Origin of the sequence: Pseudanabaena sp. UWO311, assembly GCF_006937785.1 — a bacterium.
Lineage (GTDB): Bacteria > Cyanobacteriota > Cyanobacteriia > Pseudanabaenales > Pseudanabaenaceae > Pseudanabaena.
The window spans coordinates 57672-115342 of the sequence record NZ_SJEE01000010.1; the positions used below are offsets into that span (position 1 = coordinate 57672).

The 57671-nt window shown below is 40.0% G+C and carries 49 protein-coding genes, 1 tRNA gene and 1 pseudogene (2 of these 51 cut by a window edge); 14 read left to right on the forward strand and 37 right to left on the reverse strand.

Features of this window, described 5'->3' with window-relative positions; translation table 11 throughout:
• The 13 genes and pseudogenes from PseudUWO311_RS09910 to PseudUWO311_RS09970 all read right to left on the reverse strand — a co-directional run.
• Positions 1–856, reverse strand: partial view of an alpha-1,2-fucosyltransferase gene (locus tag PseudUWO311_RS09910; RefSeq protein WP_142655092.1) — the 5' portion only. Its footprint begins 128 nt before the window's first position; 856 of the gene's 984 nt are visible here — the first part of the coding sequence; its start codon is at positions 854–856; its stop codon lies beyond the left edge, outside the window.
• Positions 857–911: 55 nt separating this feature from the next.
• Positions 912–2183 carry a DegT/DnrJ/EryC1/StrS family aminotransferase gene (locus PseudUWO311_RS09915; RefSeq protein ID WP_142655093.1) on the reverse strand — a complete coding sequence of 424 codons (1272 nt, stop codon included), beginning with the start codon at positions 2181–2183 and terminating at the stop codon, positions 912–914.
• Positions 2180–3130, reverse strand: a complete 951-nt coding sequence (locus tag PseudUWO311_RS09920; RefSeq protein WP_142655094.1) for a GDP-L-fucose synthase family protein — start codon at positions 3128–3130, stop codon at positions 2180–2182. Before PseudUWO311_RS09920 ends, PseudUWO311_RS09915 begins: the two co-directional genes overlap by 4 nt.
• 29 nt (positions 3131–3159) lie before the next feature.
• Positions 3160–3972, reverse strand: a complete 813-nt coding sequence (locus tag PseudUWO311_RS09925) for a methyltransferase domain-containing protein (RefSeq protein ID WP_142655095.1) — start codon at positions 3970–3972, stop codon at positions 3160–3162.
• A 423-nt stretch (positions 3973–4395) separates the two neighbouring features.
• Positions 4396–4530, reverse strand: coding sequence for a hypothetical protein (locus tag PseudUWO311_RS24850; RefSeq protein ID WP_411729664.1), 135 nt, complete (start codon positions 4528–4530; stop codon positions 4396–4398).
• 142 nt (positions 4531–4672) lie between these two features.
• Entirely contained in the window at positions 4673–4822 is a 150-nt protein-coding gene (locus PseudUWO311_RS24585) for an NAD-dependent epimerase/dehydratase family protein (protein WP_142655096.1), read from the reverse strand.
• 16 nt (positions 4823–4838) lie between these two features.
• Positions 4839–6026: an acyltransferase family protein gene (locus PseudUWO311_RS09940; protein WP_142655097.1), complete on the reverse strand. Its 1188-nt coding sequence runs from the start codon at positions 6024–6026 to the stop codon at positions 4839–4841.
• Complete coding sequence (locus PseudUWO311_RS09945; RefSeq protein WP_142655098.1) at positions 6002–6715, reverse strand: FkbM family methyltransferase; 714 nt, start codon at positions 6713–6715, stop codon at positions 6002–6004. The genes PseudUWO311_RS09940 and PseudUWO311_RS09945 overlap by 25 nt, the downstream gene beginning before the upstream one ends.
• A gap of 7 nt (positions 6716–6722) precedes the next feature.
• Entirely contained in the window at positions 6723–7721 is a 999-nt protein-coding gene (locus PseudUWO311_RS09950; RefSeq protein WP_142655099.1) for a glycosyltransferase family 10 domain-containing protein, read from the reverse strand.
• 573 nt (positions 7722–8294) lie between these two features.
• Positions 8295–9017: pseudogene (locus PseudUWO311_RS24855) on the reverse strand (ABC transporter ATP-binding protein); the annotation flags it as partial.
• A 3-nt stretch (positions 9018–9020) separates the two neighbouring features.
• Positions 9021–9827 carry an ABC transporter permease gene (locus PseudUWO311_RS09960; protein ID WP_142655100.1) on the reverse strand — a complete coding sequence of 269 codons (807 nt, stop codon included), beginning with the start codon at positions 9825–9827 and terminating at the stop codon, positions 9021–9023.
• 540 nt (positions 9828–10367) lie between these two features.
• On the reverse strand, positions 10368–11438 hold the full coding sequence (gmd, locus tag PseudUWO311_RS09965; protein WP_142655101.1) for a GDP-mannose 4,6-dehydratase: 1071 nt from the start codon (positions 11436–11438) through the stop codon (positions 10368–10370).
• A gap of 123 nt (positions 11439–11561) precedes the next feature.
• Positions 11562–12353, reverse strand: a complete 792-nt coding sequence (locus tag PseudUWO311_RS09970; RefSeq protein ID WP_190303449.1) for a PD-(D/E)XK nuclease family protein — start codon at positions 12351–12353, stop codon at positions 11562–11564.
• On the opposite strand from PseudUWO311_RS09970, the gene PseudUWO311_RS09975 reads away from it, so the two are divergent.
• Positions 12353–15457, forward strand: a complete 3105-nt coding sequence (locus PseudUWO311_RS09975; RefSeq protein WP_223807522.1) for a HEAT repeat domain-containing protein — start codon at positions 12353–12355, stop codon at positions 15455–15457. The genes PseudUWO311_RS09970 and PseudUWO311_RS09975 overlap by 1 nt on opposite strands.
• A gap of 3 nt (positions 15458–15460) precedes the next feature.
• Positions 15461–15919 carry a Crp/Fnr family transcriptional regulator gene (locus PseudUWO311_RS09980; RefSeq protein ID WP_142655103.1) on the forward strand — a complete coding sequence of 153 codons (459 nt, stop codon included), beginning with the start codon at positions 15461–15463 and terminating at the stop codon, positions 15917–15919.
• 32 nt (positions 15920–15951) lie between these two features.
• Here PseudUWO311_RS09980 and PseudUWO311_RS09985 read toward each other — a convergent pair whose 3' ends face one another.
• Positions 15952–17586 (reverse strand): ArnT family glycosyltransferase, encoded by a 1635-nt coding sequence (locus PseudUWO311_RS09985; RefSeq protein ID WP_142655104.1) that lies wholly within the window; start codon positions 17584–17586, stop codon positions 15952–15954.
• Positions 17587–17828: 242 nt separating this feature from the next.
• On the opposite strand from PseudUWO311_RS09985, the gene PseudUWO311_RS09990 reads away from it, so the two are divergent.
• Both PseudUWO311_RS09990 and PseudUWO311_RS09995 read left to right on the forward strand, forming a co-directional pair.
• The gene (locus PseudUWO311_RS09990; RefSeq protein ID WP_142655105.1) at positions 17829–18092 is read left to right on the forward strand and encodes a hypothetical protein; all 264 of its coding nucleotides are present in this window, start codon (positions 17829–17831) and stop codon (positions 18090–18092) included.
• A gap of 54 nt (positions 18093–18146) precedes the next feature.
• Positions 18147–19085, forward strand: coding sequence for a DMT family transporter (locus PseudUWO311_RS09995; RefSeq protein WP_223807523.1), 939 nt, complete (start codon positions 18147–18149; stop codon positions 19083–19085).
• A gap of 24 nt (positions 19086–19109) precedes the next feature.
• Here PseudUWO311_RS09995 and PseudUWO311_RS10000 read toward each other — a convergent pair whose 3' ends face one another.
• Positions 19110–19724, reverse strand: coding sequence for a hypothetical protein (locus PseudUWO311_RS10000; RefSeq protein ID WP_190303450.1), 615 nt, complete (start codon positions 19722–19724; stop codon positions 19110–19112).
• A 291-nt stretch (positions 19725–20015) separates the two neighbouring features.
• Between PseudUWO311_RS10000 and PseudUWO311_RS10010 the strand changes: the two genes are divergently transcribed.
• Positions 20016–20087 (forward strand) — tRNA-Asn (locus tag PseudUWO311_RS10010).
• An 84-nt stretch (positions 20088–20171) separates the two neighbouring features.
• Positions 20172–21521 (forward strand): serine/threonine protein kinase, encoded by a 1350-nt coding sequence (locus tag PseudUWO311_RS10015; protein ID WP_142655108.1) that lies wholly within the window; start codon positions 20172–20174, stop codon positions 21519–21521.
• On the opposite strand, the gene PseudUWO311_RS10020 is transcribed toward PseudUWO311_RS10015, so the two are convergent.
• Positions 21507–23618, reverse strand: coding sequence for a putative bifunctional diguanylate cyclase/phosphodiesterase (locus PseudUWO311_RS10020; protein ID WP_142655109.1), 2112 nt, complete (start codon positions 23616–23618; stop codon positions 21507–21509). The two genes, PseudUWO311_RS10015 and PseudUWO311_RS10020, sit on opposite strands and share 15 nt — an antisense overlap.
• Positions 23619–23769: 151 nt before the next feature.
• Positions 23770–24282 (reverse strand): Ycf51 family protein, encoded by a 513-nt coding sequence (locus PseudUWO311_RS10025; protein WP_142655110.1) that lies wholly within the window; start codon positions 24280–24282, stop codon positions 23770–23772.
• 254 nt (positions 24283–24536) lie between these two features.
• Between PseudUWO311_RS10025 and PseudUWO311_RS10030 the strand changes: the two genes are divergently transcribed.
• Both PseudUWO311_RS10030 and pgeF read left to right on the forward strand, forming a co-directional pair.
• A complete protein-coding gene (locus PseudUWO311_RS10030) occupies positions 24537–25316 on the forward strand; it encodes a carbonic anhydrase (RefSeq protein WP_142655111.1) in 780 nt (259 codons plus the stop codon).
• 153 nt (positions 25317–25469) lie between these two features.
• Positions 25470–26222 carry a peptidoglycan editing factor PgeF gene (gene pgeF / locus PseudUWO311_RS10035; RefSeq protein WP_142655112.1) on the forward strand — a complete coding sequence of 251 codons (753 nt, stop codon included), beginning with the start codon at positions 25470–25472 and terminating at the stop codon, positions 26220–26222.
• On the opposite strand, the gene PseudUWO311_RS10040 is transcribed toward pgeF, so the two are convergent.
• The 5 genes from PseudUWO311_RS10040 to PseudUWO311_RS10060 all read right to left on the reverse strand — a co-directional run bounded on the left by PseudUWO311_RS10040 (position 26212) and on the right by PseudUWO311_RS10060 (position 34319).
• A complete protein-coding gene (locus PseudUWO311_RS10040; RefSeq protein ID WP_142655113.1) occupies positions 26212–28974 on the reverse strand; it encodes a low-complexity tail membrane protein in 2763 nt (920 codons plus the stop codon). The two genes, pgeF and PseudUWO311_RS10040, sit on opposite strands and share 11 nt — an antisense overlap.
• 61 nt (positions 28975–29035) lie before the next feature.
• Positions 29036–30184 (reverse strand): PotD/PotF family extracellular solute-binding protein, encoded by a 1149-nt coding sequence (locus PseudUWO311_RS10045; protein ID WP_142655114.1) that lies wholly within the window; start codon positions 30182–30184, stop codon positions 29036–29038.
• A gap of 19 nt (positions 30185–30203) precedes the next feature.
• Positions 30204–31355: an ABC transporter ATP-binding protein gene (locus PseudUWO311_RS10050; RefSeq protein ID WP_142655115.1), complete on the reverse strand. Its 1152-nt coding sequence runs from the start codon at positions 31353–31355 to the stop codon at positions 30204–30206.
• Positions 31356–31444: 89 nt separating this feature from the next.
• Positions 31445–33049 carry a hypothetical protein gene (locus PseudUWO311_RS10055; RefSeq protein ID WP_142655116.1) on the reverse strand — a complete coding sequence of 535 codons (1605 nt, stop codon included), beginning with the start codon at positions 33047–33049 and terminating at the stop codon, positions 31445–31447.
• 76 nt (positions 33050–33125) lie between these two features.
• Entirely contained in the window at positions 33126–34319 is a 1194-nt protein-coding gene (locus PseudUWO311_RS10060) for an NAD(P)/FAD-dependent oxidoreductase (RefSeq protein ID WP_142655117.1), read from the reverse strand.
• Positions 34320–34646: 327 nt separating this feature from the next.
• On the opposite strand from PseudUWO311_RS10060, the gene PseudUWO311_RS10065 reads away from it, so the two are divergent.
• From PseudUWO311_RS10065 to PseudUWO311_RS10075, 3 genes are all read left to right on the forward strand, one after another.
• Positions 34647–36626 (forward strand): sensor histidine kinase, encoded by a 1980-nt coding sequence (locus tag PseudUWO311_RS10065; RefSeq protein WP_190303451.1) that lies wholly within the window; start codon positions 34647–34649, stop codon positions 36624–36626.
• A 335-nt stretch (positions 36627–36961) separates the two neighbouring features.
• Positions 36962–38158 (forward strand): AAA family ATPase, encoded by a 1197-nt coding sequence (locus PseudUWO311_RS10070; protein ID WP_142655119.1) that lies wholly within the window; start codon positions 36962–36964, stop codon positions 38156–38158.
• A 1-nt stretch (position 38159) separates the two neighbouring features.
• Entirely contained in the window at positions 38160–38786 is a 627-nt protein-coding gene (locus tag PseudUWO311_RS10075; protein ID WP_142655120.1) for a phage tail protein, read from the forward strand.
• A gap of 11 nt (positions 38787–38797) precedes the next feature.
• On the opposite strand, the gene PseudUWO311_RS10080 is transcribed toward PseudUWO311_RS10075, so the two are convergent.
• Positions 38798–39091, reverse strand: a complete 294-nt coding sequence (locus tag PseudUWO311_RS10080) for a hypothetical protein (protein WP_142655121.1) — start codon at positions 39089–39091, stop codon at positions 38798–38800.
• Between the two features lie 188 nt (positions 39092–39279).
• Between PseudUWO311_RS10080 and PseudUWO311_RS10085 the strand changes: the two genes are divergently transcribed.
• Entirely contained in the window at positions 39280–39675 is a 396-nt protein-coding gene (locus tag PseudUWO311_RS10085; RefSeq protein WP_142655122.1) for a hypothetical protein, read from the forward strand.
• A gap of 123 nt (positions 39676–39798) precedes the next feature.
• Here PseudUWO311_RS10085 and PseudUWO311_RS10090 read toward each other — a convergent pair whose 3' ends face one another.
• The 12 genes from PseudUWO311_RS10090 to PseudUWO311_RS10145 form a co-directional block, all read right to left on the reverse strand.
• Positions 39799–41499 (reverse strand): diflavin flavoprotein, encoded by a 1701-nt coding sequence (locus PseudUWO311_RS10090; protein ID WP_142655123.1) that lies wholly within the window; start codon positions 41497–41499, stop codon positions 39799–39801.
• A 344-nt stretch (positions 41500–41843) separates the two neighbouring features.
• Positions 41844–43280 carry a tetratricopeptide repeat protein gene (locus PseudUWO311_RS10095; RefSeq protein ID WP_142655124.1) on the reverse strand — a complete coding sequence of 479 codons (1437 nt, stop codon included), beginning with the start codon at positions 43278–43280 and terminating at the stop codon, positions 41844–41846.
• Between the two features lie 57 nt (positions 43281–43337).
• The gene (locus PseudUWO311_RS10100; protein WP_142655125.1) at positions 43338–44117 is read right to left on the reverse strand and encodes an MlaE family lipid ABC transporter permease subunit; all 780 of its coding nucleotides are present in this window, start codon (positions 44115–44117) and stop codon (positions 43338–43340) included.
• Positions 44118–44505: 388 nt separating this feature from the next.
• Positions 44506–44991: a hypothetical protein gene (locus PseudUWO311_RS10105; protein ID WP_142655126.1), complete on the reverse strand. Its 486-nt coding sequence runs from the start codon at positions 44989–44991 to the stop codon at positions 44506–44508.
• On the reverse strand, positions 44991–46415 hold the full coding sequence (dacB, locus tag PseudUWO311_RS10110) for a D-alanyl-D-alanine carboxypeptidase/D-alanyl-D-alanine-endopeptidase (RefSeq protein ID WP_190303452.1): 1425 nt from the start codon (positions 46413–46415) through the stop codon (positions 44991–44993). Before dacB ends, PseudUWO311_RS10105 begins: the two co-directional genes overlap by 1 nt.
• A gap of 133 nt (positions 46416–46548) precedes the next feature.
• A complete protein-coding gene (locus PseudUWO311_RS10115) occupies positions 46549–47205 on the reverse strand; it encodes a methyltransferase domain-containing protein (RefSeq protein WP_142655128.1) in 657 nt (218 codons plus the stop codon).
• Between the two features lie 2 nt (positions 47206–47207).
• Entirely contained in the window at positions 47208–48779 is a 1572-nt protein-coding gene (locus tag PseudUWO311_RS10120; RefSeq protein ID WP_142655129.1) for a glycoside hydrolase family 3 N-terminal domain-containing protein, read from the reverse strand.
• 55 nt (positions 48780–48834) lie between these two features.
• A complete protein-coding gene (locus PseudUWO311_RS10125; RefSeq protein WP_142655130.1) occupies positions 48835–49434 on the reverse strand; it encodes a GerMN domain-containing protein in 600 nt (199 codons plus the stop codon).
• Positions 49435–49684: 250 nt separating this feature from the next.
• Entirely contained in the window at positions 49685–50164 is a 480-nt protein-coding gene (coaD, locus tag PseudUWO311_RS10130) for a pantetheine-phosphate adenylyltransferase (protein ID WP_142655159.1), read from the reverse strand.
• Positions 50165–50319: 155 nt separating this feature from the next.
• Complete coding sequence (locus PseudUWO311_RS10135; RefSeq protein ID WP_142655131.1) at positions 50320–50964, reverse strand: chorismate lyase; 645 nt, start codon at positions 50962–50964, stop codon at positions 50320–50322.
• Between the two features lie 128 nt (positions 50965–51092).
• Entirely contained in the window at positions 51093–51920 is an 828-nt protein-coding gene (locus PseudUWO311_RS10140) for a YaaW family protein (protein ID WP_142655132.1), read from the reverse strand.
• Positions 51921–52028: 108 nt separating this feature from the next.
• Positions 52029–52727, reverse strand: a complete 699-nt coding sequence (locus tag PseudUWO311_RS10145) for a GntR family transcriptional regulator (protein WP_142655133.1) — start codon at positions 52725–52727, stop codon at positions 52029–52031.
• Between the two features lie 181 nt (positions 52728–52908).
• Between PseudUWO311_RS10145 and PseudUWO311_RS10150 the strand changes: the two genes are divergently transcribed.
• Complete coding sequence (locus tag PseudUWO311_RS10150; RefSeq protein ID WP_142655134.1) at positions 52909–54150, forward strand: Zn-dependent hydrolase; 1242 nt, start codon at positions 52909–52911, stop codon at positions 54148–54150.
• Positions 54151–54222: 72 nt separating this feature from the next.
• Here the strand turns inward: PseudUWO311_RS10150 and PseudUWO311_RS10155 are convergent, their stop codons facing one another.
• Positions 54223–56232 (reverse strand): amylo-alpha-1,6-glucosidase, encoded by a 2010-nt coding sequence (locus PseudUWO311_RS10155; RefSeq protein WP_142655135.1) that lies wholly within the window; start codon positions 56230–56232, stop codon positions 54223–54225.
• A 330-nt stretch (positions 56233–56562) separates the two neighbouring features.
• Between PseudUWO311_RS10155 and PseudUWO311_RS10160 the strand changes: the two genes are divergently transcribed.
• Positions 56563–57591 carry a DMT family transporter gene (locus PseudUWO311_RS10160; protein WP_142655136.1) on the forward strand — a complete coding sequence of 343 codons (1029 nt, stop codon included), beginning with the start codon at positions 56563–56565 and terminating at the stop codon, positions 57589–57591.
• A 34-nt stretch (positions 57592–57625) separates the two neighbouring features.
• On the opposite strand, the gene ruvC is transcribed toward PseudUWO311_RS10160, so the two are convergent.
• Positions 57626–57671 carry the 3' end of a crossover junction endodeoxyribonuclease RuvC gene (gene ruvC, locus PseudUWO311_RS10165; RefSeq protein ID WP_142655137.1) on the reverse strand. It continues 422 nt past the right edge of the window, so the window shows 46 of its 468 coding nt (coding positions 423–468); the start codon falls outside the window, past its right edge; it ends in the stop codon at positions 57626–57628.

The window sequence follows — 57671 nt, forward strand, 5'->3', positions numbered from 1 at the left end:
AGCTATTGGCAATTATATTATGTTTGCACATACTCATCAATCGCAAGTCCTCATAGTTACGGGATGCATCATTACAGTCAACTATTGTCAGAGGAAACCCTAGTTGTAAATTTTCTTTTGCCCATTGAGGTTCATCAGAAAATACAAAGAAGTGAGGATTTACAACTTGTTCTGCAATATACCTAACACAGCGCTCATAATAACTCTGATCGCAAGTTCCATGAATTTTATTAGTTAAAGCATTCTGTACATAGTCGGTACGACGTACGTGAAGAGATACTGAATTTGTATCTTGAATAAAATCGGCAAATTTTCGACTCTGCAAATCTTGAGCATATTTGATCGTAAATTCACGTTGCAAGATTTCTTTAATGTCCAAAAAATATTTTTCTGATTGCCAGTAACCATCAAGAATAATATTGTTTTGGGCTTCTAAAATCTCTGGATCAAAATGAAAGTGTTTTTCAACTAGTTGAGCACTACATTGCTCAACTTCAAATTCTAATGGCGGGGTATAGTTCTGAATCTTAAGTTCAGGTTGGGGGATGAATTTTCGTTTTAATCGACTCAATAAATTGCGAGAATCGTTGCGAAGAACTTCAGTCTCAGTGTTAGATGTATCGATAATACTTGCAGCTTCAGATTGAGGATTGTGCCGAATTTCCTCAATTTCACTTTTAGTAGCTAGGTGTTCCCAAATATGAAAACAATGTAAACTATACCTATGCAGTTTATATTCTTCAAAGCTATTAATATCCAGCTTAAGAATAGTTGAATGCTTTTCTGCTAGTCTACGAGCAGTAGCATATTGAAACATTTGGTTCCCTAGTCCACCGATTAATCTGGCAATTATCATCGTATATTTCTGTAGTTCAGTACGCAGGATTACAATTGTTTTGATGGATATATAGTTAGTAGCGCTTTAGAAAGCCTTGGATACAGTCAATTAGCTTTACTATATCTTCATCAGAATGGAAAGGAGATAGTCCTAAGTAAAAACCCTGCTGATGGACAATGTCAGCACCCACGTATGTATCTTCATTAAATTCAGCAAATATTTTGGCAACTGGATGTTTGGCAATATTGCCAGCAACAATCGGTCGAGTCTCGACACCTTTTAGTTCTAAATAATTAGTGATTTCTTTGCGACTAAATGGTGCATCTAAGGACACTAAAAGTGGTAGAGCAAACCAAGATGGTGATGCTTTGGGGCTAGATTTGGGCCGAGATAGATATAATTCAGCATCAATGAATTTAAAAAATTTGTTGGCTAGTTCAATACGGCGTTGATTGAATTGGGGAAGTTTTTGTAACTGGTGTAGTCCAAAGCTTGCTTGTACATCGGTTGGTCGAACATTAAAGCCCCAGTTAACAAAAGCATATCTGCTATCGATATCATAATTGTTCAGGTCATAGTTTGTGGGATCGACATTTCTGACCCAGCCATGAGCTCTTAAAATTTTAAGTTGTTCTGCTACTTCTTGGTTAGAGCAAGCAATCATACCTCCTTCCATCGTGGTCATATGGTGGGAGAAAAAGAAGGAATAGCTTGCAGCAACACCAAAATTACCAACTTTTATACCATCCCATTCTGCGCCTAGGGCTTCACAACAGTCTTCAATGATTAATAAATTATGGGCTTTGGCGATCGCCATAATTCTGTCCATATCACAGGGATTTCCCATCAAGTGCACTAGAAAAATTGCTTTAGTCGCAGGAGTTATTTTCTTTTCTAGATCGTCAATATCAATATTTAAGGTTTTTGGATCAACATCAACGAAGCGAACTTTAAGTCCTGCCATCATTGCCGACCAAATCTGAGTCGGCCAAGTAACGACGGGTATTAAAATTTCGTCTCCATTGCTTAGTAATGGATGATAGGGATTTGTCAGGAGAAAACATAGAAGTAGATCGGCAGACGAACCACTATTAACCATCACGCCATCGCTACAATCTTGATAGGAAGCAAACTGACGCTCAAATTGCAGGGTTTTTTCCCACATTGTTGTGCGAAAACTACATAATGAATCAAGTGCTTCGACAATTTCTTCTACTCCATAACTTGCAAGGCTTAATGGATACCAGTATCGGCGTGGTTTTGCTTCATTAATCCGACTAGAAGATTCAAGCAGTAGTTCGATCGCACCAGTTAATTTACGAGTACTTTCATTATTTAGGGTCATCGGATCTTGCCTTCTTTTTTTAATTGGCGATATTCAGAAATAGTTCTGGTGATTCCATCTTCCAAGCTAATACTGGGTTTAAAACCCATCGTCGTCATATTTGACACATCAAGACATTTACGGGGCATTCCATCTGGCTTTGTTGTATCCCAGCAAATTTCACCGTGATAGTTCACTTTTTGCGATATGAGCATTGCAAGATCTCGAATCGATATATCTCTACCATTACCGAGATTGATAATATCAGGACTGGTATGTTTTTCCATTAAAAACAACAAAGCCTTTGCCACATCATCTACATGGATAAATTCACGTTTAGCTACACCAGTGCCCCAAAGTGTTACTGAATGGCTATTTTCGTCCGTAGCATCAACAAAGCGTCGCACTAATGCTGATAGAACATGCGATCGCTCTAAATCAAAATGGTCATTAGTGCCATAAATATTACAGGGCATAGGACAGACAGTTAACATTCCATGCTGTTCGTAGTAATACTTGGCAAGCTTTAATCCCATGATCTTAGCTAGAGCATAGCCTTCGTTTGTCGGTTCTAACGCCCCATTGAGTAGATACTCTTCTTTCATTGGTTGAGGACAGTCACGAGGATAAATGCAAGAACTGCCTAGAAATAGATTTTTTTTAGTTTCATACTTATGACATGCCTCAAAAAGATTGAGTTGCATTCTTGTGTTTTCACTCAGAAATCCTACTGGATCGGTCTTATTAGCAATAATTCCGCCAACTTTCGCTCCAATCATCAACACATAATCTGGGCGGTGCTGTTCAAAATATGCGTCAACTTGCTGGCGATCGCACAAATCAAGCTCTTGTTTTGGAGGTGTCAACAGTTTGATATCTAAACAATTATTCAATTGTCTTTTGACTGCTGTTCCAACCATCCCAGTTGAACCCGTAAGAAGCACGGAACTCTCTTCACCAAAAATCATTACAGTATGTATTTACTAAAAAAAAGAACCTATAGATTTTGAAGTAACAGTTTGTAATCTAACAGTTCTTCATAGTCTAGCTTAGAGCATGAGACAATCATTATATGTGGATGGTTGTTTAGCTCTGGAGCTCTACGAAAGTAAAAGTAAAGATTTGTCCAAGGCAACATACCATTATTGAACAAAAACTCAATATCACTCTTGAAATTGTGATTAGACCAGTTTTCCATTAGGATAACCTGATTTTTGGCTAATTTAAATAAGTTGGAGAGAGCTATTAAATGATTGTTGACTGTTTTGAGATGCATAATCACAGCCTGAGTGTAGGAAATATCTACTAATGGAAGTAGAGATGAAAAAGGCAAAGTAATATCGAATCTCTGAATACTAGCCCTCAAATTAGGATTTCTTTCTCTAAGATAATCAATTTGAGCTTCTGATAAGTCACAACCATACAAATCAATCGTTGAAGATAAAATAGACATATTATGTAAATGATCACCACCACCACAGCCAATCTCAATCACACTCCTCGGACTTAATTGGAGGATAGTTTCGTAAAGCAGTCTATGGTTCGGATGAAGGGGGAGAATACCTTTACTTGAAACCAGAAAATTATTGATAAAACTATAATCTTCTGAAGAAATCCTCAAAGTGTGTACTTTCTGTATTTCATCCAATTCAGATCTGTAATGAGAATTATAGCTATTCCACTCAAATTCATCTTGACCAATAGGACTAGAAGCCAAATTCACTACACTTTCAATAGAATTTGAAGGCTCTTCTTTCACGCTTTTAATCTTACGAGTTACTCTTTGTAAGAATTTATTAAGATAGTTCATTATCAACTCCTTTGATTGTCTTAAATTTCTATCTATAGTGATTTCAAATTATTTGTATTTGAGAGAAGACAAAACCTCCAATTGTGACTCTATTTAAGATCTCACAAATTCAAAAAAGTAATTAATGAGATAAACTGCGTTCATTATAACATCGGACAAGACAGTTAATCTCAGTATTGGTTATAGTAATACTTAGCCAATTTTAGCTACAGAATTTTAGCTAAAGTAAGGATTTAATTTTTTGGCTCTAATACTTATGCCAGAAAATATTTTTGACTAAGAGCCTCATACTAAATGATAAAACCCCAAAATATTGCGACGGGCGTAGTCTGTCGCAATATTTTGGGGTTTTATACGGATCGTTTTTTCCTTGGAGTTCCCTAATTGTTTGATGGTATTCACGAGGATAAATGCAAGAACTTACTAGAAACAGATCCTTTTTAGTTTCATACTTATGACAAACCTCAAAAGATTGAGTTGCATTCTTGTGTTTTCACTCAGAAATCCTACTGGATCGGTTTTATTAGCAATAATTCCGCCAACTTTCGCTCCAATCATCAACACATAATCTGGGCGGTGCTGTTCAAAATATGCGTTAACTTGCTGGGGATCGTATACAGCCTGTTGAGAGTTGGTGGGATACGGATAAAGTGTTACCCACAGCCTGATTTCTAGAGGAGCAGCGTACTACACTGCTCCTCTAGAAATCAGGCTGTAAATCCAGTTCTTTTCGACTGGGTGTTAGCAACAGTTGTGATTGTTGAAATTTAAAATGACGAACGATTGCTGAGCCAACCATTCCCGTATTTCCTGTCACAAGAATAGAATTATTGCTGTAAATGAGTGTCATTGTTTAAAAAACTTTCCTATTTTTTAAGAGATTTACAAATATTAAAACCATATTTTTCTATTGTAAAAAATGTAATCGTAGAAACAATAATTGTTATGAATAAACATAGTATAAATTTAACAGTTAAGTTGTCAATGTGAGCTTTGTTAATTAATGCAATTATTGGAAAGTGTGATAAGTATATACATATACTGTAGCTAATCGTCCCCAAATACAGCATTATTGGATTAACAAATAAAAATCTATATATTAATGTTTCAGAGTTTCCACAAGCAATTAAAATTAAAGTTGTGATAGAAACAGCAATATACTCATTGTAAAACAAATTAACAATAGACGGAAAATACAAATATATTATGAAAGAACATAGTATTGTTATCAAAATTAGATCGCTTATAAAAAGATTGGATGACATCTTTGCCATTATTTTATCTCTTATTTTAAAAGCGATAAATCCAAACACAAAAGAAAGTAAGTATGGCAATGGACTCCATTGAAGTATCAAATCACTATTGCTATTTGATATTAACAAATTAGAGAAAATATATTTGACTGCAATATAATATATTACTGAGATCGGAATACCGAGAATTACAAAAATATTTTTTTTGAATATCCTTGCCAATAATGGGATACTCAAATACCAAAATACTTCTATTGGGATTGACCACTCAACTCCAATTATAGTATTTGCAATTCTATAGTCCAAATAACTTATAAACAGTAGATGCATAACTATATTATAAAAGTCTATAGACACATTAAATTCATGAAGCCAATATTTTGAATTTAAGTCAGTTACACATGTTAAGAAAATCCAGAAATAATAAAGTGGAATAATTCTAAATAGCCTTCTTTTTAGATAGATAATGAAATCAGAATTTTTGCTATATGATTTGGCTACACTGAACCCAGAAATAACGAAAAAAACGTATACTCCATTTTTGCAAAAGGATACAAAGTTGTAAGTTACACTACTAATTTCTGTTAATCCTGCACCACCTGAATGTATAAACAATACAGCCAATGCTGCCAATGCACGAAATCCAGTTATGAAATCTGTATCTCCATATCTTCTGATACTGCTACTGATAACAGCATTTCTGCAACTATTTATAAGATTCATAAGATGATGATATGTATAAAATAAAAAATAACCTAAGTCTGTGATTATTATCGTTAATTCCTGCACCAGTTCTCCCATACAAAAGGATACTGATAAGTCAGCAAATGCGTCTTCTCTAGCTTTTTTTGAATATCAGACATTCTTTCTTCTGCATCAGGGAAGAAATCATGAAACTGGACTTGAATATTATCAATATTCTCAATAAATCCGCTATCTAATAAATGCAATAAAAGATCGTATTCTCCACCTTCAATATTGATTTTCATTAGGTCGATTTGACTAATATTATTTTCTTTAATAAAATCAATCGCTTTAACTAGATATATTTTTTCACTTGAAGTATTATCTTTAAATATAGAAGAACTATCGCCATCAACAGAAATTTCTTCGGATTGAGTTATACTAGCCAATCCATGTTGATAAACATGGATTTTTTTATTTTTGGCAAACCTTTTTTTTATGTTATACGCAAATGTTTCTACTGGCTCAAAAATATAGATTGAACAGCAGTACATTGAGAAAATATCACTAGACCATTGCCCTTCATATCCACCAATATCAAATACTATTGAATCATCGCTCAAGTCATATTCTAATCTTAAAGTCTTATCTCCATTATCTCGAAACCAAGGAGCGCATCTCTTGGCTTGAATATCTTCAAATGTCTCTATATAGACTGGCTCAGAGATTTCCTCAGGGATTTCTTTTTGATCTTTCCTAAGCTTATTTAATACTTTTCTCAAAACAGTCTTTATTTTAGAAATCATAAAATCCCTAACTCTTAAATGATTTTAGCCAACCAAGTAGACCTTTATTGCCACTACTCTTAGAGTCAGTGAAATATGATTCAGGCTTAATTGTAATTGAAGATTTATATTGCCGATAATCAAAATCATTGCTGCAATAATTTGCCATAAAACTAAAGATATTATACTTGTCGAGTACTAGATTTTTGGAATCCTGAATGTGTTGAGTGCTTTTATCATATACTTGATTAGAAATAGCTGATTCTATTAATATCAAGGACTTACCTATATCATTGATATCTATGGGTATAAATGATTGATTGGAAAAGTAGTTACTTACATTTGGGCATCCATAATAGAATGGGAAAGATTCGCCTAGAAAGCAATCATACAGCTTCTCTGATATGCCATTATCACAAGCAGAATTCTCTAGGGAAATATGATATTTGTAAGGGGAAATAGTATCCCATTTGTCTGCAAAACTATTGATTCCACGCCCAAAAACATCAATATTTTCACCAAAGTGCTCTTTCAATGCTTCTACAAACTTTAATCTCTGTTTATGACCATCTGTAAAGGCTTTGTTTGATGAAATCACAGATATTAATTTAGGCTTATTCAGTATTCTTTGACTTTTGAAGTCATCATACGTTTTATAGGCTTTAGTTATGGTATCGCTATTAGTATTATCAACTCCTATATGCCAAGGAAATAGAGATAGCACGTCAACAACTTTTGGGTGATTAATCTTTCTAGAATAAGTAAATACAGTATTAAATTGCCTAAGAAAATTTAAATTTATATTTGGACGTATTGATGGAAATTCAAGGGTAATAATAAATATATTTTTGGAATTGCACGCAGTGGATTTTTTGTTTTCTACATCATCTAACACAAACCAATAATCACACTCTTGAGTATCATCATTAATAAAAAACTGACAGTCACCCCAAATCCCAGAATTATTTGGAGTCTGTCTAGCCAATGGCCATTTACCATATGGATGTGTAACTTTCACTTTAATCATTGATTTCTTGAATCCTAATTTAAGCTAACCATCTTATATAGCTGTCAACTGCCAGTTGGAATTTATGATGATTGATCCAAATGCCTGCTCATCAGTATGAGCGGTGTTATATGTATAAGGGAATTTAACTACCATTAAGGCTCTTATCAAATCTCCAAAACTATAGTCTTTTATTCCATATCGGCTAGAATGCAACTCGATTATATAACTTCCTGCGGCTATTAAATTGGGTGGTATTTGCCCCATGCATATATATCTACCCTTCTTAAGACTTTCAAAATCTGCTTTCCAGTCTGCAATCAGATGTCTGAATATACATTCACCAGTAATTGATCTTAGGAATATACCCATCCTAAAGAGCGTTAAGTCTTCCTCTATCTCAAAGCCTATTTTGATATCTATGGTCTTACCACCATCATATTCCGATACATTTACACCTTTTTGTGTTAAAGAAAATTCATGAATAGTTACCTCATCACTACTGATAGGAAATTCTATTGACTGTATTCGCTCAATGATTGATTGTTCTGGTGTTTGACTACTACTTTCTAAATCATCTCCTACTGCGCTAACAAGGTAAGACTTGATGACTGTTTCTGCATCACCTGACAAATTAATATGCCCCTTATTTAACCAAATAGCTTTATCACAAGACTTTGCAATAAATTCCATTGAGTGAGAAACAACTAAAATAGTGACATGATCCTCCCAAAATTTGTCTATACGCTTTTGACATTTATTTTTAAAACTTTCATCACCTACTGATAGAACTTCATCTAATATCAAAATATCTGGTTTTACATCTGTTGCTATCGCAAACCCCAAGCGAGCTACCATCCCTGAAGACAAGCCCTTAACAGGAACAAAACGATAGTCCTCTAAATCTGCAAAGTCCAGTATCGATTCGATTCGCTCTTTCATCTCTTCTCGCGACAATCCCAGCAGTACTCCATACAAAAGAATATTATCAACCACGGAAATTTCTGGGTCAAAACCTGCACCTAGCTCAATTAGTGGTGCAATCTGACCGCGAACCCGAACAGTCCCAGTTGTTGGTTTCAGAATTCCTGATATGACCTTTAATAAGGTAGACTTTCCTGCTCCATTACTGCCAATTATGCCAATTTTTTCTCCCTTTTCCACCACTAGGTCAATCTTGTCTAGAACTAATTTTTTAGCTGGTTGTTGATATTGCCCCTCAAACACAGATAGCACAGTTTTCTTGAGATTATATGAAAACTCTTCTTGGGTTCTGCGCCACAAACAAACTTGATCTAATCGAATCGCTTCTTCCATTATCTATAGCAAGTCCATAAACTGCGATCGAGAACGGTGAAAATACGCCCAACCTAAAACAGCAAAGATTGTGCCACTTAATAAAGCACTAGCCACCATTGAAAAATCAACTGATTCCCCAGAAAGTGTTATCTGGCGGAGACTCTCAATAATCGGAGATAGCGGATTAACCATTAGAAAGGGTTTGACCTTGGGCGAAACAATAGCTGCAGGATAAAATATAGGCGTACCAATCCCCATTATGAACACTATAAGCTCGTAGAAATATGGCAGATCCCGAAAAAACACATAAAGAGCACTCACAAAAAATCCTACACCCACACAAAAAAACACCAGCGCAAGAAAGGGTAAGAGTATGGCAAAGGCATTAAGTAAATTTCGCGATCTGACTAGGGCTACTATCGCAAGTAAAGGATAAGCCCCCATCAAGAACTGAAACACATTTGCGGCGATCATTGAAATAGGGAATATGCTCACAGGCAAGCGAATTCTATTTAATAATGCACCATTATTGACGACACTTGTCAAAGCTTGAGAAGTCGAAGACGAGAAAAAGCTGATTACAACTAACCCCGTAAATGCTGCCAAAATATAATTTAATATCGAATCATTATAGTACTTGGCAAAAGTTGCTCCAAAAATAGCTGTGTATAAACTGGTCATAATCAATGGATTGAGCAATGACCAATAGATACCTAAAATTGACCCTCTATAGCGAACTTTTAGATTGCGCCCTACCAAGACTTGTAATAATTCTAGGTAGTGCTTAACATCGGAGCTGATGTACTTATTTCTTAACAAAAGACCCATCAGGAGTCAATACCTCTTGATACAATCTATTTAGTTTGAGTTCATTAATTATAACTTGATGTGCAATTAAAATCCTGAAACCCAAAATTTACGATTGGGGTAATCGATTTCTTCAATTCTAGTCTAGGTAGCTTAAACCACCTAAAATCAATGCAATTAATATAGTTTAACGTGATTTCGGGATAAGGATTTGAGCTAATATCACTCTCTAAAGTCGTTACTAAGTACTTGTGCAGAATTAATTTCACGTAGATGACTAAGTAGACTTTCCATCTTTTGCCACTAGGTACATAGGTGACTGTAGTTTAGTATTTTTCGCTTATCAATAAGGGTTTTAAAGTGAAAATCACAGTTTTTTGTGATTTAGCATGTTTCTAGCGAAGGAAGATTGTTTATAAATATCCTGAACTCAACGCATGAGTTCAGGACTGTTATTTTAATTGCATGTCGTTGTATCAGTAGTGACTTTTTGACTACTTAAGAGTCATCGAGCAATTTTTCATCGTCTGGTGATCGTGAAAACTTGCTTGTTTGCTAAAACTACCAAGTCGGAGCCTGTCCAATATTTCGCAATGTGGCAATATCCAGAGAATGTGTACCTTTAGGATTAGGCAAGCCCAAAGCTTCTAGATCAGCGTCCACCATTATCTCAACCAAAGCCTTGAAAGTAACCTTAGGCTCCCAACCCAACTTTTGTTTAGCCTTAGAGCAATCGCCCAATAACAAATCCACCTCAGCAGGGCGGAAATAACGCGGATCAATCTCTACATAGTCATCCCATTTGAGATTGACATAGGCAAAAGCTTCCTCCAAAAATTCTCTTACTGAATGGGTCTCACCAGTGGAAATCACGTAGTCATCAGGTTTTTCCTGTTGCAACATTAACCACATCGCCTCAACATAATCTTTGGCATATCCCCAATCGCGTTTGGAATCGAGATTTCCTAAATAGAGTTTTTTTTGCTGGTTAGCGACAATGCGGGCGATCGCTCTGGTAATCTTTCTGGTGACAAAGGTCTCACCTCGGCGCGGTGACTCATGATTAAACAAAATGCCATTGCAAGCAAATAGTCCGTAAGACTCTCGGTAATTAATTGTTTGCCAATGGGCATACACCTTGGCACAAGCATAGGGACTACGTGGATAAAAGGGAGTATCCTCATTTTGGGGTACAGCTTGCACTAAGCCGTACATCTCGGATGAGCCTGCCTGATAAAAACGGATTTCGCGATCATTGCGCTGTTGGTAATCTCGCAAAGCTTCTAATAAGCGTAAAGTTCCCATCCCCACTGCGTCAACAGTATATTCAGGAGAGTCAAAGCTGACGCGCACATGCGACTGAGCACCAAGGTTAAATACTTCATGAGGTCGAACCGCTTCTAAAATCCGTCCCAAGGTTGTGCCGTCAGTGAGATCGCCATAGTGTAGAAACAACTTGGTCTCTGGTAGATGCGGATCTTGATACATATGATCTAGGCGATCTGTATTTATCGTTGAAGATCGCCGAATGATACCGTGGACTTCATATCCTTTTGCTAGTAGTAGTTCCGATAGATAAGATCCATCTTGACCTGTGATACCTGTAATTAAGGCGCGTTTAGATTTACTCATAGAGTGATATTTTTAGGAATTAAATGCTCCGCACATTCAAAATAGCCTGCCGAGCATATCATTATTGCTTAAAAAAAGAATAGTGCCAAATAGCAGCCTTCTTCTTACGGTATTTCTTAAATTCTAAAGTATGACTTCAGGAATCTCAGAGATATTGCTAGATATATCAGTAGTTAATATATCGCCCCGATCGCAACGATCGCTAAACTCACAATAATTACAATCAGGACTATTAATCGGTAATTTGGGGTAATTAATGGCTTGGTTAATTTCTGTCAAAATTTGCTTTAACTGGATTTCAGTGCATACATACTCTGCCTGAGAGTAGGGAATAATTATTGATTCGGCTGTATTGGCAAACCAATAGGTCATTGATAACTGCTCAGGCGCATAGTTAGTTGTTTTGGCTAACAGATATAAATAGAGGCGGGTTTGCCAATTGGTTTTTAATTTTTCAGCAGCGATCGCAATTTGATGGGTTTTCCAGTCGAGAATTTGCGCCTTGCGATCGCCCAAAATCAAAAAGTCGTAAATTGCAGTTAAGACAAAATACGCTTGACCATGATCGCTATTCTCACTATGATGCAGCGACATTTCGATTGGCATTTCTAATGTGCGACGATGTTCACAAAGGCGATCGCCTTTGATCATTTCTGGTGGCTGATGCTCAAACGCATCTAGCCATGATCGTAACTTTGGATCACTACTCGCTAGTGAGGATACATCTAGCCCTAGCTCTTTTTGCTGCATTAGTAAGTGAAAATTTGACCCTAGTAGCAAATTTTTTTTGCGTTGTAAATCAGCTTCGGGTAAACTCAACTCCTCTAAAAAACTATATTGATATCTACGCCGACAAATTTCCCAAATATTGAGATGTCCTTGTGAAATTGAGGTAATTGGCGAAATAGCTGTCATTGCAGATTTGCGTTCTTGTAGTACCATATCGTCAAACGATCGCCATCATCCATGAATACACCCAGATGACTGCACCTGTCATTCCTAACTCTAATTCTTCGATGCGCCGATTTCTAAAAATCGTCAATCTGCGTCCAGACGAAGCTGAACGCACGTTTTTGATGTTTTTATTTTACGGTGCAACATCAATTGGAGCGGTATGGCTTGAGTATTCTAGCTCTACTCTATTTCTCGAAGCCTATACAGCTGAGAAATTGACTTGGGTATATATTGCTACAGCTTTTGTGGTAACTGCTTTTGGGGTTTTTTACTCATGGTTGCAAAAACTATTTCCTTTGCGCTGGGTGATGCTAGGCATTTCCTGCTTGCTTGCATTACCACTGCCTCTTGCATGGATGGGGCTGATGCAAAAAGGTACGTTTGTATATATGGCGGCTGTATTTGGGATTCGCCTATGGGTTGAGGGCATTTATGTACTTAGCAATATTAATAATGACATTGCGGCAAACCAGTTATTTAATATTCGGGAAATTAAGCGAGCTTTTCCCTTAATTAGTACAGGAATTATTGTTGCCGAAATCGTAGGTGGTTTTTCCTATCCATTTTTGGTAGCGTGGGGCGGCGGAGCAGCGAATATGACCCTCGCAACTTGCCTGATGTTAGCGATCGGTTCTTGCGTACTGTTTTATCTGAGTACCCGCTATAAACAAGCCTTTCCTAACTCTGTCTATAACAGTGAAGAAAATAGCGATATTTCTACCCGTACTCTCAAAGGTAATATTCGCAAGTATGTCTGGCTTTTATTTGGCTTCTTTATAGCTGCTCAAGTTTTATTTTTTATGATTGAGTTTCAGTATCAGTCCCAACTGGAAATTCATCTAAAAACTGAAGAGGCGATCGGCAGCTTTCTAGGGATTTTTGGCGGGATAATGGGAGTCTTTAAGCTTGCCCTTCAGCTTTTTGGCTCTAGTCGAATTATTGAACGAATTGGCGTATTTTTTGCAGTGCTGATGCCACCTATAGGCATCATCATTACAGGCACGATCGCAGGATTTGCACCGTTTGGTTTATTAACAGGCTTTGTGGTTCTGAAATTCTTTGATGAACTATTTCGGTTCACGATTGTAGCGGCGACTGCGCCCACACTCTTTCAGGCTGTACCAGATTTATTTCGCAGCCAGATCCAATCCTTTGTTAGAGGCATCGCCGATCCCTTGGCTACAGGTGGTGCGGGGGTTTTAATTTGGGTTGTCAGTGAAATTTTTAGGCGCAATAATATCAGCACTGATATTTCAGCCCATTGGTTTGCGGGCGTTATTGTCCTTGTGGCTATTGTTTGGGTAGTGGTTATTTGGTTATTGCGGCGGGGGTATCTGGAGCTTTTGATCCAGAGTGTAGAGCGTGGGCAACTAAGCCTGCTAACTGTCGATACTCGTGAAGTGCGTCGGGCGGTATCGGAGTCGATGACCAGAGCCGAAACTCAAACTGAGCAATCGGTCTGTATTGACCTGTTGACACAAATTGTGCCGCAAGCTGTGGGCGAGACCCTTGCACCGATGTTGTCGCAGATGACACCAGATTTGCAAGCGCAAAGCATAGAAGCAATGCTAGAAAATCCAGAGCCTAGATATTTAACTTATATTCGTGAGGTGATGCAATCGCCTAATGCATCGCCGCAGGTGCAAGCTTTATGCTTACGCTACGTGTTGCTAGCTGATGAAAAAAACCGCGATATCGATGGATTAAGAAAATATCTAGGTCCAGAACAAAATCCAATTATTCGTGGTACTGCGGTGGCTTTGATGATGAGGTTAGGTGCTTCGTCACAGGTTGCTGAGGCAACTAATACTTTGCGGCATATGATCACCAGTTCATCACAACCTGAGCGAGTCCTAGGCTGTCGGGCTTTAGCCGAGGCAGCTTTTATGCAGTCCCTGCGCTTTTATGTGCCTCAATTATTGCAAGATCCATCGATTGAGGTGCGCTGTGCATTGCTAAGAGCGATCGCAGCCACCCGTGCTAACGAATATTTCCCCTCGATTATTCGCGGGTTACATTACAAAGCCACGCGCAAAGCCGCCTATGAGTCACTGGTAGCTCTTGGAGATGATGCAATTCCATCATTGCTAGAGCTATCCTTTAGCGATCGCAGCCCTGATAATGTGCGCATACAAGCTTGGGATATTTTGGGGGAAATCGGCTCTCAGGCATCAATTGCGGTACTTACCAATAACTTAACTAAATCTTGGGGTAAACATCGCCGTCAAATCTTACGTACCCTGATTCGGATTCCTCAGGAGCAAGGTATTGAAGCGATTCTGGAACTGATGGGGCGTAGTGGTATTGAAAAAATGGTAATTCAAGAATTAGGAGTGATGACGGAAGCTTGGGCAGGAGTTGTAGATATATCTATCGATCAAGTCTCAAGTACAGAAGCTACGCTATTAATTGATTCTTTAGAGCACGAAGCTATTAATAGCCTAGAGCGAATTTTTCTGCTAATGAAATTACTGTATTCTGCGTCAGCAATTCAGGCTGCTGCTTTTAATATTTTGTCTGACTCCAAGAGCAGCCTGGCTCGTGGTATGGAGATTTTAGACAATACAGTTGACTTGAGTGTTAAGCAAATTATTTTGTCGGTGGTTGACAATCGCTCGATCGCGGACAAATTAAGTATCCTTGCCAACATTCATACTTATGAGCCGATGCCACCATCCAGCCGCTTACAACAACTTGTAGATTTGCGCTATTGTTTATCAGATTGGACTTTAGCTTGCTGCTTTCATGTGGGGCGGACAGAGCATTGGAGATTGCCTGCGGATGCGATGTTGAAATGTCTAGAACATCCCACAGGTTTTGTCAGGGAGGCGGTGATCTCTTATTTACAAGTCGCTTCACCGCGATCGCTGATCAAGGTTTTGCCACATTTGCTCAAGGATCGCGATTCTTTAGTGCTTGCTCAGGCCAGGGCAATTTCCTATTACTTTCAAAATAATGGGAAAAACACCCTAAATCTAAGTGATAATTTGCAAGACAGTCAAGATTTAGATACTGAAATAAGAGCCAGAATGAGCGGCAAACCAAATAGGAATGGGGAGTCTTAGGCGATGCTAACCAGTATTGATCGATTACTATTAGTGCGCGGAGTTCCGATTTTCAAAGAATTGCGGGATGACTTTTTAGTGCGCCTTGCTTCGATCATGAATGAGGTTTCCTATCCATCTGGCAAAATGATCTTTTCACAAGGTCAGGAAGGGCGATCGCTTTATATTGTGGTTGCTGGTCGGGTCAGAGTGCATTTGGGGGATAAGGATCTTGCCATTTTAGATAAGGGTAGTTGCTTTGGTGAAATGTCTCTTTTTGATGCGGAACCGCGATCGGCTTCGGTGACTGCAATTTCTGGTTGTGATTGTCTGGTGCTAACGCAGCAACAATTATATGAAGCGATCGATGAGACTCCCGATATTGCTGTAAATATTATTCGCTTGTTATCGCGCCGCATTCGCAGCCAAAATATAAAGCTCAATGAGTTAGAAGCTTCTGCTACCTTGCCAACCAAGAATTAGTGGTGTTGGGCAAAGCCACTAATTCTTGATAGCTATCCATACGGACGTGGATAGGGTTTTAACATTGGGGAAGCTCGATAAACAGGGAAAATTTGGACTGCTTGACCTCCTCGTTTGATCGGAATATCCGCAATTTTTTCTAAGGATTGAAAGTAACCTTTGTACTTTTCTAGCGGTTGGGGAAATCTCTCGTCCTTCATAAATTGTTCTGAAGTAACGTACAGAGAACTTTTGCCAATGAAATCTTCAGGTTTGCTCCAATAAGCAAACCCACGCAGATCTTCATCAAAACAAGTAACTTTTTTGCCCAATGGCTGGATCGCCATCGCCACTTGACCCGCGACAAAGAAATTATTGCTAAACACAAAATCCGATTTTTGTAATTCAGCTTTTAGCATTGGCGAATCAATAAAGGCTTGGCGCAACTGCTCAATATCGATCATTTGTGTAGAAGGATCATCCTTTGCTTCCCAAAAGCCACCCGCGATCGCAGCATTTCCACCCTTTTGAGCAATACCCAGATGTACATGGAGCAAGCCAATGAGCATAAGTGACAAAATTACCACGCCCGATCCCCAGAGCCAATTGTGAATAAATTTTGGGCGCTTTAATTGCACTTGGGCTGCCCTCTCTCCGAGTAAAAGGGTTGCCCCAAAAAATCCTGGCATATGCCATGAGGGCAGAATTTGAATGAATCCACCCATAAAGGTAAACCCAAAGAAAATGGGCATCGATACACAAAGAATTAGTAATTGCTTGTTGCGAAGACGATCTTCGACGATCGCTAATTCATAATTCTGCTCAGGGTTATTTTCATCTCTCTTACCTTGCCTTGCGGCAGCTTTAACTAATCCCCCCGCCGTGCGAAAACTCGTCCACCATAAAGGAATCCCAAACGTGGGGAACAAATAGCCGAGCGCTAGAAGGATTGTTACCAACAATCGCTCTAGGTTATAGCCTTGTGACGGCACAGCCCGCGCACTCTGAAAGCGAAATGAGGCAAATTCATGCTGAGCATTCCACAGCAGCACAGGAGAAATCGCGATCGCAAATAGTGCGATCGCTGCCAATGTCCAGACTGAAAATAGGGCGCTTCGATGACGACTACTTAGCAAGCAAAATATTACCAGTCCTCCACCTAAGAGCAAGCCATGATACTTGCCTAAAAATGCTAAACCAACGCATAAACCGATTATGGCAAGGCGATAGGTCGGTTGATATTTGTCAGTCTGATCGGATGGAAAAAATTCTTCGGCAGCAACCCACAAACAAGCTGCCCAGAAAAACATCAAGGCATTATCAGGCAGAGTTAGAATCCCAAAGGCAATCTGAAAAATCGGAATTGTCGTCAAAATCGCCAGAGTTAAAGTCGCTGTGCGATCGCCAAATAGCTTTTTGCTAGACAGATAAGAGAAGATTAATGTCCCTGTATAAAGTAAAACACCACCAATCCTAATTGTAAAAGGTGTAACTGCACCCGTCAGCCAGATGCCAATTCCTGCTGTAAAAGCAACTAGTGGTGGATGATCGAAATAACTTAAGTTGAGATTTTGGGTGTAGAGGTAATAGTAAGCTTCGTCAAAGCCGATGTTGAGATAAATAGCGCATACAGCCCTAAACAGGAAACCCCACAATAATATGGCGATCGCCCACTTATGAATTTTCACTCTAAATTCCTTTTTTTATTGTACAAATAGATTTTAAAAGCCTTAATTTGCGAGGCTTTTAAAATCTATTTGGTTTAGACCATCAATATTATCGCAGTGCCAATCCTTTTCAGGGTTTAAAGCTTGCTTTCTCATAGCTATTTACTAACGTCACCCTTACTTTTTTAGTTTTATGCATTAACCATCTTGACCATTGCTATAATTCAGCTTGATTACGCGAAATTTAGACGGAGTAGATCGAGATGCCGAGAGAACCCAGAAAGCCTAATGAATACATCGTGCATTTAAAACTAGAAGGTGGACAGGAAGTCACAACAAAATTTACAACCATCGAAGAAGTCAAAACTTGGTACGCATCGCAATTTAAAGCCAAAGCAAGTGAAGATGATCTGATGCCTATTCCTGTTAGAGCCGAACTAAACGAAATTTTGCTAGTCCGTCCTAAGCGCGTTATTGCTATTCATGTGGAGCCAATTTACTCCTCTAGTGTCGAGATGTTTGCCTAAAATTGTATAGGGGGGCATTGCGCCCCTATAACAATTTTAGGAGACCAAATTTCAATGCCCTCTTTGATACGTTTACATCAAGTTTCTGGGCGATCTCGTTTAGGTCTGGCGCTATCGTTACTAACGGTCTTACTATGGGGATTTTTGGCGATCGCCCTCAAGATCGTTCTCCAAGAGCTAGATCCTTTCACAGTTACTTGGTTTCGCTTTACTGTTTCAGGGGTTTTCCTAGGAGGATACTTAGCGCTACGCCAACAGCTACCAACATGGCAGCAATTGCAGAAAATTTCTTTACCCTTATTTTTAGTAGCCGTTGGCGGACTGTCACTCAACTATATTTTATTTTTAATCGGTGTAGGTAAGACCTCAGCCAATAATGCTCAAGTAATTACCCAAATCGCGCCTGTGATGATGGGATTAGCTTCATTGGTTGTATTTAAAGAGAAATACAACTATCGGCAATGGGGCGGTGTCGCACTTCTCGTTTGTGGATTGCTTCTGTTTTCCCATGACCAAGTGCGATCGCTAGTTACTAGTTTTGATACCTATATGTGGGGCAATATGCTTCTAGTTCTAGGGGCGATCGTTTGGGCATTTTATGGACTTGCCCAAAAGCAACTATTACTCAATCTACCTTCGACTTCGATATTGCTCTGTTTATATCTCAGTGCAGCAACTCTATTTGCTCCAATGGCACATCCGACCAGACTCTTCAATCTATCTGGATTACCCTTAGTTGCCCTTATCTTTTGCGCATTTAATACTTTGATTGCATATGGGGCATTTGCGGCGGCTCTTGAACATTGGGAAGCCTCGCGTGTCAGTGCGGTGATTACTCTTGCGCCTCTCGTTACCTTAGCTGCCTCAGCGATCTTGCCAAGTTTTGTACCGCAATTTTTAACGCCATCGCCTCTAAGTTTATTGGGCTATATGGGCGCGATCGCAGTAGTGTTTGGCTCAATGATCATTTCTCTGGGCAGCTCTAAAAATTAAAGAGATGCTTTGCATCTCTTTAATTTACGGATTGATTTTAAAAGAGTTGAGGAAGCGATCAACATCAGTGTTCGAGAATTTGGTCGCAGGAGCTAATACAAACATTTGATAGAAACGACGATTTTCATTCAGGCAAATGCGACCTTTGAATAATGCATCAATAGCCTGTATTTTGCCAGAAGCTTCAAAATCACGACATGAAGCTGTCCCAAGCTTGGACTCCTTTGAGGTTGTGACCTTACCTTTCAAACCACCGACAATACCTTTCATGGCTTCGTTCAATCTTGGCTCGATCTCGGCATCAGGAAATTTTTCGGGGAAGTCAGCATAACTAGCAAAATAGGCTGAATCATTAAACTCAGAAATCGCCACATTCATCTTGACTGTAGCAACATCGGTTTTCTTGTCCTCAGATTTCTCTTCAGGCTTGTTGGGCATGAGCACCGTAAATTTCCCAGCCTCAGAACTGTATTCATACCAAGAGCTTGTATTTGTTGCTATTGGTTTAGTCGGGCTTGTTGATTCACTGCTTGCTATTGGTTTGGTGGGACTTGTAGTCTCGCTACTTGGTGTAGATGGTGTGCAAGCGCTCACAGTCAATAAAACTAAGCCAACAGCAAAAGAAGCTGATCTTTTCATACTTAAACCAATGTTTAACTTTAGTAATACTGATGAAAGCATATGCTGACAGATTGCACAATAATACGATTTTACTGTATTCACATTTTTACAAATTGGAGCTAAAAATTTCAAGATATACAGCTACTCACTTCCCAGCTAAGAATTGGTGGGAAGTGAGTAGCTTTGTAACGTCTATTTTTTGGGTGGGAAGGAAGTATAAAAAAACTTTTTAAAAAGGTTGTGCGATCGCGGCACTTATACGCTATAGTTATTAACGCTGAAGTCATTGACAAAGCGAAATAGCTACATTCCTCAGTAGCTCAGTGGTAGAGCAATCGGCTGTTAACCGATCGGTCGCAGGTTCGAATCCCGCCTGGGGAGTTATTCAAAAAAAGAAGGTATGCATTGCATACCTTCTTTTTTTATGAAATCGCGCTAAAATTGTGCAACAAGCTGTATATATTTATGCCGCAGTCACAAGAAATCTTCAAAGAGCGCTATCAATTGCAAAGTCAGTTAGGGCTTAACTTTGGACGGCAAACTTGGCTGGCTAAGGATTTAGCAACAAATGGGGAATTTGTTGTCGTCAAATTGCTCACTTTTGGCGGTGAAGTGCAGTGGGAAGACTTAAAGCTATTCGAGCGTGAAGCACAAGTCCTGAAGCAGTTGAATCATCCCCGTATTCCTAAATATCGCGATTATTTTACAATCGATGACCGATCACTTTGGTTTGGGCTAGTCCAAGAACATATTCAAGGAGCCTCCCTCAAGGAATTATTAGTACAGGGACAAAAATTTACTGAGCTACAGGTAGAAGATATTGTCATTGATACTCTAGAGATTTTGATTTATTTACATGGATTGAATCCACCTGTGCTGCATCGCGATATCAAGCCGAGTAATTTGATCTGGAGCGATCGCCAAGAAGTTTATCTGGTCGATTTTGGCGCAGTACAAGATAAAGCGTCTGCCGAAGGAAAAACTTTTACAGTGGTTGGAACCTATGGCTATGCGCCGATGGAGCAGTATGGGGGCAGATCAGTACCTGCTTCAGATTTATATGGTTTGGGGGCAACTGCTATCCATTTACTTACAGGGATTTCGCCTGCGGAGTTACCCCAAGATGATGATTTAAATATTCAATTTCGCGATCGCTCTGGTGCTAGTGATCAACTTTTAGATTGGGTGCAAAAAATGACGGCTCCATCCGTCAAGCGGCGGTTTACCTCAGCAAAAGAAGCGCTCGAAGCTCTGTATCAAGATCCAGAGCTAGTTACTAAACCAAAAGCCAACAGCCGTCAAATTAAAATTCCTAAACCATTTAATAGCAGAGTTGAAATTTGGCGATTTCCAACAAAGTTAGTAATCACCATTCCCAGTTCTCAATTTGGTGGGAAATTTGTTTCGGTGTTACTTGCCTTATCGGCATTATTTGGAATGGGTCCATTAGCATTTTTTTCATCACAAGCAAATATTTTGACAGCAATCATGATGATTTTGGGTTTGATTTATGTTGCTTATTTTCAAGTCATTAAAAGCTTCACAACAATATTTTTCTCAATCGATCTGTCCGAACGTACTTGCAGACTTAGTAAAAAAACTTTTGGATGGCAACATTATGTTCAAAAGTTCGGAATATATCAACTTGAGTATATTTACACAAGTATGTCAAATAGAGCTAAAGGCTCAGTAGCTATTCAAATCCAAAACAACAGGTTTATGCTTGGTGATAACAAACTAACTGAGTTAGAAACTGCTTGGCTCACACAAGAAATTCAAGACTGGCTGCAAAATCATCAGTCAATTGATCCCTAAAGTTGTTGATTGAATCCATTGAGTTGCCTTTTCACTATCTAAAGGATGCGAAATAAAGTAGCCTTGTACTTCAATACTACTGCCACCTAATGCTTCAAAATAATCTAATTCTTGAGATGTTTCCACACCCTCAATGACAATTCCCATACCAAGATTGTTAGCTAAGCGCAAAATTGACTGCACAATTCTTTGGCTTTTAATGTCAGTAGATACTCGATTTGTGAAACTGCGATCAATTTTTAAAACATCAATTGGTAAAGTTTGTAGGTAGCTAAAGGAAGAATAACCAGTTCCAAAGTCATCGATATAAACCTGTACGCCAATTTCTCGAAGTTGCTCCAGTTTTTGCGAAGAAATTTCGATGTTATCCATTAACATTGTTTCGGTAATTTCTAACTTGATTAAACTAGGTAAAACTTGATGTTCTGTGATTATTGATTGAATTCTTTCAACAAATTCTGGTTGGATAACTTGGATTGTAGAAACATTAATTGCTAGGGTGATTTGTGGAATGTTAGGGAATTCTTGTTGCCATTGATGTAACTGTCTACAAGCTGTTTCTAAAACCCAATAACCGATCTGGACAATCTCTCCAGTTTCTTCAGCGATCGCTAAAAACTCCATCGGAGAAATCAGACCTTGTAATGGATGCATCCAACGTAGCAAAACTTCAAATCCTGACAAATCATGTTGATGTAATGAAACTATTGGTTGATAGACCAAATAAAATTCCTGACGGGTGATCGCATGGCGTAAGTCAGACTCTAGTTGCCAACGAACCTTTGCCCCTTGATTCATACTGGTCGTAAATAATGCTTGTTTCCCTCTGCCAAGGGTGCGAGAATTATGCATCGCAATATTGGCATCTCGTAAAATCTCGTTTGCAAAAATATATTCAAGATCACTAATAGCTATACCAATACTAACAGAGGTAAGAATTTGATACTCATTAATAAGAAATGGCTCCCCAATACTTTCTAAGATTTGACCAGCTAATTGCGTGAGATGACGCTCTATCTCAAAATTTTCTGTGCCGATATTCTCAACTAAGAGTACAAACTCATCACTATCAATTCTCGCAATAGTTATATTAGTGTCGCAGTACATAGCTATACGCTTACTAATTTCCTGCAGCAGTTGATTTCCAATTGCGATGCCAAAACTATCATTAATTGATTTGAAGCGATCGCAATCAATAAATAATACTGCAAAGTTACAATCAGGATCAGTTTGTAATTTGGTAAATGCTAGATCCAGTGATTCCATAAATGAATCTCGATTCGGAAGATCCGTCAATGAGTCATGGAGCTGGTTATAGTGTAGTCTGGCAATAATTTGATCTCTTTCAACTCTTATATCGTCAGATTGAACTAGCAATTGCATTTGATGAATCGCAATTGCTAGTTGAATTCCCATCTTTTCTAGAAGTTCAATTTCCCAATTCCGCCAATCGTATGAAATATTATATTGATGTAATATTAATAGTCCCCATAATTTTTTGCCGCTAGGAATAGCAATAGCGATCGCTGAATGTATACCTAAAGGCAGTAGTGATGCAGAAATAACAGGATCAACTTCGTCAATCTCTACGTCATTAATGACTTGACTAATGGATGTTTGAAATTTTTCTAGCCATTGTAAATCAGTATAAATTGAAGGTAATACTTGCCCAAGAAGTGAGTATCTAGGGTCATTAACAATCTCGTATTGAATTGATTGTATATCTTGTTCTGTGAATTGATAAACAATAACCTGATCACTGTGTAATAGTTGATGAATTTCTAAAGCAAAATTACCTAGTAATTCATCAAGATTAATTGATTGTCTAAGACGAGCAAAAATTAATGCTATTAAAGTATATGTCTCATTTTCATCGTCAAGTTCTATACTTGGATTAGTTCGATTAAGTCTTTTAATTCTTTGTTTGAGAATATTTACTTCTCTTTCTGTATTATCAAAGCAACTAGCTAGAGTTTCCCCAAAAGACTTAATGCTTTGTAAATCATCTTGTTGTTGTTTCGTTAACGATTCGGATTCACTGATGCGATTTGCGCAGTCAAACAATGCTGATAATGTCTCAGTGAAAAGCTTTCTCATGATTGTTTTAGAGTTTTCTTTGCAGATAATTCATAGAATTAAAGCATATATTTCTTGAAAATTGAGTAAAGAATAAAAACTAAAATCAAAAAATGCAAACCGCCCGCTAAGCGGGCGGTTTGCATTTTTTTGATTTTAGTTTTTACTTTGCCTAGCTACTTAATTCAGCAAATTTATCAGTAAAAATATCTACTTCTATATTGGGATCATTACGCAAATTCAACGATCGCTTCACTCGCCCTAGATATAGAGGTTTAGATACGCCTTCGCGAGGATGCACTACAGTGCGGGCATAAATTGTCAGTTGCGATTCGCCTTGAGCATTACGACCAGACGAAAAAAGATTGCTACTAGCTTGTTTTAAAGTTGCCTCAAGTTGTTCAGGTGTAATTGTCGGAGCGACAGCGATCGTGGCATTTGGACCGAAGCGATCGTAAACAAGCTTAAATGGGACGGAGCCTTCAATGGATGAGCGCGTAATTGGCTCAAAGCTAAGGGAGAAAAGCCCGACAACCAAAACAACCGAAAACAAGGTTGCGCCAACCATTCGATAGCGCCAACTCCACTTAAATGTTATGGCTAGCCCTGTAATTAAGGCACAAACCAATACAAATATGCCCATTGCTTGTGCAAGTTGACCAAATAAAGCAGGCGTTAGCGACATAAATTAATTTATTGTGATTTTTTAAATAACTACTTAGATCATTTTATAGTGGCTTGCACAGCAATTCTCATTATAAAAATTGATTTTGACGTTTTTAGTACTATTGGCAATGAAAACCCCAAAATCAATTTCATAAGTAAAATTACAGACATTTGCTTGAAAAAGGAATACAAATAACTTTGGAAAGACTTGCTTGGCAAGTTTTTCTAAAGTTATATATTTAATTTAAATTTAAGAAAAGCACTAAAAATTGAATGAACTTACTTAATAAGAATTATGTCAAGAATGTGATGCTGCTACTAGTGATCGCGATCGCGGTAACATTGCTAATATCGATACCCGTCCTAGCCGCAGTCGTCCCTCCACATTGGAGTTATGGAGGCACAGAAAATCCAACTCAATGGGGGAAACTCAGCAACGATTTTGCTCTTTGTGAATTAGGTAGAGATCAATCCCCGATCAATATCAAAAATACCGTAGAAGATAGTCCCGCAAAAATTGATTTTGATTACAAACCATCTCCTTTAGTTGTTGTCAATAATGGTCACACAATTCAGGTGAACTACGCTCAAGGTAGTACGGTTACGATCAATGGCAAAAAATATGCTTTGCTTCAGTTTCATTTTCATACTCCAAGTGAACATAATATTAATGACAAAGCTTCGGCAATGGAACTCCATCTAGTCCATCGCAATGAAGCTGGGGAACTTGCTGTAGTCGGAGTTATGCTCAATCAAGGGCTCGCAAATCCTCTAATTGCCGAGATTTGGAAGCAGATTCCTGATGTTGGAGAAACGAATACTGTTAGCGATCGCTTGATTAATGTATCTAATTTATTACCGAGCAAAAAATCGTACTTTAGCTATATGGGTTCTCTCACGACCCCGCCATGCAGTGAAGGAGTTAGCTGGAACCTTTTTGTAGAGCCAATTACTGTTTCTAAAGAACAAGTCGAAACATTCGCTAAAATTTATCAAGTTGATGCGCGTCCCCTTCAGCCGATCAACGGTAGAACTGTGCAATTACATCGTTAGGGTGATGCAATTTAATTTTTATGAGGCGCGGCTTTGCCGTGCCTCATAAAAATTGGTTTCAAAAAGCAGCAGCAGCATGATATGCCGCTTCTTCTTCTTTTTGGGTTAGGATCGAGGTTATTGAAGCTTGGTTATTTTTAAGACTCTAAATCAATGAACGCAAATCAATGGCAATGGCGAGACGGCGTACTAACTTGCGATTTACTAGCTGACTGGCAGCATGGATTTTTTACGCGATCGCACGCTCCTAACTCACCGACTGAATTGCATAATCATCTCGTAGCATCGGGCAAGGCCTATCGTGCCAAACAAGTACATGGAAATCGCTTAATTCATGCCGAAGAAATCGAAGTTTCCCAAAATGAGAACTTACCTGAAGCAGATGGAGTTTGGGCTACGAGAGACGGAAATAATCGGTCTGTATGGGTCTGTACTGCTGACTGTGTGCCTGTGTTAATTGGCGATCGCAAGTTAGGCGCAGTTGCAGCTGTCCATGCTGGTTGGCGTGGTACGGCTGCGGGGATAGTGACTAAGGCGATCTCAATATTATGCGATCAAGGCAGTGAGCTAAAAGATTTGCGAGTGGCGCTTGGACCAGCAATTTCGGGATCTGCTTATCAAGTGTCTCAGGATGTGGCGAAACAGGTAATAGCAACGATTAATCAAACAGTTGGATTGCAGCCTGATGAGCATCCAGAACGAGTCAAACTCGATTTGCGTCAAGTGCAATTGCAGCAACTCCAAGAATTAGGCATGTTAGTTGAAAATGTGGCGATCGCACCTTACTGCACGCTACAACATGAGGAAATATTCTTTTCTTATCGACGTTATTTTCTGAATAACCCTCATCCACACCCCAGAGCGCCACAAGTGCAATGGTCAGGAATTGCGATCGCTAAATCATAGGGTCAGGATGTTCGGGTTTCCCATCTAGCAGGGCCTCAAGGTCAGCAAATTCGTCAATCTCAGGGGCAATCTCAGGGGCAGTCTCTGAGATGTTTTCTATAGTTTGATCAGTAGCGGCTTTGTTAGCTTTGTCAGCAATATTCAGAGCTTCTATTCTTGCAAAAAACTTGTCAACGAGAAGTTCTTGAACCCAATATTCAGGATTTTTGGGTGATTGCTCATTGCGAGAAATCTCTTCAGTAACGTCCGCAGGAATTTGAGCTTCTAAATCGGGTAGATTTTTCGAAACAGCTTCTACGCTTTCTTTAGCGATCGCGATCGATTCTATAGCTGGATCAAAAACTATTGATGGATCAACTTGTTCAGGGCTAGCTTGATCTAAAAATTCTTCGTTTTTCGGTTCTTCGTTATTATCTTCTAGATATTCTCTTAGAATATTTTCTACATAAGCATTAAAGGCAATAAGCTCATCTAGTTCATCGTCAAAATCTGGAGTTTTGATTTCTGTCGCTTCTATATCTTGCTCAATGATAGGTGCAGCGATCGCTTCAAGATTTATCTCTTCATCTATTTCTTGAATCATCTCTGTCGCTGAGGTGGGATCTGGTAATTCCAGAGCCGACTCAATTTCGATTATAGGATCAGAGATCGCATCTTGTTCTACTGCTTGTATATACTCATTAGGCTCTACAGCATCTGAACTTGAGACAATATCGCGTTTTATAGGCTTACCAAACCCTTGTTTTTTCTGTGCGATTCCAGTTTTACGTGACTTCTTTAAAAAATCAAGACTCCGTTTTCCATCATTAGTTAGGATTGTATTTGAAATCTCCTCAGCTTCAGAACCTTCAGTAGTCTCAAGAGACTCTAATTCTTCACAGTCTTCAGTAAATTGATTCTCTAGAATATCGTTAGAAAGATATAAGTTCCCCTCAGTTTTCTCATTCTCTTCGATTCGTGACTCTGGATTCACCTCTAGACCCTCTAAAAATGTCAGTTCAGGCTCTTCAGGTGTCTCAAAAGCCTCTAACTCCTCATATTCTTCAATAATCTCTTCATTCAGATTAGACTCATCTTCTGTAGAATCTAAAACTTCAATATTAGACTTTTCGTCTTCAACTAACTCAAATGGATTTAATTCTTCATTCTCTTGAACAATTTCTTGATTTAAAATTGTCTCAATTTGCGGCGCTTCAATAAATTGTTCGATTTCAGTCTCAGAGATTGTCTCTGTTAAAGACTCTCCATCCTCTTCAATCAACTGTTCATCTAAGCTAACATCAGCAACATCTAAAACAGTTGTGCTCTCAGGCTCTGAGATAGGATCAGTAATATCAAAAAATTGCTTGTTCTCAATCTCCTCAACAATCTCAGCTGGTTCAAATTCCTCAGTCTGATACAGTTCTTCATCTAAACTTGTCTCAGTTTGGTTTTCTTCGGTAAACTGCTCAGAATCAGTCTCAGAAATCGTCTCAGTTATAGATTCCTCAGCAACGATCACACTTATCTCTAATTCTTCAACAAACTCATTGTCTAGACTAACATCAGCAACCTCTGTGTTAGTCTCAGATTCAAGCTCTGGCTCTGAAGAAGTATCTGCAATATCTAAAGCCTCAATTTCTGGAGATGCAAGAAATTTAATAGGCTCTAATTCTTCAGGTTCTTGAATGATCTCTTCCTGTGGAATTGTTTCATTTTCTAGCTCTGAAAGAATTTCTTTAGATTCCAACGAGTCAAAAGATTCTACAACTTCAGAATCTTCAACAAATTCAAGAGGCTCTGCAATCGGATCTTCAGTTATATCTGCGATCGCCTCAGGCTCAGACACCTTATCTTCAGTAAGAGCATTGATTTCTGGCTCAGAATCTTCAACAAATTCAAGAGGCTCTGCAATCACTTCTTCTGCGATGTCAGCGATCGCACCAGGCTCAGATACTGTGTCTTCAACAAGAGCATTTATGTCTGAGACTGCCTCAGTCTCGACTTCTGCAACAAAATTACTAGGCTCTATTGCTTCAGCATCAGGAAATTCTTGAGATTCTTTTACATCTGGAGACAGATCAGCAATCTCTACCTTGGGCGATTCATCTGATACTGGAGTGATCACCGCATCTTCCTCAAAAAACTTTAAGATCTGACGTGATTGCCAACCAATATTGGTAAAACTATTTTTAATTTTTTCAGGTGCAAATGGTTGCAATCCTCGGAAATCTGTCTCGGCGGTTAACTTAATCCGCAAAGCGGAAATTCCAGCTTGCAGCAAAATATTACTTAATAAAAAACAAATCTCCGCCCATAAAATTCCGAACAAGCGCAACCCAGCGGGAAATGGCGCGATCTCCTGAGCCAATGGGGCGGATATATAAATCTTGCAAAATACAGCGCTCATGACTATCGCTACAGCCGTAGCAATCCATCCCGTAACATACCAACCATTACTATGCTGCTTAACCAGAGTAAGGATCTGGCGCTCTTGATCGCTTAGACTCTCACTTGGCTTCGCCACAAACCATAAACTAAATGGCGAGAGTGGCTGTTGCCACTGTATCCAAGCCACCAATGCGATCGCAGGAAATCCCAATAGAAAGATCTCAAACCACTCAGGAAAAACAGGATCACCAACCGCTAAGCCAGCCATACTTAGCACCAATAACCAAGGCACAATAGCAAGTAAAGCGATATTTCCCCAGATAAAAGGATTATTGCCTAGAGAGATATTGCTAGTTGGATTTGGGGGAAGTGGTGATGTCATATAAGTCTTTGGGAATGATTGCGAGAGCTTTAGAAGGCGAAACCTTCATAACTAGGATTTTTTATCCTAAACCTGTGGTTAAGCGTGTCCAGAAACCTTCATATACTTGGAGGATTTCGGCATCGAGCTTGGCAATGCGATCGCTTTTGGCAATAATTGCTTCCGATGGTTCCAGAGCCTTAATCGCTTTTAGATCATCAGGGATCATCGATTTCGCCAATTTATTAGTTGTCCCAAAACTATTCGCATCACTAATTTTAGCGGCAACTTCAGGCCTCATTACATAATTTATCCATGCATGAGCACCTTCGATATTTGACGCACCTCTAGGTATTGCCATGGTATCTGTCCAGATCGATGTACCGTTATTGGGTAGTACATATTTGATGTTTGGGTCTTGCCTTGCCAAACTGATCGCATCTCCAGAAAATGCCATGCATATCATTAGATCGCCTGAAGCAAGAGGATCTCGCCATGCATCAGTGGTGAAGTTGGCGATCGCAGGTGTCAATTCCTGCAATTTTTGGAAAGCTTTCTCAATCTTTGGAATTTCTTTGGTGTTGTAAGAATACCCCAGAGTATGCAGCGCCATACCGAGCACTTCACGCGGATCATTAACTAGGGTAATTCGCAGCTTTTCTTTGTTATCCCATAGGTAACGCCAATCGAGAGGCTCTTCCCCAATAATTGACTTAACCGCCTCGACGTTGTAGGCAAACCCAGTTGTCCCCAAACTTACAGGGATGCTGAATATCGCGCCACGATCATGGGGTAGATCTAAATAATTGGCGGCAATATTTTTGATATTTGGTAATAATTTTTTATTCAGCGGTGCTAGCAGTTTTAAATCACGCATCTGCGTCACCATATAGTCACTTGGATAAATAATGCTATAGCCAGATCTTCCACCCGAAGCCTCTAGCTTTGCCAACATGACTTCATTAGAGTCATAGGTATCACCAACAACTTTAATTCCCGTTTCTTTTGTGAAATTATCTAAAACTTCTTGGTTATTAACGTAGGTAGCCCAACCATAGATATATAAAGTGCTTTTGTCTTGAGTAACTGGTCGCTCTACTTCATCTCTGCCAGTCTTTGTTTCTTGGGGACTCTTCTCAAAAATGCCACATGCCGCCAGAGTTGATGCGCTAGCCATCGCCGATGTGACATAGGCAGTTTGTCTAAGAAATTTGCGCCGAGAGATATGCATAATTGAAATTTAGGAGAATTTAGGTCGCAACTGTAGTTTTGGGAAGAGCCACACAATCTTCAGGCATCCATGAAACATATACCTGACTATCAAAGGGAGGTGTCTTCTCGCCTTGGTGATTAGAACGTACTAGCATGACTCTGACAGGTGGTACATTTTCGCTAGCATGAATATCTACCACGAACTGCGAGTGATCGCCCAGATACAGGACATTATTGAGAATACCGCGATAGGTATTGTAGGGCTGATTCGGATATTCGGTGGAGAGCTTAATTTTTTCTGGACGCACACTAACTACCGCTTCAGGAATCGGGAGCCAATGTCTGGGCTTAGCCGCAACGATCGCTAAACCAGTAGAAGATCTCAACTCCACAAACGCACCATCTTGCTCAATCACCCGACATTCAAATAAGTTTGTTTCGCCTACAAAGTCTGCTACAAAAGCCGAAGATGGGCGATCATAAACTTCAGACGGTGTGCCGATTTGCTCAATGCGCCCTTGATTCATTACGGCAATTCTTGAAGAGATCGCCAGAGCCTCACTTTGATCGTGGGTAACCATAATGAAGGAAATACCAAGCTCATACTGTAGGTTGGACAATTCTACTTGTAGCTCTTTGCGAAGTTTAAAATCAAGGGCTGCTAGTGGCTCATCTAGCAAAATTACTTTAGGACGGTTAACAAGGGCGCGAGCGAGAGCAACTCGTTGCTGCTGACCGCCAGATATTTGGTTAGGATAGCGATCGCTCATGTGGTCAAGCCGTACTAGCTTGAGGGCATCCTTTGCCCGTTGCTGAATTTCTGGCTTGGCAACTCCTTTCACTGATAAGCCAAAGGCAACATTATCAAAAATAGTCATATGCCCGAAAAGAGCATAGCTTTGGAAAACTGTATTTACTGGTCGCTGATAGGCTGGGATATAGGTCATGGGATTGCCTTGAATTAGCACCTCACCTGCTGATGGCTCCTCGAAACCTGCAATCAATCTTAGTAAAGTTGTTTTACCGCAACCAGATGGACCCAAGATGCTAAAAAGCTCACCTCTCTGCACTTGCAGATCGACACCTTGGACAACGGTATTTGTCCCGAACATTTTAAATACTCGCTGTAGCTCTACATCGGGAACTGTGCCCGTTGTGGCGATCTGTTTAGCAGTGGTTGACTGTGCCATGTTGTGATGCTCAAACGTCTACTAATCTTTTGAAATCAGAAACTTTAGTTTTTCTATACCTGCGCCGCAGCAAAACCAAAATTAGGTCATTAAGTCTCTCGCATTTTAGCGCGTTGTAGCTGATAAATTAGCTGCAATGTCAGCGCAATTATTACAGAAATTTGCCCAGCGAATGCCAAAATAATATCGGAAATTTGGATGTTTGAGACAACTAGCCAAGGATATCCAAAAAATAGCCATAAACTAGCATAGCGATCAGGGCTAATCGATAGGCTTAGCATGATCAAAACGGGTAAAAAAATTAACGCAGAAATTATCCCTGTTACCCATGCGGAAGGGTTTCTTGTCTTTAGAAATAAAACTAGTTGGGCAATGAGCGCAACTAAAAGTATCGAGATTGCAAAGGACGCTAATACAATTATGGCTCTGCCGCGCATACTGGAATCACCCCATGAGTTTACCCAGATCAAAATTGGCACTTGGGTAAATACAAGGTTGAGGACGATCGCGATTGGTGCAGGGCTTTTGTCTGACCAAATTAGATCGCGCAGAATATATCTAAAGCCCGATGGATGTTCTTCGGTGGTCGATAATGCGCCAAATCTCACCCAGTCCAATAGAGCCTGCCTTTGTGGAGTTAAAGCCGCAATCGTAGCTAAAAACAAGAACAAATTAGCAATATAAATCATCAGTAACAAAATTAATTGTATTTCCAAAGAGTTTGTAGATCTTGCAGGGGTCAAGCTCGACTGCATACAAAAGCCCAACATCAAGATCTGCAAATATGTAGTTACGACATAGCTTTGACCTTTACTGACTAAAGTGGAATTGGGATTATGAAAGCGCCTTTCTAAAATGCGCCAGATCGCCAAACTCAAAATCACTAAGTTCACAATTGTAAAAATATGTGAAGTCCAAATATTTGATGTAATCGATAAGTACCACCATTCCGCTTGAATAGGATTGAGCCTGCCACCCACCAAGACTTTGCTATACGAACTCCATGTGGTGAAGATATTCCACCACATGAAAGCAGGGGCAAACCAAATAAAAGTAATAAATGAAAACAACAAAGCGCCTGCGGATACCTGACCGCCAAACTTTGCTTGCCAGCCACTTAGTAAAGCTAATAGTAGCGAGGCACTAAATAATAGAAAGGCAGTGCCGATCATCAATATATAAAAACTGCATAAAAAAGCGATCGGGACACCTGCGCCGATCGCAGCTGTCAGGTGATAAGGGATCGATAGCCCTATACAGATGTAAGCCAGTAATGGCACACCCATAATCTTTCCCATGAGAATATTGATACTTGATCGCGGGCTAATGCGAATAAAGTTGAGAGTGCCTTTATAGTCTTCTAGCGAGAGATCGGCAACTAGGCTGTAGACACCAGCTAAGAACAAAATAAATGGTTCAGTCCAAGTAATAAACCGAAATTGCTCTAACCACCAAACTTGCCAAGAGGCAGCGCAGCCAAACCCTCGTATTTGGGCATAGCAGTCTTCATTGGGTATGCGTTGGCTGTAAAACAAAAGTAGCAAGATCTGGAATAGCAAAGATAATCCGATCGCGACGATGAGATTACGCAATTTAAGCTTGCCGCGAATCTCCCGCAATAGTTGCGGATTCCAATTACCTATACGATCAAGCCAAGTTATTGATTGAGGGGAATCCGACGGAGAATTATTCATAAGTTATTCTAGGGGATTTCTAGTAGATACAATAAGCCCTGTTCATCCCGTTTAGCTTGGGGAATAGGGCTTATTGTTAATTTACAGATTTTCTAAACATCTCGATTAAGGGTTTGGTCAACCAGTGTGTACCGAGCTTCCATTGATGCTGTACGGTGGGCATCCTTAGTAAATAGGCTAGTCGTCTCATCACATGGGCTGGCAATCCATCAATACTGAACTTACCAAAAATCGAGGCTGTTGCTCCGTCAATCCCTAAGCTAATAAATTCGCCGAGGGGAATATAGCTAAAGGGAACCAGTGCTTTTTGATTAAGGCTAGCCCAAACATTCCAAGCACAATACTGGGACTGCTGGAAGGCAACCTGTGCGGTTGCAGGGACAATACTAGAATTAGAGTCAAAACAACTTGCTAAGTCACCGATCGCAAATACATCGGCATATCCCTTAACTTGCAAGGTTGTCTCTGTGGCGATCGCCCCTTGCCGACTATGTTCAACTGGTAAATTTTGGAGCATTTTAGAGAAGGTGCTACCGACTGTCCATAGGATGATGTCAACGGGTAAGGTATCACTTCCATCGTTGTAGTCAAGAGTAACTTCGCCATCATTAACTTGCGAGACTCTAGTATTTAAATCAGTCCAGACCCCGCGTTTTGAGAGGGCAAGTTCAGCAATCTGGCGATTTGTTTCCGTGGAGGTGCTTAAAATTTTGTCATTGCGATCGACTAGGCGAACTCGACCGCGATCCTTGAGGCGATCGGCGATTTTGCAGGCAAGCTCTACGCCGCTGCTGCCCCCACCTGCGATACAAACTCGAATCTTGTCACGATTGGATGCTTCTAATAGTTCTAATTTACTATTAAGGCGATAGAAGTCATTCAGATTGCGAAATGGAATTGCATATTCCAAAGCTCCATCGACGAGATTCATCGGCGTTTCACCACCGATCGCTAATATAAGGCGATCGTAAGCCAATATAGTCCTCTGTCCAATATTTACTTCTACTTGTTTTGACTCAAAATCAATATTGGTAATTAAACCTTGAACAAACTGAATACCAGTATCAGCTAGTAATTCAGCAAAAGTTGGTGCAATCTCCCATTCTTGCATTTCTCCTGCAACTAGCTCGTAGAGAAATGGCGTGAATAAGAAGCGATCACTTTTATCAATCAGGATAATTTCAGGCATGACCGCCCAAGGTAGACGCGAGAGATTAAGCGCAGTATACAAACCGCCAAAACCACCACCAAGGATACAAATTCGTGTCATGTGAAAATCCAATTCGTTTTTTCCATCTTATCGCAAAGGTTAGAAAACCAGAGCTAAAAACTGTACCGCCCGCTAAGCGGGCGGTACAGTTTTTGGTTTTTTATAATTATTTGTGCCTAGCTACTTAGGAATGAAAATTTAATAAACCCCAAAATTGGTTCGGCGGGCTACGCCCGCCGAACCAATTTTGGGGTTTATTTGCACATGTTATTTAATCTTTATTCCTTATTAACTTTTGGTTAACCCTAGGTTATCTAATTTCTCTTGCAAACATTATATCGCCGTCCGATAATATCAAGTTATTACATATATATGTTTGGGGGCTGTGTGGTCAAATCTGTATTGCTAGCTCAATTATCAGCAGAGCAATCTCTGATGTGGCACAATGCTTTGTCATCACATCACTTAGAAGTATGGGCTGCTTCTGAAACTGAAGATTTACTTAAACTCCTCGATCAAAAACGCCAGTCAAAACAAAGCTTACCGCAACTGATTATTTCTGATATCGGCATCCGATATGGTGGTGGTACTTCGTTACTTGCAACTGAGTTATGCAAATGGTGCGCCGATTACGCCCCTGATTTAAAAGTTTTATTGGTTAACCCTCGCCAAATTCAAATCAAGGAAGTAGAGAAACGTTGGGCAATCCGTCGCGGTGCGATCGATTTATTACCAAAGATATCTCTAGAAAATTTAAATAGCGCCTTTGGAATCGCTGCCCAAGCTTTAGCGATAGAGATTAAACCAGAAGCACTAAACTCTGCGATTAGCAATCTCAAGTTGCAGCAGTATCAACCAGACAAAGGCGCAGCTAAGGGGAAGAATATCAGGCAAACAGCCACTCAAGAATTAGCTCGCAAGATGGCTATGATTCCCTTAATGGTGATGGCAAGTGAGCCTGTAAATGATACAAACAATGACATATTACCTAAAAGTACAAAGCGTCAATTAGCACTAGACTCTACGGTTGCTGAGTTGAATTTGTCCAATGCCAAAGTTGATTTATCACAAACAGGGGAATTTACTCGTCAGCTTTTTAAAGATAATCCTCTTTTGCCTGCACTCATTGTTTTCGAGCAAGATAAATATGTGGGTATGTTGTCTCGCCGCAGGTTTTTAGAATGCCTGAGTCGCCCCTATGCTCTTGAGTTGTTCACCAAAAGACCATTGAGAGTTCTCTTTGAACAAGTTCCTGTAGAGACTTTGGAATTACATGGCAATACCTCGATTGTGATGGCATCTCAAATGGCTTTGGGAAGAGCTAATGATGAAATTTATGAGCCAGTAATTGTTCGTTTGGATGCGGATAATTACTCGGTGCTTGACGTTCACGATCTACTACAAGAGCAGTCTAACATTCATGAACTAGCCACCAAGCTACTGCGTGAGCAGACGCAAACGACTATGTTCCAAACTGAGAAAATGGCAAGTCTAGGGCAAATCGTTGCTGAGGTGTCTCACGATATTCGCAATCCTGTGTCGGCGATTTATGGGAATACAGAATGTCTCTTGACTTACATCGAAGGAGTCATGAAGATTTTGAGAGCCTATGAGAAAGAATATGGTATTTCATCAACCACAATTAGTGAAACCCTTGAAGAGGTTGATTGGGATTTTGTGCGTTCTGATTTACCTCAAGTTGTGAAGAGTATCCAATCGGGTGCAAGGTATCTACGCCGACTAGTTGACACATTACAATCTCTATCCCATATGGATGATCATGCTAATCCAGAGCCGATTAGTTTGGTTGACTGTGTAGAGAGTAGCTTAACGATTCTCAGTGGTCGAGTTAGAAATGTCCAAATTGTTAAAAATTACATTGAATTGCCAAAAATTAATGGCTATAGCGATCGCCTAATTCAAGTGTTTATGAATCTGATCAGTAATGCGCTGGATGCGCTGGTGGATATGAAATCGCACCCTGATCTAATCATTCAACATGAACATCTTCTTCTTAAGGAAGATCGTGGTAATGAGCGCAGTAATGTCCAGACTGATATGGCAATTGCGTGGCAGCCTTTGGTAATGATCACATCAGCGATCGCTGAAATTGATAATCGCAATTGGGTATCGGTGAAGATTGCGGATAACGGAATGGGAATTCCCAAAGAAATCCAAAATCGTATTTTCGATAATTTCTTTACTACTAAAGGGCAAGGACACGGAACTGGTTTGGGTTTAGCAATTTGCCATCAAATCATCACCCAACAGCATCAAGGCAAAATTGTATTGCGATCGCCTTATCTAAATAATAATGGCGATGTCACGATTGGGACTGAGTTTGAAGTGTTGTTACCGATTGGTTAGGCGCAAAGCGCTTAGTTATGCTGTTGAGCAATGCTAAGCTATAGAAGACTTATTCAGATCAACCAAGAACTCAAGTTCTTGGCTAAAAGCTAAAGTCGGTTGAAACCGACTAAAGAATGCGTCTAGCTGTAGGGTGTGTTAGCGTCAGCGTAACGCACTCAATAATCGCAATGGTGCGTTACGCTATCGCTAACACACCCTAAAATGGCAATTTTTGGTTTCCCCGACTGCTAGTTAACCCGTTTCAACGGGTTTGAGCTTTTAGCCCGCACTTGAGTGCAGGGCTATTGTGTAAGTTCCACTATAGCTAAAGTGCTGCTCGTTGCCATAAACCTATGTTTACTGAAGTTCAAATCGAGAACTATAAGTCCATCCAAAGTCTCAAGATCGGTTTGGGTCGGGTTAATGTGTTTATTGGTGAAAATGGCTGTGGGAAAAGCAATATTTTAGAAGCGATCGCATTAGCTGGCGCGGCGGCTGGCAACAAATTAGATAATGAGTTTTTGGCTCCTAGAGGGATTAGAGTTACTGAGCCAGAATTTATGCGATCGGCTTTTGACAAAGAGAGTATTTCAAAAGAGATCAAAGTAAATTTAAAAAGAGACGAGAAAATTTTACTTAAATATGTAATTCAGCATGATAACCAAGATTATTCTAATTGGAATAACCTTGAAAGACTTGAACAATATGAACAAGTACCAGACATATTGAAAGAGCCTGTTAGGGAATTATTTATGGATTTCTTGTTTCAATATACAAAAAAAATAATCGAGATTTCACCAGAAGTTAGTCTTTTGAATTCGTTTTCACCAAAAGAAATTAGCTTATCTTCAGATGAAAATATAAATCAACTAATGACTAATCTAGTATACGGATTAGATTTAAAAAATTTTTTAATTTATTCTCCTGAAAATTCTTCGTTGAGGATTTTTGAGCAGGAAGGACAAATCCAACCATTGGGAATTAGTGGTCAAGGATTATTTAAGTTAATCAAAGTGTTAAACAACAGTTCAGATAAAATAAACGAAATCAAACAAAGGCTTGAACTTATAGATTGGTTTGATGATTTTAAATTACCTAGTTCTGATTTAGAAAGAGTTATTCAAATTAAAGATCGGTACTTAGATGATGATTTGCCTTACTTTAATCAAAGAAGTTCCAACGAAGGATTTTTATTTTTGATGTTCTATTTTGCTTTATTTGTCAGCGATAATACGCCAGAGTTTTTTGCAATTGATAACATCGAAAATGCTCTGAATCCTAAATTATGCACTAGATTAATTAAAGAATTAGTAGAACTAGCAAAAAAATATGACAAGCAAGTTATATTTACTACTCATAATCCAGCAGTTCTAGACGGTCTAGATTTAAATGATGATGACCAAAGGCTTTTTGTTATTTATCGGAACATTGATGGACATACCAAAGCACGGCGAATCTCCGCACCAGAACCATTAGAAGATGATGATCCTGTACAATTATCGGAAGCTTTTATAAATGGTTATCTTGGAGGATTACCAAAAAACTTTTAATATGAATACTTTTGGTGGAATTGTAGAAGGTAAAACTGATTTTCCTATTATTAATAGTGTATTGATAGGATATTTTAACAAACGTGATATTGATATTGCTTGGGTTCAGCCTCAAAATTTTAGATCTCAGGCTAATTACGATAAAGTATTCAAAAGTTGTAAGACAGCAAAATTAAGACAGTATCTTCAATTTAATAAATATCTTATTATTCACTTAGATACCGACGTTTCGGAAACTTTTGGAATACCTCATCATGAAAATGGCGAATTACTTATACCTGAAAAATTGGTTGAGAAAGTAGTAGCTAAATTTAGATTGGAGATGGGCGAAGATTTCTATAGTCAGTATTCAGATAGAATTATTTTCGCGATCGCAGTGCATTCGATAGAGTGTTGGTTATTTCCAATATTGGCATCTGATGATAAAAATTCGCAGACTGAAAATTGCTTTCAAATCTTGAAGCAAACCGTTGCAAACTTCAGGAAAAACTATGAATATTATCAAGAAATCACAAAGAAGTATCACAATTCCGATGATTTTTTAAGGCTCTATCCTAAAAATCCCAGCCTGAAAATTTTTATTGAAGAACTTGCAAAGCGAAATATTGAAATTACTGAAGAATCATGATTTAAAGATTATTATTCAGTCAGTTCATTAACAACAGATCCTGCTTGTGAAAACAGCGAAGAAACTGCATCTACTAGCTGTCCAATTGTGGCAATAACAATTTGTCCAAAATCTACTAGGCTTTGCCAAATATCCACCCCAACATAAACCTTTAAGTAAATTGCTACTAATACAAGTGATATCGCCGCGATCGCAAATTTTCCAACTAACTTAGCCAAAAGCTCTAAAATTGCCGAAGTTGCCCAGATCGCTGCACCAAGTGCGATCGCCCCAAGAATCAAGCTAAGAGTTTGGTTGGTTTCCATGTAAAAAAATGATCTCCAGTTTAAACAAGTATAGCGTTCTTGAATTTATCTTAAACATAGGCAAAAAAGCCGTACCTAAAGAAACAAAAAAATAAATCAGCGATTCTATTTCCATGTAAAAATTTGTATAGATATTGAATCTTTAGTAAGCATAAATAGAATTACATCCCTGCTATGTCGATATAATTATGTCGCTGAAATTGGCAAAACATAACAAGTTTAAGGTGAAAATCATGCAATTCTTCTGGACAATCGATCAAATTCCTGAGCTACAAGGTCTATCAAAAGAACAGACAAAAGAGGCTTGGCAATTTTGCTACAAGAAATATGCTTTCAAGCATTGGCAAAGTTGGGTAAGCCTTTTTGCGTTAGGAATTCTTGTTGCTGTCGGTTCAAGATTTGGAATAATTGGTTCAGCAATTGGTGGTGGTTTGGGAGGTGGGATTTTTGGTCTAACCGCCACAAATGTACTTCGTCCACATTTACAAGATTATGTGAGTACTCACTTCAAAAATACTAGTTCTTCAACAGACTCATCTCCTGATAATCCATCAAATCTCGATCAATCAAATATTGACTTCTAGTTAGCTTTGCAAGTAAGGGTTTGTTTTCCCACCTTTTTGGGGAAAACAAACCCTTACTTGCAAAGTAGAATCGCAAAGTTTCTTCCAGAGAAAAGAAAGAATGTGCATAGAGCTCTTTTTCTTTTAATAATTACTAGCCGTTTTGCGGTGGTGAATTGCCGTTAGACCATTAGACTGTAACAGTTTCCCATTTTCAACAACCGCATAAACAAGCCAGTGATCACCACATTCCATTCTTTGCATCACACAGCATTCTAAGTATGCCAATCCATCAGGTAAAATTAGCCCTCCTTCTGTTTCTTCCACTTTCACATCAGTAAAGCGATCTTCTCCAGGAGCAAACTTTTTCATAAAATGTTTGCGGAGTTGTTTTCCTTGTTCAAGAATATTCAAGACAAAGCGATCGCCTTCAAATAAATAGGTCTCGATGGCACGATCTTTCGCAACTGCGATCGTTAGTCCTGGAGGATTAAATGATGCTTGTGATACCCAAGATGCTAGCATCGCCGTCGAGATTTCGCCGCGTTTGACTGTTAGTACACATATAGAACCAACAATTCGTCCTACCGCTTGCTCCACAGTACTCCCAGGATTAAGGGTCGTCCGAACTTTTTTGGATTGCTTTAGAGCTTGTGCAAAATCAGTTCCCGTCTCTTCACAAATTTGTAAAGTTGCCTCGGTGGGCGTGAACTTAATCCGAATCGGCTCAAAGGCAAGAGTATAGCCAGCATCCTTCAGCTTTCCAGAAATAATATCCACAGCTTCACCACTCCATCCATAGGAGCCAAATACACCTGCTTGATAGCTCTTTGTCGCTGTAGACAAAACTATGCCCAGAGCTGTTTGCACCTGTGTTGGCAAATGTCCACCCAAAGTTGGCGAACCAATCAAGAAACCAGAGGATTTCTCGATCGCTATTTTGATTTCTTCTGGCTCTGCATTCTCACAATTAATTAACTCGACAGAAACACCTGCCTTGGTGATGCCTCTTGCCAAAGCATTAGCGATCGTAGTCGTATTACCATATGCCGAAGCAAACAGCAACGCTACGGAGATGTTTTGCTGCTTTTGAGCTTCACTCCATTGACGGTAGAGATTTACCAGTTCGTGCAAACCATTCTTCAACATTGGCCCATGTCCAGGAGCATAAAACACGGCAGGCATAACGGTTAACTTTTCGAGAGCAGCCTCAACTTGGCGGACTTGGTTTGCCATCGTGCTGTCAAAATAATAACGACGATCGCCTAATAGATGGCTCCAACCCTCGTCAAAGACCTGATCGCCACAGATATGCGCACCAAAAAATTTATCGGTGTATAAAACTCGAGTTTTTGAGTCATATGTGCAGAGCTCGTCAGGATGGCGCGGTGTAGAAGTGGGAATAAATTTGAGAAGGTGACCTTTACCAAGATCAAGGGTTTCTTCACCCCGTACAACTTGAATTTTGACTTTTTCGCCTAGGCTTTGACGTAGTGCGATCGCCCCTGGATTAGTACAAATAAAGGTGATGCGACTATTAATTTCTAGCAATGCCTTTAATGTCTCAATGCGGTTCTGGTTAACATGACCAAGAATCACATAGCTAATATCGCCAATATTAATGCGCTTACGTAATTCTGCTAGATAAATTGCGGTGAAAGTCTCGCCAGGGGGATCGATCAGCGCTAAAAAATTGCCTTGAATTAAGAAAGAGTTTGCAGTAGTTCCTTTTTCGAGAGCATATTCAATTTCAAACCGCAGGCGATTCCAACTACGCGATCGCAGGGCAAAGGTTTCATCAGCAATATAAATTGCTTGGACATCGCGGGGCTTAGTATTAATCACGATCACATTCTCCCAAATTCTAGACGGCTGTTTTTAGTTTACTGACTGTTGGGAGCTAGCAATCATTACAATACCCGATTACTTAAATAAAACTTATTGATACTTATAATATAGCGATCTCGTCTAATCCAATCACATCACATCTAGACAACTCTACAATAACTGATCTCAATGCATATGAATCGATTCTTTTGGCTGAAGTCTAGATTTATAGTACCGCAAATTAACCATTCAGATTCTGCAAGGCGATATCGCTATATTGAGACAGATATCATCTCAGTGTTTCCATGCTTACTCATCACAGAGCTTGCTGTAATTAATTGATTAATCAATTGTTGCAAGAATTATGTAAGTTTTTGTAGCTGTAAGTTAGCTTTTTCGAGTAACTCTTGAACTTGGAATGAATACTTGTTTTGAGGAGTTTGACATAGTTCAACGAATCGAACAAAATCCTCTTTTGCCGCAGAATTTAATCCTTTTGCCAAGTAGACCAGTCCGCGATTGTAGTACGCATAGTAATGGCTTGAATCTATGCTTAATGACTTATTGATATCAATCAGAGCCAATTCAAAATCACCCTTAAGGTAAAATGCATATCCACGATTGTTATAAGAAAAAGCAAGAATCATAGGACTGTCTGTTGATAGTTGGATACCTGTAGTGAGAACTGAGATCGCTTGTTGGTAATTACCCTGTTCTGCGAGAGTAAGACCACGATCATTGTATACAACATATTTGTTCGGTGACAATTTAAGGGCTGTAGAAAAATCATTAGCAGACTTGGCAAATTTCCCTAACTTTGAATAACTGTTTCCGTTAAAGAGATATAGCGACCAGTCGCTTCGGTCAAGTTTGATTGCTTTCTGGATAGCAGCTATGCTTTGTTCATATTGACCAAGTAAATGTAAAACAAGCCCCATTTGCTTCCATCCTTCAAAGAAATTTGGGTTTTGTTCAACAGAATCTTCGTAGGCTTTCAGCGCTTTATGGAACTCACCTGCTGCGAAAAATTTATAACCATTCTGAAAATGTCGTAAGTGGGCATTAAATATGTAGTGATGAAAGTAAAAGCCTACTGTCATTACTAATATCAATATGCCAAAAATTGCTTTGCTATTACTTCCTGAAAATATCTCCGCCCCATTTCCAACTGCTCGTAATGTTACTCCCAATGCCACAGTTCCTTTCAGAGATGCATCAACGATACTTTTGCTAAAATTGGGAACAAGTATTAAGAGACTTAGTAAGAATATAAAACCAAAGTTAAAACCGAGACTTCTTATGTATGTTCTCTGAGATGGGGCAAGCCAAGGTTCGATGATGCCGAATCCATCTAGAGATGGTATTGGGAGTAGATTGAGGATGGCAGCATAAAACTGCAAAAAAATTGAGAAGCCTAATGCATTTAAAACTATTGGTGTTAAGGGCGCATAACGATAAATTATGGCAAACAAAAGAGCCGAGATAATATTGGCAATTGGTCCAGCTAGGGAAACTGCCGATCGCATCAATCGACTAGGAATGCTTGCTTGCTCGATATATACAGCCCCGCCAGTTAAAGGTATTCCACCGATTAATAGCACCACAAGCGGTAAAAGGATACTAGTAACAGGATGAATGTAGACAAGGGGATTGAAGGATAAGTATCCCTTTTGTTTTACAGAGATATCTCCCCCAAAATAAGCAACGATTGAGTGCGCCCATTCGTGTAAACAGACTGAAAAAATCCAACTGCAAAAAATTATTACGTTAGGAGTAAAAAAGCTGAAGCTAAAGTTCATTATTTATTGCGTATTCAGTTAGAGCGCTTTGCGCCCTAAATTTTTTATGGATTGTTACTATGAACCAGTCAGGGATGAGCCGATACCTTGAAAGAATACCCATGACAGGAAGAAATTACTGATAAAGATAGCTAGTAAGGCGGTAACAACTGCGGTGGTAGTTGACTCGCCCACACCCTTTGCACCACCTGTGGTGGTCAATCCCCAAGTTGTCCCGATCGCAGCAATTAACACTCCAAAGATACTAGATTTGATCAGGGCTGCGATTAAATCCCAAGGCTTGAGTAAATTTTGCACAGAATTGAGAAACATGTTGTAGGGAATGGCGTACATGGCTTGAGATAAAAATAAGCCTCCAGCCATACCAGTTAAAAAGCCTAAAATTGTGAGGACAGGCAACATTAATAAACAGGCGATCGCACGAGGGGTTGCTAGATAATCCACAGGATTTGTTCGCAACATATAGAGCGCATCGATTTGCTCAGTTACTTGCATTGTGCCAATTTCTGCCGCAAATGCTGAACCAATGCGTCCTGCAATGATTACTGCTGTCAGTACAGGAATTAACTCACGGGCTAAAGCGATCGCCAAAATCCCCCCGATCGCCTGTTGTGCGCCGAAGTTAATAAATTCTCGCGCTACTTGGATTGTAAATACAGCTCCAACAAAGGAAGCCGTAATCAAAGTAATCAGCAGAGACTCGGTTCCAACAATTGACATTTGCTCGATCGTGTTACGCCAATGGAAGCGGCGATAGATCAAAACATGGGTGATGATTTGTCCGATCAGTAAACAACTTTGCCCCAGCTTAATTAGCCAACTGCCAAAATTTCCCATGTTTTCAATTTCCTACATCACCACTAACAAGCGGCGAATATTTTTGGTTGTTTTTATCTTAGCCTTCGTAATTATAGCTACAGTCACTTGTCTTAAGACAAATCAAAGCCCAAGAATTGATTGGCGGTGCTCTGCGCCACCAATCAATTCTTGGGCTTTATGTCCTAATTCATTTGGTGACAGTTTATATAGCTGACACCAAATGTAAGTACCTCGGCGTAATAAAAAATATAGCAATTTCCGATCAAATAAAAAAACACAAGAAAATTTTTGAAAGCATTGCTTTGCAATGCTTTCAAAAATTTTCTTGTTCGGGTTTGAGCGCAAAGCGCTGTAAAACCCTAAAAGAAAAATCGCCCGCGTAGCGGGCGATTTTTCTTTTAGGGTTTTATCTAGGGAAAAGATGAAGAGTCCAATTGCAGGGCTGTCTCAGTTCGCCAAAACGACCACTTACCAAATACCACAGAGTCAGACGAGTAGGAAAAAATCCAATTACTAAAAAGGAGTCTTCAGGGGCTATCTCGCCATATTTAAGTCCATCGGTGGGAGTGACATCCCAAGGGGTATCGGTATCCTTAACCAATAGCTGAGAACGATGATAGATCTCTTTGTACTGCAAAGGTAAAGCAAAGATGGAGTAAACATGGTGCTCCCCACGCCAAGGTTCAGCAACAACTTTGATAGGGTGAAACTTCAAACTCTTGGATTTACTTAAGTTGTCTGACATGGTTGGACATAGAGCAGGGTTAGCATCAGAAGAATTTGTTTGCGATGGGTCTTGTAGAGACCACACAATCATTGTGACAATACTTCCTATTGTTAAAGCTATAAAAGCAATGAATAGGAGTTTCTTTTGAGCAGTAGATTTTTTCATTAACAGGGTTCAAGGCGAGTTAATAATAAAGCTATCTCATCAATATATTTCTGCAAATCCCTTGACGGAAGATTACTGTTATTAATGATGATACTGAAAATGACTTCACGATGATTTTGAGGATTAGCATATCCTGACAATGCGATCGCACCCGTTAATGTTCCTGTCTTGGCTTGAATTAACCCTTGTGCCGAAGTATTTTTAAATCGATTAGTCAATGTGCCATCGACATTGGAGATAGCCAAAGATTTGCGAAAGTTCTGATCGTTAGCCACACTTTGCAAAAGTTGAACGATCGCTCTGGGAGTTGTTAAATTGCGACGGGATAGTCCAGAACCGTCGGCTAGTAAGGTATAGGCTGGAGGAGTATTGATAGATTGTAAATACTTGTTAATCGTGATCATGCCAACTAGTAAATTGTCATCGGGCATATTTTCTTTAAGACGATCTCCTAAAGCTCTTAGTAGTAATTCTGCGTAGAGGTTATTACTGTCCTTGTTGGTGGTAATGATTAATTGAGAGAGTGGCAGTGAGTAGGCGATCGCTAAATCTTGGTTAGGTGGAAGCCTTTTGGAAGTATTAGTAGAAATATTACGAGAAACCGAAATGCCTTGGGCAGCTAGTTCCTGACGCAATAAATCCAAAAAATTAGCCTCTGGATCGGGAATAGCCACGCCACCTAGTTCTGGCTCTGACTTTTCAGGAATTACCCCAGAGATGATTAGGACTTTTTGACCATAGGGGCGAACGACTTTTAAGCTGTACTTTGAATCAGAAGTACCTGTAATTGCTTGATTCTGTACTCGCCAATCCCTAGCTAATTCAGGCGTTTCCCATGTAAAAATTGCAGGGTTACCATTTGTGTCAGGGCTAATAGTCCAGTTGATCGCATTTTCATTAATCGTGAAGGGAGATGCGATCGCTGCATAGTATTCCTGTAAGTCCGACCATTCCCAACTACCTGCAACTTCCGCACCCTTGCGAGATGTCAATGTCCAAATTCCACCATTGATCCGCTTTACGCCCTTATTCTTAAGTTGTGTTACGAGCGATTTTAAACCGTTTGCCGAGCGAAAACTAGGATCGCCTGAGCCAACAAGCCATAGTCCATTTTCTAATTCACCCTTGCTATTGGGCAAATTGTGTGACATTAAACGAGTGGCAAAACGATAGTCTGCTCCTAATGTTTTTAGCGCGATCGCAGTTATAAATAATTTGGCATTAGATGATGGAATAAAGTAGCGATCGCCGTCAAGATTGGCTAATACTTGTGGATTAGTCTCATTAGTTTGCACAAATACACCAACTCGCGATGGTTGCAATTTAGGCGACTGAGCAACTCTTTCTACCTCTTTTTGTAACTGCGCAGGACAGACATGATCGTTATGTGCTTGAGCAGGAAAAGCCGTAATTAAAGAAATCACAACTAGAACGATCTTAGTAAATATTGTGGTTCTCAATGGACAAACTGACTAGAACAAGATTGGCAACAGATTAGCATAAAAAACAAGAAAAAACAGTGTAAAGCAACGCCAATCAAATGTTCAGAATAATTTATCAACCTAAAATCCATAGATAAATACTATATTCACGATTACCAACTTTAATTTTTTCAGTTTGATTAGGTGGTAAATCTCCTAAATCATATTCACAGGAAATAATTCTTGTTCCTGCTTTTAATTTAGGTAAAATTTCGGAGCGTACACGAAGGTTTGCTTGTGGTAGAAGATATAGCGTAATTACGGTTGCATCACGTAAATCTGTTTTAAAAAAGTCTTGTTTAATGAATTGAATGCGATCGCGAATTTCTGGTGTTTTGGCGATCGCTAATTTTGACTCTCGATCAGATTCTCTAATTAATTCAGGATCTATCTCAATGCCGATGGCTCTTGCGCCAAACTTTTGGGCAGCAGCAATTACGATTCTGCCATCGCCACTGCCAAGGTCATAAACAACATCAGCTTTGTCTACCTTTGCCAACTCAAGCATTTTTAGCACTACTTCTGGCGGCGTTTGTAAATATGGAGCATCGGGAATGCGCTCTGGCTCTATGTCTTTAGCCGCTATGGGCGGGGGAGATGGCAATGGTTTACTCTCTAATTGATTGCTTGACGACGGCGGGTTATGAATAAAAGGAGAATTGCAAGCAAACAAGGTTGATGATGTGACGAAAGCAATCAAAGTAAACCTAAATAACCTAAATAAAATTGCCATATTTAGATTTGACCAAATCCTAGCTTTTGTAAAACTGCCTCCTGCGCCTCTGGTTGCTGACTATAGGCAAAGCCCCAAGGCATTTGAATTGGTAATAAAGGCAACAATTGATCTAAGGCGTAGGGACTTCCATAGAGAACGACAGCTTGCAATTTATTTTCTAAAATCAATTCGGCAATTAAATTTTTAGTCTTTTCATGTAGGTTGGTGTTGCCTCGGAAGGGATTACCTCGACTAAAGATTTGGATAAAGATTTGCGAAAATTGGGCACATTTTAGATTGGATAAGGTTAATCCATCTGCCACAATACGCTGATAGCCATTGTTCTTTGGCAATAATACAGCGGGCGATCGCGCATTAAGGAACTCTTCACAGGTCAGTGGATCGTCAACAATAATCAAATTTAAATAATTTGCTGCTAGATGATCTTTGACATTGTCAGGTTGTAGATTTGAGAGCGCGGAATAAACATTAATGGACTTTGTGGCGATTGACCTAGCAATTCCAAGATTCAGAGGATTACCTAATTTTTTTAGATTAGGAGGAATACCGCATACTTTCTGTTTTGCCTTCCAAATTCTTTGGACTGAATCTCGTATTTGATCTCGATTTATTTCTTTGGATTCTACTGCTGCGCAGACTGCATGAATTGTAGCGATTGGATCGACGGGCATCAGTAAAATATCCACACCAGCTTTTACTGCCTGCACAGCGATCGCTTCAGGGCTACCCAAATTTGCAATGCCTGACATGATCAGTGCATCTGTGGTAATAATCCCATCAAAGCCTAATTCGGTTCTCAAAATCCCTGTCAGAATATGATGCGACAAGGTAGCGATATTTTTGCGATCTAACGCTGGCACTAAAATATGCGCACTCATAATCGCATCAACACCCGCCGAAATTGCATTGACAAAAGGCGGAAACTCAACATTCTCAAATCTTTGGCGATCGTGAAGTAGTGTTGGTGTTTGTAAATGAGAATCCACCGATGTATCCCCATGTCCTGGGAAATGTTTGGCGGTGGTCAGTACAGGATATTGCTTTGCACCCGCAATAAATCCCCTTGTTGCTCCCATCACTTCACCAGCAGTAATCCCGAAAGCTCGCACATTAATTACAGGATTTTCAGGATTATTATTGACATCAACAATCGGTGCAAGTAACCAATTGATGCCGATCGCTAAAGCTTCCTCCGCCGTGATTTTTCCCATCGCCTCAGCATATTTCATGGACACTGCTTGCAATGCCATCGGTGGCGGGAACCATGTTGCACCGCTAAAGCGTTGTCCAACTCCTTCTTCAATATCTGCGGCTATCAACAAAGGGACTTTTGCCCATGATTGAATTTGCTGCGTTTTCAGGGCAACCTCTGGTGCACTACCCCCAAGCAAAATTACACCGCCAACCCCATATTCACCGATCAAAGTTTGCAATTTCGCACTGGGTAATTCCCACTGCGGATACTCGATTTGGTGATCATAAAGCATCCCGCAAGCGCGAACCACCACCATTTGAGAAACTTGCTCAATGAGGCTAAGGCTATCAATATCAGGCAAGTTGATTGGCGACATAATTAACTACAAACTATCATGGGTAGTAATGTGCGGCGCGAAGCGCCGCACATTACTAAAAATCTAGTGCAAAATCTTTGCGGGTCATTGGTTGTGGGACTTCTAACCCCTCACCGCCGATAAGTTTTAACGGTTTACCTTCAACGGACAAAAAGACTTTTGCATCGGGTTCTAAAGTCGTTGCTGTGTATAAAACTTGAATAATCCGACCCTGCATGGATGCCGAGCCACCGCCGCTAGTAAAAGCTTTAGATAAATTAATCCGAATTTCCTTGCTTTTTGTCGTTGCGCTTAATACTTTCGTATTTGCGGGAATGGCACTGTAAAGTTGCGATTCAGGAGGTTTTTCAGTAATCAGCATGTTGATTACTGACGCGATCGCTTCATCATTGCTTTTGGCTTTAATGGCGATCGGTACTGCGATCAGTTTATTTTTACTAGACTCGATCCAATAAATTGCCAACTGACTATCCACGGCTCTGGTTGCAGGTGGTGGTGATTGGGTTACTTGGTTGATACTAGCTGGTACTGATGATTGGGGATTAGGCTGATTATTAAAAGTGCCATGCACAAGCACCGCCGCACCAGAACCGCCGACAACCGCCGCCGCTACTAGCCCAAACCAAGTACTTTTGCTTAAAACTGGAATTTTCATAATTTCGCTCTTCATCGTTGATTAAGTTTGCATAACACTATTGACGCAAACAAACACGAATTAGCTCCTTAATCTATTTTATAGCAGCTTAAAGTGCAAAAAGATGTCAGTCAGAAGTCCTATTAATACTTACTGTCGAGAATAGTCTTGTAGGGGCGGGTTTTGCAGACGCACCCTGCTTTTAGCAAAGAATTGTCAACTAAACCCGCCCCTTCAAATCAGATCACCTGCTGAACGTAGCAATGAAAAATTAGGGCTGCTGGAATTTTTGTCTTAGGGCGATCGCAACTTCAGTTGTGACTAAATGCCCGATCTCTCCACCAAAACGGGCAATTTCACGAACCACACTACTGCTCAAAAAACTATACTCATTGGAAGTCGATAGGAAAACCGTCTCGATGTTGTTTGCCAAAGTTTTATTGGTATGTGCCATCTGTAGTTCCAATTCAAAATCTGAAACAGCTCTTAATCCTCGAATTAAAACCTGTGCTTGCTTGAGGTGTGCATAGGTGACAGTTAGCCCTGTAAAGGTGTCAACATCAACATTATCTAAATGTTGAGTTGCTTGACGAATTTGGATCATTCTTTCCTCCATCGTAAATAGAGGATTTTTATTAGGATTACGTAAAACAGCGACGATCACGCGATCAAATAGATGACTACCGCGCTTAATAATATCGAGATGCCCAAAAGTAATGGGATCGAAGCTACCAGGATAAATGGCAATCAATGCATTCACCAACTATCTACAGACTGTGATTATATATCGCAAAGCACTGTCTGTCAGCGCTTTGCGCTCAAATCCAAACGAAAGAAGTTTTTGAAAGTGTTGCAAAGCAACACTTTCAAAAACTTCTTTCGTTTGATTGATAAAGGCTTCTATTTTTACAGGCTGCTGGAACCAAGATATTTACCGATCGCGGGCGAATAGATTTCATAAATCATGGTGATAGGTTCGCCTCCATGCCACAACAAATAATGTCTGCCCCAATAAGTGTCAATTTCAGGATAGCCAAAAGCTTCAGCTAAATTGGGAGAATGTCCATTATAAATACCTTTAAGATCTCGATAAAGCTCTGTGTACTTTTGGTTAAGGCTGACCCAAATTGGCAGTGAAGGATCTTTGAGATATTTTTGCATCGTTGCCTCAGACCACCAAGAGGTTGCATGGGAGAATATCTCGCCCGTTTGCTGTGATCGCAAAAAGATCTGACGGCGAATTCGAGGTGCTGCGATCGCGGTAATGTCTGATGGCGCATTGTCATCACTATCTCCGATTGGAGTCATGGCAACTACATCCACAGAAATTTCTGATTGAGTCAATAGCTGTAAATGGCGAGTTGGTGCGCCATCGCCCATTAAGAACATCTGCCAATTTGGAGATAGCAAGTTAAACGGCAAACCTTTGCGAATGTCGGCTTCGCTGCCTTGCCACATCGGTTCTTCGATGCGATTCCATGCTGAGATGATTCTCCTATCAAGAGACAAATTTGTAGGAGTGGATGTGCTTAGAGGAGATGATAATTTCATACAGGATTTATCTTAACAATCCGTAACATATTGTTTATTGTAGTGCAAACAAAAAGAAACTCACTTAGTGAGTTTCTTTTTGTTTGCAATCACCAACAGAGCATTGCAGCGCAACTCTTCATTGACAATCAAGACATTCTCAGTAATCTTATTTGGGCAACAATGAAAATTGCAGGAATAATTCGTCCGTAATTAGTGGCGATCGCCCTCCAACCTAAATCAGCAAAAAACAAGCCCCAGAGCGCAGGCGTAATCACCGAAAACACAGTCCGCGCCGCCGTATATTGAGTAGCTGCTGCCGCCATTCCCCGTTTCGCAAGATAGGTAGAGACATAAGCATTTAGACGAGAAGCGATCGCAGTCCCGCCAGCTTTAAGTACCTCATAACCAACTTGATACGATGCAAAATGCCACGCCATCTGTCTTGCGATCGCAGTTAGTACCGCCGAACGAATTACAGTACTAACTGCGATCGCGCTGCCGCCTTTGACTAATAAACTCATAGGATTGCGCTGCGCATCAAGGGGCAAGGACTTTTGCAAATCTGACTCAGTGAGCGCTGCTTGCATCGAATCATCAATGCTGGAACGTTCTTGAGGTGACAGTTTTTTCCATGAATTGCTAATTAAATTCAGAAATAATTCTGATTCGATATCTTCGATGGTTTGATTTTTAGAATATTTGATATTTAGGTGTTGGCATACCCGTTCTAGGACTTCTCGATAGCTGACATTACCAGTTTTGCGCCGCAAAACCGTCAGTCCATCGGCGGCTAGAAATTTGAAACGCTTTGCGATCGCCTCGATCTGTTCATCGCGATTCCAGCTTTGTAATTCTTTAACTGGCGGAGTCGCAAAATAATCAAGGGGATTGAACTTGCGCCGAAAAAGGATATCCGCAATTTGGCATAACTCTTCATCGGTTGCCAACGCTAGTACATTGCTTAACTCGTCCATTGCCCCATCCATTGATTTTGTAACGAACAGTATCTCAAGCTTACTTAAGCTTAAAAGATTCTAGTACTAATTACTTAAAAGGAAAAATTATTCAGAATTTTCCTTGTTCTAAGTCTGTTGGCTTTGCAGTTGTTCGATTTCACGGATAACTCTGGCTTGGCTGGATATTAGGTGATTGCTAAGAGCTGTGAAAGCCGCTTCATAATCACGTTGTACGATCGCTTCATAAATTTGACGATGCTCCGAGCGGATCTCTAAAACCTTGAGATTTTGTTGCACTGTCTGCATCCGCAATAATGCCATCTTGTCGAATAGCTGCTCTAATAAAAGTGCTAGCCAAGGATTACCAGAACATTCAACGATCGCGCGATGAAATTGATAATCGATATGTAGTAACTGGTAGCTTGTCAGTTGATTTGGTTGCTGGGCGATCGCTTTTTCTGCTTGTTGAATCGCCAATTCAATTTTTGCTAACTGCTCATCAGTGGCATTTTTACAGGCTTCTAATACTGATTCTTGCTCTAGTACCAAGCGACAACGATAGAGATGTTTAGCATCAGCGATGGAGAAGCTAACCACTCGCAGATTGCCGTTTTCATCAGTTATAACAAGCTGCTCTTGTTGTAACTGCTGTAGAGCTTCACGAATCGGCGTGCGGCTAACTTGCAATTTCTCGGCAATTTGGGTCTCTACCAAACGAGAGCCAGCTAAAAGTTCCCCTGACAAAATCGCTGAGCGCAAAACCTGATAGGTTTGCTCACGCAAGGATAGAGGACGCTGAATAGGACGAGGTGATGAGAGCAACAATCAGAAATCTCCTAAAGTCTGCATGAACAATTTATAGCAAATTACGAATTACGAATTACGAATTATGTAGCTGCATACTTCGTAATTCGTAATTCGTAATTCAAAAAAATCACAAATTCATTGTATACAGTATATTGTATTCATAATCTACTTAACATATCTTCAAGGAATAATCTGAGTCATGGTAGCGATACTCCCAAAATTAGCGATCAATTGCGATCGCCTTGATCGCAGTCTTGCTGAACTTGCAACAATTGGCAAGCTGCCAAACGGTGGAGTATGTAGGCTCGCTTTTTCTGAAGAAGATAGGCAAGCTCGGAAATTAATAAAAACTTGGATGCTAGAAGCAGGCATGTCTGTACGAAGTGACGCTGTTGGCAATATCATCGGTACTTATGCAGGAACAGAATCAGGAACAGCAGCTTTGGCGACAGGTTCGCACATTGACACAGTACCAGTTGGAGGGAGGTTCGATGGCTGTCTCGGCGTTTTGGCGGGAATCGAAGTGGCGAAGGTATTTCAAGAAAGCCAGATACGGCTGCGTCATCCCTTTGAAGTAATAGTTTTTTCCGATGAAGAAAATAGTGTGATTGGCTGTAAAGCGATCGCAGGCAACGCTCCCACCGATTCAGAACGTTACCGCCGTAAAGATGGCACATCGATTCAAGATTGTTTAAAAAATGTTGGTGGTGATTGGGATCAGCTCCATACGGCTAAACGCGATCACCATGAAATTGCGGCGTTTATCGAACTCCATGTTGAGCAGGGCGGTGTACTTGAAGCATTAGATAAACAAATCGGCGTAGTTACAGGTATCGTCGGTCAATATCGCTTTATGGTAACAATTATTGGTCGTCCCAACCATGCTGGGACAACGCCGATGAATATGCGAAAAGATGCTCTCGTAGCAGCTTCTCAACTGGTATTAGCAATCAATCGCCTTGGGGTGGAAACGAAGGGCGAACAAGTAGCGACTGTAGGACATATGACTGTTTCGCCTAACGCGACTAATGTTGTGCCAGCCCGTGTAAATATGAGCATCGATTTGCGCGACCTCTCCGAAGAGAATTTACAATATTTAATCTCGCAGATTGAGAAAGAATGTGAGGCGATCGCCCAAAATACAGGTACAGAATTTACCATTGAGCAGAAGTTGCATGTGCTGCCAACTCCCGCCAAACCCGAACTAATGGAAGCGATCGCGAAGGTTTGTGAAGAACTCAAACTCAGTTATGACTACTTACCTAGTCGCGCAGGGCATGACGCTCAAGAGATTGGACGTTTTACGGGTATGGGCATGATTTTTGTGCCAAGTCTTAATGGGATTAGTCATTCGCAGGATGAGTATACTTCGCCTGAGCAATGCGCTCAGGGAGCAAATGTTTTGTTACATACGCTTTTAGCGATCGATAAAACTCTATAAAAACTAAACTCCAAAAAGGGCAAAGCGCCTGCTTAGCAGGCGCTTTGCCCAAAAGATGAGAAGCGCCGCTTCTCATCTTTTGGAGTTCTCGATGAATATCCAAGTTTGTAGAACCTCGGCAACAGTCCAAGCTTGAGCAATACAACCACGCGATCGCATCGGGGCATCACCATCAAAGATCTCACTCAAACTGCCTAAACCTCCAGCTTGCATATGATGAGACATTGGCTGGAGTATTGCATGAGCCTGTTCGGGATTTTGATAGACGCGCAGATGGCTCCGTATAAATGCGCCTAGCAGCCAGCCCCATACGGTTCCTTGATGATAAACGCTATCTCGTTGATATGAGTCACCGCCATAATGTCCGCAATAGTCTGGATGATCGGGAGATAGCGATCGCAATCCGTAGGAAGTGAGTAGCGATCGCCCACATGCCTCAACAATACTTTTTTGTTGAACTTCAGTTAATAGGGGCGAAATAGGCAGAGATACGGCAAAGATTTGATTGGGGCGTAGAGTATCATCGTGACATGCTGTGCCGTCTGAATTTAAGACATCATAGCAATAGCCAGTTGATGGATTCCAAAACTGTTGAAATCCAATTCTGGCTTGATCTGCGAGTTTCTCATAACGATCATGGGGTTTGCCAATCTTCTGAGCGATCGCGGACATAGTCTCTAAAGCACAATACCAAAGCACATTAATTTCTATGGGCTTGCCAATGCGAGGCGTGACGACCCAGTCACCAATCTTGGCATCCATCCAAGTTAGTTGCACTCCTGACTCACCTGCATAGAGCAAGCCGTCACTATCGAGATGGATGTTGTAGCGAGTACCTTGGCAATGCCAATCGATAACTTCTTCTAGAGCAGGAAAGAGATGCTCTAATAGTTGATCGTCTCCAGTTGCCTCATGGTAGGCACGGATTGCCTCAAAGTACCAAAGTGTGGCATCGACCGTATTGTATTCTGGCTTCTCACCGACATCAGGAAAGCGATTAGGAAGCATTCCGCGATCGAGATATTGAGCAAAGGTAAGTAGAATGGAACGCGCTATTTCTGGACGACCCGTTGCTAACGTTAACCCTGACAGACTAATCATCGTATCTCTTCCCCAGTCAGAAAACCAGTGATATCCAGCAATAATCGTTTTGCCATTATCTAGCTCAGGACGATCCACAATAAACTGATCAGCGGCTAGCACTAACTGCTTGATCCAATCTGGCGCTGACTGAGTTGAGATTTTGGAGAAATAGTTTAAGGAATAAAAAGAGTGCCAAGTCTCTAAAAGCTTTGTTTCGCGATCGCGCGCCAGTTGTAAAGCAACTTTGCTATCTAAGGAAGCACTCGCATCAGTGCTAGCAAGAATAGTTAAAGCTTCTCCTACTTCCAGTTTTACATCAAAAGTAACAACATGAAGATGATCTTCGCGATCGCTTAATCCACGCTCTCGTTCTATCGCGAGGTAAAATCCTTTATACCAATCATGTGCAAGCGTTAAATCACCGCGATCGCTAAATAAATAGAATGGAGTTGCAGTCGGAAAAGCCCTAATACAGACTCCTTTCTCAATACGATCAACTTGCATCTGCCAATTGTCACCGATGGTATTGCCGTGGTAATCACGATAGTTAACTAATGCTTGAATTGAGAGCATCATTGGAGAACTACCACGCTCTAGAGTGTATTGAATATAGGTAGTATTTTGTCCATGTTGCATCCATATCCGCTTTTGGAGTAGCGCATCAGCACAAGCAAAGCTCCATTTTGGTATGTTTCCTTCTAATGCGAAACCTTCAATATTTTGATAACCAGTTGGTTCCACAGATCCATCTGACCAACGATTAGTATGAAGAGGATAATGCTGACCTCTATATTTTATAGTTTCATCTAATTTGGAGACCAAGAGAGATCGCTCTAATGGTGGTTTGAGTGCGCCTACCAATAAGCCATGATAACGGCGGGTCAGCATCCCCGAGATCGTTCCAGAGGCATAGCCACCAATACCATTAGTCACTAGCCATTCATATTCTTCTGACTTAGTGCGATCGCCACAAATCTCTCTTCCAAAATTGATGCTCATTTTATTTATGTATTCTGCATGGATCTCAATTCATACCAATTCACAAAAGTGTGACGACACTTCTGTGAATTAAAAAATAAACCCAGTAAGGGTTTTAAAAACACTTAATGGCTAAGCCTTTTAGTGTTTGGGTATCACCCTAACAGATTTAGTTAATCGATACCTGTACTTGCGATAAAAGATTGCTTAAACGTTTTGGGTGTTTTTATAGGGTTATCCTCAGCAAAAAATTATTTAGAGATTGTCTTAAAACATGGGTTTAAATATTCAGCAGAGATATAATTATTTCCTCTTCATGGCTCAACTCTAATATCAATATATAGATATACAATGGCTCAAGAATTTCCTGAAATTCCTAATTCCCAAGATCGCGCAGTTGGTAGGTGGTTCCTCGCGATCGCTACTCTTATATTTGGTGCATCTAATGCGATTGCCAGTAAATTGCACGATCTTGGTGATACACATCTAATTGATGGCAGAAATCCGATTTCCTTTTGCAATAGTCTATTTGTTGGAAATATCTGCGAATTAGGTGTCTTAATCTTCTTGTACCATCGAGAATGGAACATGAAACAGTTAAAAAACATCAACTTAAAAAGTTGGTTTTTCTTAACTGTTGTCACGCTCCTAAGCGGTGCATTGGCTCCAGCATTGATCTTTACGGCTCTAGACAGAACTGCAATTAACAATGTGATTTTAGTTGGTAGAATTGAGCCAGCTCTAATTTTAGCGTTATCAGTTTTAATTCTTAAAGCCAAAGCAAATACTTGGGATATAGCGGGTGCGATCGCAACTTTTATTGGTGTGGCTTTGATTATGCTACTTCAGTCAAGTAGTAGCTTAGTGTTTGCGAGTGGAGAGATTTTAACTGTCATTGCCGCAATTGCATTAGCGATCGCTTCTACTCTTAGTGATGTTCAACTGGTTAATATTCCTCTCGGTTTTTTCAGGGTTTTCAGGACATTGATCGGGACTTTAATCTTTGGTGCGATCGTAATTGTGCTATTTGGTTTTGAGCATTTTATCGATGTTTTTTCACCTTTTTTATGGCAATGGATGCTGATTTATAGTGTTGTGATTGTTGTTGGCGGGCAGTTATGCTGGATCGTTGGCTTAAAGAAATCAAAATCTATTGATGTCACGTTAGCTAGCGCTTTTAGTACAATTGCGGGAATCTTATGCTCCTACTTTATTGTTGGTCAGGCTCCCAATATTGCTCAATATGTTGGCGGTGGATTCATCCTTTTGGGAATCATGCTTGGGGATGTGGGTGCATGGGTGCAGAATAAAAAAGCGAAGGGACAACAAACTCATTCTGCGATCGCTATTGATATGGAAGCGGGTTTCAAAGGTGTATAGACTAAATTCTTCGAGTAATTTTTGATATTTAGTATCAAGCGATTAACCAGCAAGTGAGTGCCGCCGCGATCGCATCCGCA

What these genes read in the sequence shown, in the direction of transcription:
- PseudUWO311_RS09915 (WP_142655093.1), bottom strand. Translation starts at nt 2,183, where the DNA reads ATGACCCTAAATAATGAAAGTACTCGTAAATTAACTGGTGCGATCGAA.
- PseudUWO311_RS09920 (WP_142655094.1), bottom strand. Translation starts at nt 3,130, where the DNA reads ATGATTTTTGGTGAAGAGAGTTCCGTGCTTCTTACGGGTTCAACTGGG.
- PseudUWO311_RS09925 (WP_142655095.1), bottom strand. Translation starts at nt 3,972, where the DNA reads ATGAACTATCTTAATAAATTCTTACAAAGAGTAACTCGTAAGATTAAA.
- PseudUWO311_RS24850 (WP_411729664.1), bottom strand. Translation starts at nt 4,530, where the DNA reads ATGATTGGAGCGAAAGTTGGCGGAATTATTGCTAATAAAACCGATCCA.
- PseudUWO311_RS24585 (WP_142655096.1), bottom strand. Translation starts at nt 4,822, where the DNA reads ATGACACTCATTTACAGCAATAATTCTATTCTTGTGACAGGAAATACG.
- PseudUWO311_RS09940 (WP_142655097.1), bottom strand. Translation starts at nt 6,026, where the DNA reads ATGGGAGAACTGGTGCAGGAATTAACGATAATAATCACAGACTTAGGT.
- PseudUWO311_RS09945 (WP_142655098.1), bottom strand. Translation starts at nt 6,715, where the DNA reads ATGATTTCTAAAATAAAGACTGTTTTGAGAAAAGTATTAAATAAGCTT.
- PseudUWO311_RS09950 (WP_142655099.1), bottom strand. Translation starts at nt 7,721, where the DNA reads ATGATTAAAGTGAAAGTTACACATCCATATGGTAAATGGCCATTGGCT.
- PseudUWO311_RS09960 (WP_142655100.1), bottom strand. Translation starts at nt 9,827, where the DNA reads ATGGGTCTTTTGTTAAGAAATAAGTACATCAGCTCCGATGTTAAGCAC.
- gmd (WP_142655101.1), bottom strand. Translation starts at nt 11,438, where the DNA reads ATGAGTAAATCTAAACGCGCCTTAATTACAGGTATCACAGGTCAAGAT.
- PseudUWO311_RS09970 (WP_190303449.1), bottom strand. Translation starts at nt 12,353, where the DNA reads ATGACAGCTATTTCGCCAATTACCTCAATTTCACAAGGACATCTCAAT.
- PseudUWO311_RS09980 (WP_142655103.1), top strand. Translation starts at nt 15,461, where the DNA reads ATGCTAACCAGTATTGATCGATTACTATTAGTGCGCGGAGTTCCGATT.
- PseudUWO311_RS09990 (WP_142655105.1), top strand. Translation starts at nt 17,829, where the DNA reads ATGCCGAGAGAACCCAGAAAGCCTAATGAATACATCGTGCATTTAAAA.
- PseudUWO311_RS09995 (WP_223807523.1), top strand. Translation starts at nt 18,147, where the DNA reads ATGCCCTCTTTGATACGTTTACATCAAGTTTCTGGGCGATCTCGTTTA.
- PseudUWO311_RS10000 (WP_190303450.1), bottom strand. Translation starts at nt 19,724, where the DNA reads ATGAAAAGATCAGCTTCTTTTGCTGTTGGCTTAGTTTTATTGACTGTG.
- PseudUWO311_RS10015 (WP_142655108.1), top strand. Translation starts at nt 20,172, where the DNA reads ATGCCGCAGTCACAAGAAATCTTCAAAGAGCGCTATCAATTGCAAAGT.
- PseudUWO311_RS10020 (WP_142655109.1), bottom strand. Translation starts at nt 23,618, where the DNA reads ATGAGAAAGCTTTTCACTGAGACATTATCAGCATTGTTTGACTGCGCA.
- PseudUWO311_RS10025 (WP_142655110.1), bottom strand. Translation starts at nt 24,282, where the DNA reads ATGTCGCTAACGCCTGCTTTATTTGGTCAACTTGCACAAGCAATGGGC.
- PseudUWO311_RS10030 (WP_142655111.1), top strand. Translation starts at nt 24,537, where the DNA reads ATGAACTTACTTAATAAGAATTATGTCAAGAATGTGATGCTGCTACTA.
- pgeF (WP_142655112.1), top strand. Translation starts at nt 25,470, where the DNA reads ATGAACGCAAATCAATGGCAATGGCGAGACGGCGTACTAACTTGCGAT.
- PseudUWO311_RS10040 (WP_142655113.1), bottom strand. Translation starts at nt 28,974, where the DNA reads ATGACATCACCACTTCCCCCAAATCCAACTAGCAATATCTCTCTAGGC.
- PseudUWO311_RS10045 (WP_142655114.1), bottom strand. Translation starts at nt 30,184, where the DNA reads ATGCATATCTCTCGGCGCAAATTTCTTAGACAAACTGCCTATGTCACA.
- PseudUWO311_RS10050 (WP_142655115.1), bottom strand. Translation starts at nt 31,355, where the DNA reads ATGGCACAGTCAACCACTGCTAAACAGATCGCCACAACGGGCACAGTT.
- PseudUWO311_RS10055 (WP_142655116.1), bottom strand. Translation starts at nt 33,049, where the DNA reads ATGAATAATTCTCCGTCGGATTCCCCTCAATCAATAACTTGGCTTGAT.
- PseudUWO311_RS10060 (WP_142655117.1), bottom strand. Translation starts at nt 34,319, where the DNA reads ATGACACGAATTTGTATCCTTGGTGGTGGTTTTGGCGGTTTGTATACT.
- PseudUWO311_RS10070 (WP_142655119.1), top strand. Translation starts at nt 36,962, where the DNA reads ATGTTTACTGAAGTTCAAATCGAGAACTATAAGTCCATCCAAAGTCTC.
- PseudUWO311_RS10075 (WP_142655120.1), top strand. Translation starts at nt 38,160, where the DNA reads ATGAATACTTTTGGTGGAATTGTAGAAGGTAAAACTGATTTTCCTATT.
- PseudUWO311_RS10080 (WP_142655121.1), bottom strand. Translation starts at nt 39,091, where the DNA reads ATGGAAACCAACCAAACTCTTAGCTTGATTCTTGGGGCGATCGCACTT.
- PseudUWO311_RS10085 (WP_142655122.1), top strand. Translation starts at nt 39,280, where the DNA reads ATGTCGCTGAAATTGGCAAAACATAACAAGTTTAAGGTGAAAATCATG.
- PseudUWO311_RS10095 (WP_142655124.1), bottom strand. Translation starts at nt 43,280, where the DNA reads ATGAACTTTAGCTTCAGCTTTTTTACTCCTAACGTAATAATTTTTTGC.
- PseudUWO311_RS10100 (WP_142655125.1), bottom strand. Translation starts at nt 44,117, where the DNA reads ATGGGAAATTTTGGCAGTTGGCTAATTAAGCTGGGGCAAAGTTGTTTA.
- PseudUWO311_RS10105 (WP_142655126.1), bottom strand. Translation starts at nt 44,991, where the DNA reads ATGAAAAAATCTACTGCTCAAAAGAAACTCCTATTCATTGCTTTTATA.
- PseudUWO311_RS10115 (WP_142655128.1), bottom strand. Translation starts at nt 47,205, where the DNA reads ATGGCAATTTTATTTAGGTTATTTAGGTTTACTTTGATTGCTTTCGTC.
- PseudUWO311_RS10120 (WP_142655129.1), bottom strand. Translation starts at nt 48,779, where the DNA reads ATGTCGCCAATCAACTTGCCTGATATTGATAGCCTTAGCCTCATTGAG.
- PseudUWO311_RS10125 (WP_142655130.1), bottom strand. Translation starts at nt 49,434, where the DNA reads ATGAAAATTCCAGTTTTAAGCAAAAGTACTTGGTTTGGGCTAGTAGCG.
- PseudUWO311_RS10135 (WP_142655131.1), bottom strand. Translation starts at nt 50,964, where the DNA reads ATGAAATTATCATCTCCTCTAAGCACATCCACTCCTACAAATTTGTCT.
- PseudUWO311_RS10140 (WP_142655132.1), bottom strand. Translation starts at nt 51,920, where the DNA reads ATGGACGAGTTAAGCAATGTACTAGCGTTGGCAACCGATGAAGAGTTA.
- PseudUWO311_RS10150 (WP_142655134.1), top strand. Translation starts at nt 52,909, where the DNA reads ATGGTAGCGATACTCCCAAAATTAGCGATCAATTGCGATCGCCTTGAT.
- PseudUWO311_RS10155 (WP_142655135.1), bottom strand. Translation starts at nt 56,232, where the DNA reads ATGAGCATCAATTTTGGAAGAGAGATTTGTGGCGATCGCACTAAGTCA.
- PseudUWO311_RS10160 (WP_142655136.1), top strand. Translation starts at nt 56,563, where the DNA reads ATGGCTCAAGAATTTCCTGAAATTCCTAATTCCCAAGATCGCGCAGTT.